The organism is Burkholderia sp. MSh2 (assembly GCF_000731655.1).
In the GTDB taxonomy this organism is placed as follows: Bacteria; Pseudomonadota; Gammaproteobacteria; order Burkholderiales; family Burkholderiaceae; genus Burkholderia; species Burkholderia paludis.
The window spans coordinates 1-54,789 of the sequence record NZ_JPGM01000064.1 but is presented as its reverse complement, the minus strand read 5'-3'; the positions used below and the strand labels follow the sequence as shown (position 1 = coordinate 54,789).

Here is a 54,789-nt window from a genome sequence, read left to right as displayed (position 1 = left end):
TCGCGTTCAAGGAAGCGATGCGCAAGGCGAAGCCCGTGCTGCTCGAGCCGATGATGGCGGTCGAGGTCGAGACGCCCGAGGAATTCATGGGCAACGTGATGGGCGACCTGTCGAGCCGGCGCGGCATCGTGCAGGGGATGGAGGACATCGCGGGCGGCGGCGGCAAGCTCGTACGCGCCGAGGTGCCGCTCGCCGAGATGTTCGGCTATTCGACGTCGCTGCGTTCGGCAACGCAGGGCCGCGCGACCTATACGATGGAGTTCAAGCAGTATGCGGAGACGCCGGCCAACGTATCGGAAGGCGTGATCAGCGCGAAGACGAAGTAAGCACGGGGCGCTCGCGCCCTGTTGCATGCAGGCGAGGCCCGTCCGGTTCCGGACGGGCTTTTTTTTGCCGGCGCGCCGCTCCGCGGCACGGTGCATCGGTCAGAGCATTTCGAGCGCGCGCTTGCTGCGCGGCGGGCGGAAGTACGCGTCGAGCTGCGCATGCTCGTCGCCGGTCAGCACCAGATCGAGTGCCGCCCGATTGTCGCGCACGTGTTCGATCCTCGCAGCCTTCGGGATCGCCAATACGCCCGGCCGCGCGAGCACCCACGCGAGCGCGACCCGCAGCACCGATACGCCGCGCTGCCGCGCGATCTCGTCGAGCGGCGAACGCTTCGGCAGCCGCCCGTGATCGACCGGACTGTAGGCCATCGCGGGCATCCGGCGCCCGGCGAGCCACGGCAGCAGGTCGAATTCCGGGCCGCGCCGTGCGACGTTGTAGAGAATCTGGTTGGTCGCGCACGCGGCTCCGCCCGCTTCGCCGACGAGCTCGGCCATGTCGGCCGTATCGAAGTTGCTGACGCCCCAGTGACGGATCTTGCCCGACCGCCGCAACGCCTCGAAGCCATCCACCGTCTCCTCGAGCGGCACCGAGCCGCGCCAGTGCAGCAGGTACAGGTCGAGGCGGTCGGTGCGCAGGCGCTTGAGGCTCGCGTCGCAGGCGGCGACGACGCCGCGCCGGCTCGCATGGTGCGGATACACCTTGCTGACGAGGAACACGTCGTCGCGCAGGCCCGCGAGCGCCTCGCCGACAAGCGTCTCGGTCGCGCCCTCGCCGTACATCTCCGCCGTATCGATCAGCGTCATCCCGAGCTCGACGCCCTCGCGCAGCGCGGCGATCTCGTCCGCACGCCGGGCCGGCCGCTCGCCCATTTCCCAGGTGCCCTGGCCGAGTTTCGGCACCGTCTCGCCGTCCGGCAGGACGACCGTGGCAATCGTGTCTGTCATGCGCTCCTCGCTGCGGATAGGGGCCGCGCATCGCGCGCCCGGGCATCGAATTCGACGCATCAGTGTAGTCAATCGGCGCGCCGACGGCCTATTGCAGGGCAAAAACCGGCTATAACAGCGCCGCATGATGACTTAGAATGGCCGCAACCTGATCGACACGCATCCCATGAAGGCACCCACGGACGACCGCTGGCAGGACCTGCGCCCCGACCCCGACAACGACACGCCGCTCTACCTGCAACTCGCCCGCAAGCTCGGCGACGCGCTCCACGACAACCGCTGGACGGCCGGCGAGGCACTGCCGTCGGAGCGCGTGCTGTCCGACGCGCTCGGCGTATCGCGCATCACCGCGCGCAAGGCGATCGCGCTGCTCGTCGAGCAGGGCCTGATCCGTCGTACGCAGGGCGCGGGCAACTTCATCCAGCCGCGCTATGAAGATCCGCTGTCGCGGCTGTCGAGCTTCAGCGAAATGCTCGAGCGCCGCGGCTTCAGGCCGAGCTCGCAATGGCTCGCACGCGAGATCCAGCCCGCGAACCGCGACGAGGTGATCCAGCTCGGGCTGTCGCCCGCCGCATCGGTCACGCGCCTGAAGCGCCTGCGCCTGGCCGACAACATCGTGATGGCCGTCGAGAACTCGACGTTCCCCGCGACGCTGATTCCCGACCCGGAGGCGATCGGCGATTCGCTGTACAGCTATCTCGAGGCGCGCGGCACGCCGATCGTGCGCGCGCTGCAGCATTTCCGCGCGGTCAACGCGACCGACGAGATCGCCGACCAGATGGGCATCGCGCCGCACGACGCGCTGCTGCTGATCACGCGGATCGGCTATACGTCGGACCAGCGCGCGATCGAACTGACCGATACCTACTGCCGCAACGACTACTACGACTTCGTCGTCGAGCTGCGCAAGTAACGCCCGCCGCGCCGCCGGCGCTCACAGCCAGCGCGCCTCGTCGGCGCCGAGCGGCACGGGCGGCCGCGCGAACGCCGGCGGCGTCGCCGACAACCGCTCGGCCGGCCGCACGGTCCTGAGCATCCCGAACGGCGACGCGACGCGCTCGAACCGCTCGCGTAAATCGGCGGGCCCGAAATCGGGCGCCTGAAGGCCGTCCGGCACGACGCCGAACGACTGCAGCCAGCGCCCCGTCTGCGCGAGCGACATCCGCACGTGCCAGCTGCCCCCTTCGCGGGCCCGGCGCGCGAGCGCGATCATCGCGCCGAACGCCGCCAGATAACCCGTCGCGTGATCGAGCGCCTGGCACGGCAGATGGCGCGGTGCGCTCGCGTGCGCGGCCTGCTGCTCCTGCCACGCAATCCCGCTTGCCGACTGCACGAGGCTGTCGAAGCCGCGCCGCTGCGCCCACGGCCCTGCGTGCCCGTACGCCGATACCGTGACGCACACGATGCCGGGCCGCAGCGCCGCCAGCGCCTGCGGCGCGAAGCCGCGCGCCGCGAGCGCGCCGGGCCGGTACGACTGCAGGAACACGTCCGCATCGCGCGCAAGCGCGCGCAGCGTCTCGACGCCCGCCGTGTCGCGCAGGTCGATCCACGCCGAACGCTTGCCACGCCCGTTGTCGATCACCAGCGGCGCGATGTTCGGCAGGTGCGGGCCGTTAATGAGCAGCGTCTGCGCGCCGTGCGACGCCAGCGTGCGGCCCGCGACCGGGCCCGCGATGATGCGCGTGAGATCGAGCACGCGCACGCCGGCGAGCGGCTGGCCGGCCGCGCCGCGGCCGATCGGCTCGACCGGCGCATCGCCGATCCGCTCGATCTCGAACAGCGGCAGCGACGCGATCGCATGCGCCTGCTCGTGCGCCGCCCATTCATCAGGGGTTCTGATCAATGCCGCGCAGAGGCCCGCCTCGGCAAGCGCCGTGTCGAGCGCCGCACCACGCCACGTGCGGATCGCGGCGGCGACGTCGGCATGCTGCTCGCCGCAACCGAGCACGTCGAGGATCCCCTGCAGGTGATGCGGAAAATTCGCGTGCAGTTGAATCCAGCGCCCGTCGCCCGTCTCGAAGAAGCCCGTCACCGGATGACGCAGCTCCGGCGGCGGGCCGTCGTCCACGCGCAGGTAGCGTTCGCTGCGGAACGCGACGAGCGCGTCGCGCACCGACACGTCGACGGACTGCGCGACGCCCGTGCGAAGCCGGTGGCATTCGGCCGCCGCGAGTCCGGCCGCCGCGATCGTCGCGGCGGCGAGCGTGCCGACGTGACATGTCGACGGCAGCGTCGGGTCCTGCCCGGTGACGGTCGCGCGGGCCAGCGCGCCGGCGTCGCCGCCGGCGAGTTGCCAGAGGTGCGTCAATGCGAGTTCGGGTGTCATGGCGAAGTGAGCGGTGGAGGAGACGGAATCGAGTCTAGAATTCGCGACAGGCGCGATCAATCTTGATTGCGCGAATCAATACATAACGAATAGTTGTAGCGTGGCCATGCTTCATGCATCCCGACAGGAGCGACCTGCATGACATCCCTCAGCGCGCAGGAAGCCGCCGGCGCCCTCGGTGTCAGCGTGAGCACGCTCTATGCGTATGTGAGCCGCGGCCTGCTGCGCTCGCTGCCCGACGGCGCGACCAGGCGCCGCCGCTACGACGCGGACGAGGTGCGCCTGCTGGCGCGCCGCCGGGCCGACGCGAAACGCGCGGGCGCGGTGGCCGAACGCTCGCTCGACTGGGGCGTGCCGGTGCTCGAATCGCGCATCACGCAGATCGCCGACGGCCGCCTGCGCTACCGGGGCGCCGACGCGATCGCGCTCGCCGGTTCGGCCACGCTGGAGGAAACCGCCGCCCGGCTGTGGGACTGCCCGCCCGCGCGGCTGGCGACCGCGTCGCCCGGATCGAGCGGCTTCGACGCGGGGTGCTGGGTGGACTGGATGCGCAGCTGGACACATCTCGCGCCGCTCGAACGCGCGCTCGTGCTGCTGCCGGCCGCGGCTGCGTCGTTACCGCGCCGGCAGGCACGGAATCGCGATGCGCAACTCGACACAGCGGCGCTGCTGCTGCGCATCGCCCCCGCCGCGCTGGCCGCGATCGCACCCGGCGACGCCCCCGTGCACCGGCAACTCGCAACCGCCTGGCAGGTCACGCGCGACGACGAAGCCGACCTGCTGCGTCGCGCGCTCGTGTTGAGCGCCGATCACGAACTGAATCCGTCGACCTTTGCCGTACGCTGCATCGCGTCGACCGGCACGCCGCTGTTCGGCGCGATCGCGGGCGGCCTTGCGGCGTTGTCGGGCCCGCGCCACGGCGGCGAGACCTTCCGCACAACCGCACTGCTCGACGACGCGATCCGCACCGCCGACCTCGACCGCACCCTCGCAACGCGCGTCGCGCCCGACGGACGCACGACGGGCCGGCGCGGCACGCTCGCCGGCTTCGGCCATCCGCTCTACCCCGGCGGCGATCCGCGCGGACGGGCCTTGCTCGATGCATTGCAGGCAACCGTGCCGGACCGCCCGGCGCTGCGCACGGCCCTCGCGTTCGCCGCGCGCGTCGAAGCGGCAACGGGTCTGCGCCCGACGATCGACTTCGCCCTTTCGGTGCTGCAGCGTGCGCTGGCGCTGCCGGACGGCGCGGCGTTCGTGCTGTTCGCGGCCGGCCGCACGGCCGGCTGGATCGCGCATGCGCTCGAGCAATATGCGGACGGCAAGCTGATCCGGCCGCGGGCGCGCTATGTGGGCAGCGACACGGCCGCGTGACGCCGGCCGTCGCGCCACGCGACGAACGGCCGCCACCACGCACCCGCCGCCAGCGCGGCCGGCACCGCGAGCGGACCGAACGCGAATGTCGCGCCGCACGGCCCGGCGCTGACCCACACGCGCATGCCGGGCAGCAATGTCAACGACGCGCCGGCGCCGAGCCAGTGATCGTCGGGCCGACCCTCGATCGTCACCCATGCCTCGCCGTCCGCCACCTGCAGCGCGGTGCGATCGACAATCCGCCACCGGCCCGCCGGCTCGTCGCCGTCGATCACGTAAAGTCGCAGTTCACGCATGGCAGCCTCCTGGTCGCATGGGTCCGATGACACCAGTATTTCGGACAGTGTCAGCACAGGGACAGGTACGGCTGCAGACACTTCCGGCTGAACTGTACTGGTCAATTCGAGAGGACGGGCCGCGCCGGCCCGGGCCCGCGCAGCCGCCTGCGCCAAACCTGCACGGCGCGGCGGCTTTCCCTACAATGTCGGCTGTCCCGCGCCACCGCCCCGCCCTCATGTTCCAACGCCCGCCCGCCGCCGCTCCCGGCGAAAAGAACCTCACCGTGATGCTCTGGCTCGTCGCGACGGGCTTCTTCATGCAGACGCTCGATTCGACGATCGTCAACACGGCGCTGCCGTCGATGGCCGCGAGCCTCGGCGAATCGCCGCTGCGCATGCAGTCGGTCGTGATCGCGTACTCGCTGACGATGGCGGTGATGATCCCCGTGTCCGGCTGGCTCGCCGATACCTTCGGCACGCGGCGGGTGTTCTTCAGCGCGATCCTGGTGTTCTCGCTCGGCTCGCTGCTGTGCGCCAACGCGCATTCGCTGCAGCAACTCGTCGCATTCCGCATCGTGCAGGGAGTCGGCGGCGCGATGCTGCTGCCGGTCGGGCGCCTCGCGGTGCTCCGCACGTTCCCGGCCGAACGCTACCTGCCCGCGCTGTCGTTCGTCGCGATTCCCGGCCTGATCGGCCCGCTGATCGGGCCGACGCTCGGCGGCTGGCTCGTCAAGATCGCGTCGTGGCACTGGATCTTCCTGATCAACGTGCCGGTCGGCGTCGCGGGCTGCATCGCGACCTTCTATTCGATGCCCGATGCGCGCAATCCGGCCGTCGGCCGCTTCGACCTGAAGGGCTACCTGCTGCTGACGATCGGCATGATCGCGATCTCGCTGTCGCTCGACGGCCTCGCCGATCTCGGGATGCAGCACGCGGCCGTGCTCGTGCTGCTGATCCTGAGCCTCGCCTGCTTCGTCGCGTACGGGCTGTATGCGGTGCGCGCGCCGCAGCCGATCTTCTCGCTCGAGCTGTTCAGGATCCACACGTTCAGCGTCGGGCTGCTCGGCAACCTGTTCGCGCGGATCGGCAGCGGCGCGATGCCGTACCTGATCCCGCTGCTGCTCCAGGTGAGCCTCGGCTACTCGGCCTTCGAAGCAGGGTTGATGATGCTGCCGGTCGCGGCGGCCGGGATGTTCTCGAAACGGATCATCACGCGCCTGATCACGCGGCACGGCTACCGCAAGGTCCTGCTCGTGAACACGATCATGGTCGGCGTGATGATGGCGAGCTTCGCGCTGATGCGCGACACGGTGCCCGTGTGGGTGAAGGTCGTGCACCTCGCGCTGTTCGGCGGCTTCAACTCGATGCAATTCACCGCGATGAACACGCTGACACTGAAGGATCTCGGCACCGGCGGCGCGAGCAGCGGCAACAGCCTGTTCTCGCTGGTGCAGATGCTGTCGATGAGCCTCGGCGTCACGGTCGCGGGCGCGCTGCTCGCGACGTTCACCGGCATGCTGCGCGCCGTGACGCCAAGCAACACGCTGCCGGCCTTCCATGCGACGTTCATCTGCGTCGGGATCATTACGGCCGCGTCCGCGTGGATCTTCGCGCAGCTCGCACCCGAGATCCGCGGCACCGCACGCAAGACCGATCCGTCCGAGCGCGCCTGACGCACGGCGCGCGCCGTTTCGGACGGTGCGCCGCCGCGCCGCGCACCATGACGGTGCATTCGGCCCGATGACACGCGCCTCGATGCCCCGTTCCGTGGCCGCGACGGGCCGCCGCACGGGGTACGTTGCCGTGCACGCTTCTTGCTCGCCTATTCTGTAGGTAAACTGGCAGCCTTCCTTCGGCCGACATCATGAGCATGATCGAACTCGATCCCCCCGGCTTTCAACCGCCCCGCCCCGTCGCCGGCGATGACGGGAACCGGCGCACCGTGCTGTACGGCGGCTACACCGTGTTCAGCGTGTTCCAGCCCGTTTTTTCGGTGTCGCACCGCCGCGCGATCGGCTATCACGCGTCGCTGCGGGCGCACGACGAGGAAAACCGCCAGGTGGCGTCGCACGAGGTGTTCACGCAGGCGGCCCGGCGCGGCGACCTGCTCGAGCTCGGCCGGCTCGCCGAATCGCTGCATCTCGGCAACTTCCATGCGTTCGACAGCCACGACGAATGGCTCTTCCTGAGCCTGCATCCGGCCGCGCTGATGGACACCGTCTACGGCGACGCGATGCTCGCGAACCTGAAGGCGCTCGGGCTGCCGCCGCACCGCGTGGTGCTCGAGGTGCCCGAGCAGGCGGGCGGCGAAACGCCGCGCTACGCGGCGATCATCGACGGGCTGCGCAAGGCCGGCTTCCTGATCGCGCTCGTCGGCTTCGGCGCGAAGCATTCGAACATCGACCGCGTGTGGCACCTGCATCCCGACATCGTCACGCTCGATCGCGGCATCCTCGCACAGGCGAGCGAGCACTCGCATCTCGAGCGCGTGCTGCCGGGGCTGGTGTCGCTGCTGCACGAATCCGGCCAGCTCGTGTTGATGGGCGGGCTCGCGACCGAGCGCGACGCGCTGATCGCGCTGGAGTGCGACGTCGATTTCGTGCAGGGCCAGTACTTCGCGGGGCCGAGCGTCGAACCCGTGCAGCCGCAGGCTGCCGCGGGCTGCATGGATACGCTGTCGGCCGCGTTGCGGCTGCGTGTCGCGCAACGCGAGCAGACCCAGGCGGAACGGCTCGCGCCGTACGTCGCGGCGCTCGAGGAAGCGAGCCGCCGGCTCGGCGCGGGCGAACCGCTCATCGACGCGGCCGCGACCGTGCTCGGGCTGCCCGAGACCGCGCGCTGCTTCCTGCTCGACGCATCGGGGCGCCAGATCGGCGACAACGTGCTCGCGCGCGGCAGCGTCTCGCAGCGCGCCAAGCGCTTCCGGCCGCTGCTGCATTCCGAAGGCGCAAGCTGGGAGCGCCGCCCGTACTTCATCGACGCGATGCGCGCGCCGGGCCGCGTGCACCTGACGGCGCCCTACCTGTCGATCAACGAGGCGCACCTGTGCGTGACCGCATCGATCGCCGCGCCCGTCGCAGCCGGCATGCAGGTGCTCTGCGTCGACATCAACTGGGAAGCGGCGCTCAGCCGCGAGTGAGCGCGGCGCCGGCCGCCTTGCGCACGATCAGCCGGTGCACGCGCTTGCCGGACGATGCGCTGACGACCTCGTACTCGTCGATCACCTGCGCGCCGGCGCCGAGCGCCGCACGCATCCGCGCCGAATCGAGTGGCGTGTAGAGGCGGCCGCGCTCGTCGCGCGATGCGCCGTTCCCGGCCACCCGCCAGCTCAGGTACAACGTGCCGCCCGGCATCAGCAGATCGGCCAGCCGCGCGACCGCCGCCGCCGCGTCCGCCTGGTCGAGATGCATGACGACCGTTTCGCACAGCACGTTGCGGAACGCGCCCGACGGCACGCCGGCCAGGGCCGGCAGCGCGGCCAGTTCGAAAGTCAGGCCGGGATGATGGCGTCGCGCCTCGTCGAGCAGCGCGGCGCTCGCATCGTAGCCGCGCACGTCGAAACCGCGCGACGCGAGCCAGGCGGTGTCGCGCCCCGCGCCGCAACCGACGTCAGCGGTCGGCCCCGGCGAGAAATGCTGCTCGAGCAGCGCGTACATGTCGTCTGGCGCGGCCTGGTCGAGCCAGTCCTGCGCATATTGCGCGGCATGGGCATCGTAGGCGTCGAGAGTCGGGCGATCCACCATGGCGCTTGCTCCGCATAGGCGTCGAATGACGCACTCCGCATCTTAGCCGTTGCGCCGCGCCCGTGGCGTCACGGCCGGCCCGTGCGGCGAGGCCCCGCGCGAAGCCTCGCTACGCCGGGCGCACGGCGTCGGCACGCGGCGCCTGCGCGGCCAACTCGGCCCATAGCGCATCGCCGCGCCACGCCGGGCGGGCCTGGGCACCCTCCGCATCGTGGACGAGCGCGCACAGTCGCGCGTTGACGGGCGCCTGGCCGCCGAAGCGTTCGGCCAGCCGCACGACCTCGCCGTTGATCCACTCGATCTCCGTCGCCCGGTGCGCCGCGAGATCGTCGGACATCGACGAACGCGCGAGCGGATCGATCGCGAGCATCCGGCCGCCGAGCACGCGAAACGCGCCATCGGGCAGGTCGAGCACGGCCGGAATCCACGCGGCCGGCAGCGGTGTCAGCCGCGCGGGGCGGATCGCGGCCCGCGCGAGCCAGTGCAGCGCTTCGCGCTGGGCGAGCGCGACGCAGCGCCGGTACGCGCGTTGCGCGAGTTCGTCGCGCAGCGGCAGGTTCGCGAGTGCGTTGACCGCGTTGTTCAGGTTGAGCAGCAGCTTCGCCCACTGCACGGCCGGCATGTCGCGATGCAGCGCGAGCGGCAGCCCGGCGCGCGCGAATGCATCGGCGAACGGCTGCAGCGCGGGCGACGCAGCGGCCGCGAGCGCGCCCGCCGAACCCTGGTGAAACGCGCCGGGCCCGCGCTCGATCACGTTGAACGGCACCATGCCGGCCAGCACGGTCGCTTGCGGCAGCGCGTCGCGCAGCAGGTCGGCATTGTGCAGGCCGTTCTGGAAGCTGACCACGACCGTACCGGGACGCAACACGCCGGCCAGTTGCGCGGCGGCGTCGCGGGTCGCGGCCGATTTCACCGCGACGAGCACGAGCCGCGCGGCGGCCGCGGCGGCGGGATCCGTCGTGAACACGACATCGGCCGGCGCGAGCGTCGCGCGATAACCGTGCTGATCGGTCAGCGTGAGCCCGTGTCGATGGATCGCATCACCGATCCGCGCCCGGCCGACCAGCGTCACATTCGCGCCGGCGGCCGCGAGCCGGCCGCCGAGATAACAACCGACGGCGCCCGCGCCGATCACGCAAACCGGCGCGTCAGACATGCGAGTGCGCGCCGCCGTGCACGGGCCCGGCCCGGCGCTCGACCTCGCGGCGCACGTCGCCACGCAACCCCGCGAAGAACGCGACTTCGGCGACGACGAACAGCGGCCCGACGATCAGGCCGACCAGATCGTCGACGAACGCGGGCTTGCGCCCCTCGAACCAGTGCCCGACGAACTGCACGATCCAGCCGACGACGAACGCGCCGATGCCGACGCCTAGCCATTGCGCGGTCGGCAGCAATGCCAGCGCCTGCGCGGCCCACAGGCCGAGCGCGAACAGCGCGGCCATCACGACCCCGAAACGCCGGTCGAGACGCAGGTAGAACAGCACGGACACGACGGCAAGCAGCAGCGCCGGCGACAGCGCGATGCCGGACACCGTCCCGACCACCGGCCTCGACAGCAGCACCTCGACCGCGAACACGATCATCGGAATGCCGACCAGGTGCGTCGCGATGTTGCGCGCGTCGCGATGGTAGGCCGCATACTGGGAAAGATGGTCTTCGAGCGTCTTCATGGCGTCTCCTGGTCGGTCGTTGAGCGCTATGATGCGCGTCACGCCCCAGAACCTCTGTCAGCTACCCGACATCGCGTGCCCATGCCCTCTTCGCTCGCCCCGTATCTGCCGCAGATCGAAGCGAACCCGTGGTTCGCGGCGCTGCCGGCCGCGTTGCGCGCGGATCTGCTCGCGCGTGCGGCGCTGCGCCGGCTGCCGGCCGGCCACGCGCTGTTCCGGCGCGGCGACCCGCCGTGCGGGCTGTACGCGGTGCTGGCCGGTTCACTCACGATAGGCGCGGTCGACCCGCAGGGCAAGGAGGCGCTGCTGACGGTGGCCGAACCCGTCACCTGGTTCGGCGAGATCGCGCTGTTCGACGGCCAGCCGCGCACGCACGACGCGATCGCGCTCGACGACGCGCTGCTGCTGCACATCCCGCAGGCCGCGCTGCTCGCGATCCTCGACGCGACGCCCCAATACTGGCGGCAGTTCGCGCTGCTGATGGCGCAGAAGCTGCGCCTGAGCTTCCTGACCGTCGAGGCGATGAGCGTGATGCCGGCCGCGCAGCGGCTCGCCGCGCGCCTGCTGATGATCGCCGAAGGCTACGGCGGCATCAGCGCCGGGCGCACGCGCGTGCGGCTGTCGCAGGAAACGCTCGCGTCGATGCTGTCGCTGACGCGGCAGACCACCAACCAGTTGCTGAAGGCGCTGCAGGCCGACGGCGTCGTGCGGCTGCATGTCGGCGAGATCGAACTCGTCGACATCGAAGCGCTGCGGCAGGCAAGCGGGCTCGGCGACGGGGCGCACTGAACGGCGTGGCGCGATCGCGGCGACTCGTCCGTCCGCTCCGCGTCGCGTGTTGAATCCGTTAGCCGCCCCCGCCCGTTCCCGTCATCCGTAGCCGGTGTCGCTCGCCCGGGCGTTCCGGCGCATGCCGCCCTGGGCCATCGCGATCGCAAGCGCGACGCGCGGCCGGATGCCCGGCATGGTCGCGCGCCCCGGCAAACGCGGTACTTTCCCGCGGGACAAAAACAAAAAGCCCTCGAAACGAGGGCTTTTCGTGGGGTGCCGCGCGCCATGGCGGCGCGCTGGCGCCGGACCTTACGCGAAATTCTTCGCTGCGAAGTCCCAGTTCACGATGTTCCAGAACGCTTCGACGAACTTCGGACGTGCGTTGCGGTAGTCGATGTAGTACGCGTGTTCCCACACGTCGATCGTCAGCAGTGCCTTGTCGGCGGTCGTCAGCGGCGTCGCTGCGTTGCTCGTCGACACGATGTCGAGCGAACCGTCGGCCTTCTTCACGAGCCATGCCCAGCCCGAACCGAACGTGCCGACCGCGGCCTTCGTGAACGCTTCCTTGAACGCGTCGTACGAACCCCACTTCGCGTTGATCGCGTCGCCCAGCGCGCCCGTCGGTGCGCCGCCGCCGTTCGGCGACAGGCTGTTCCAGAAGAACGTGTGATTCCAGATTTGCGCGGCGTTGTTGAAGATGCCGCCCGACGACTTCTTGACGATCTCTTCCAGCGACAGGTTTTCGAATTCCGTGCCCGGGATCAGATTGTTCAGGTTCGTCACATAAGCCTGATGGTGCTTGCCGTAGTGGTACTGGATCGTCTCGAGCGAGATGGTCGGCGCGAGCGCGTCTTCAGCGTACGGGAGCGGCGGGAGCGTATGAGCCATGGCAATTCCTTCGTTGAGTATGTAGGGGGGCTGTGTTGGATGCTGCCGAGCGTCCGATTGTAGGCGAGGACGAATAACCCCGCAAACTCACGGGCCATTTATCCGCGGTATGCGGCAAAGCGGCGTTTGCGCAACGTCCGGCCACGCGAGCCGGCGCTGCGCCGCATGCGTTCAGCTTCCCGGGACGCCGGTTTCGTCCCGTCGCTTCGCTTGCGCCGGTTGCGTCAGATCGTATCGCTCAGCCGCGGCTGCACGTCGGCAAGCGACACGTCGGCCGAGCCTTCGGCGAGATGCACGGTCAGGCGCCGCTGCGGCTTCAGCGCGTTCGGCGTGCGCACCGCGCGGCCCGTCTGGGCGTCGATCAGCGCCGCATAGCCACGCTCGAGCGTGCGCTGCGGACTCAACACTTCGAGCCGTGCCGCACAGGCCGATACGCGGGCCGTGTCACGCTCGTGACGGCGCTGCAAGGCCAGCGCGAGACGTTGCGACAACCCCGCGAGCGCCTGCTGCGCCCGTGACGGATCGGGCCGCGCGCGCTGCCAGCGCAATTGCGCGAGCGCGAAGCGCGCGCGTGCGTCGCGCACCGGCCGCGACGCCGCCGAAGCCAGCCGCACCGCGAGCTGCTCGATGTGCGTACGCTGCCGCTGCAGCCGCTCGGCCGGACTCACGAGCCGGCGCGCAAGCCAGTCGAGCTGCTGCGCGCGCTGTTCGAGCCGGCGCGCCATGCCGCGCGCGAGCGCACGCCGGCGATCGTCAACCTCGCGCAGCAGCAGCGCGCGCTGCGGACTCGCGAGTTCGGCCGCGCCGGTAGGCGTCGGCGCACGCACGTCCGCCGCGAAATCCGCGATCGTGAAATCGGTTTCATGGCCGACGCCGCTGACGACCGGCAACGCGCTCGCCGCGATCGCGCGCGCCAGCGCTTCGTCGTTGAACGACCACAGATCCTCGATCGAGCCGCCGCCGCGGCACACCAGCAGCACGTCGACCTCGCGGCGCGCATTCGCGGTCTCCACGGCCGCGACGAGCTTTTCGGCGGAACCGGCGCCCTGCACGGGCGCCGGATAGACGATCACCGGAATGTGCGGCGCACGGCGGGCGATCGTGGTCAGCACGTCGCGCAGCGCGGCGGCCTGCAACGACGTGACGATGCCGATCGCGCGCGGGTGGGCCGGCAGCGGCCGCTTGCGCTCGGCGGCAAAAAGCCCCTCGCCCTCGAGCTGCGCCTTCAGCCGCAGGAATGCCTCGTACAGGCGCCCCTGCCCGGTGCGACGCACGGCCTCGACGTTGAGTTGCACTTCGCCGCGCGGCTCGTACATCGTGACGACCGCGCGCACCTCGATCCGGTCGCCTTCGCGCGGCGTGAACTCCGCGTACTGGGCGCGGCCGCGGAACATCACGCAGCGCATCTGCGCCTGCTGATCCTTGATCGAGAAATACCAGTGGCCGCTGGCGGCGCGCGTGAAGTTCGACACTTCGCCCGAGATCCACAACAGCGGAAACGAGCGCTCGAGCATCGTCGAAATCGCGCGATTGAGCGACGAGACGGGAATCACTTCGTCGCCGCCGCGGGTCGCGCCCGGTGCGGCAAAAGGAGAGTCGGAGAGCATGGACGGTCGGATGAATGCTGGCGGCGACACGATAGTCCGACGCGCGCGCGGCGTCCAGCGCCGGCCGCATTCGGCGCGATGCGCAGAAGGTGTCCACACTCTGGCAATCGTCCTTCTGAAACGCGCGAAAACCGCTGAAAACCCCAGACGATTCCCGATAACGCATTGATTTTTATATATTTTTAAATCTTTCGGAACGATTCTCATCCGATTCGAGGCCCGCCCGGCGGGCGTTCGACTCAATCCCGCGCGGAGTTCTTCACAGAGTTATCCACAGTCCGCCTCGATCCGGCCCCTCGAACCGCCGCGACCGGGCCCGCTTGCCGCGTTCGCCCGCGGCGCGCTAGAGTGCCGCCTTCCGCAGCCCCTGCGGCATGTACCACCCACCGGAGAATCCGCCTTGACGAATCCGTCCCACGCCGCGGCGCACGACGCGCCGCGCCCGGCCCGATGAGCGCGCCCGGCGGCCCGCTCGCCCGGCTCGAAGCGCGCCTGACACGCGAATGGCAGCGCCGCGGCGCGCTCGCGTGGGCGCTGACGCCGTTCGCGTGCGTGTTCGGCCTGTGCGCGGCGCTGCGGCGCACCGCCTACGCGCAGGGCTGGAAGCAGCCGGTCGATGTCGGCGTGCCCGTCGTCGTGGTCGGCAACGTGACCGTCGGCGGCACCGGCAAGACGCCCACCGTGATCGCGCTCGTCGACGCGTTGCGGGCGGCCGGCTTCACGCCCGGCATCGTGTCGCGCGGCTACGGCGCGAACGTGACGGCGCCGCTTGCCGTCACGCCCGCGTCGCGCGCGAGTGCGGCCGGCGACGAGCCGCTGCTGATCGCACGCCGCACCGGCGCGCCCGTCTGGGTATGCCCCGATCGCGTCGCGGCCGCGCAGGCGTTGTGCGCCGCACATCCGGACGTCGACGTGATCGTCAGCGACGACGGCCTGCAGCACTACCGCCTCTCCCGCACGGTCGAGCTCGTCGTGTTCGACCACCGGCTCGGCGGCAACGGCTTCCTGCTGCCGGCCGGGCCGCTGCGCGAGCCGCTGTCGCGGCACCGCGACGCCACGCTCGTCAACGATCCGTACAGCGGCGCGCTGCCGCCGTGGCCCGACACCTACTCGCTGACGCTCACGCCGGGCGCCGCATGGCACCTCGACCAGCCCGCGCTGCGCCGCCCGCTGTCGCAATTCGCGAACGAGCGCGTGCTCGCCGCGGCCGGCATCGGCGCGCCGGAACGCTTTTTCGCGACGCTGCGCGCGGCCGGCCTCGCACCCGCGACGCGCGCATTGCCCGACCACTACGCGTTCGCCGACAACCCGTTCGTCGACGACGCCGTCGATGCGATCCTGATCACCGAGAAGGATGCAGTAAAATTGGGCGCTTCCTGGCGCGACGCTCGACTGTGGGTCGTCCCCGTCGAAGCCGCGCTCGACCCTCGCCTCATTGCCCTCGTTGTGGAGAAACTCCGTGGACGCTCGCCTGCTTGAAATCCTTGTGTGCCCTATCTGCAAAGGCCCGCTCCACTATGACCGCGCCGCGCAGGAGCTGATCTGCAACGCGGACAAGCTCGCCTACCCGATTCGCGACGGCATTCCCGTGATGCTGGTCGACGAAGCGCGCCAGACCGTCGAAGGCACGCCGGTCGACCCGGCCGGCCGCTGACCGGCTCGACGCCCCGCCCGGCCGTGGCCGGCCCGCGGCGGGGCGCCCAACCCCGCGCGGCGACCGACCCGGGACACGCCGCCTGCTCCGTTCTTCTCACCGCACCTCCCCGATGACCCACCCGCAACCCTTCATCGCCGTCATCCCCGCACGGCTCGCGTCGACGCGACTCCCGAACAAGCCGCTCGCCGATCTCGGCGGCAAGCCGATGGTCGTGCGCGTCGCCGAGCGCGCGCGCGAAGCGGGCGCGCAACAGGTGCTCGTCGCATCCGACGCGCAAAGCGTGCTCGATGCGGCGCGCGATCACGGCTTCGAAGCGGTGCTGACGCGAGCCGACCATCCGTCCGGCACCGACCGGCTCGCGGAAGTCGCGGCGACCTTCGGGTGGAGCGACGACACCGTCGTCGTCAATGTTCAGGGCGACGAACCGCTGATCGACCCCGTGCTCGTGCGCGACGTAGCGTCGCACCTGGCCGCGCACCCGGCCTGCGCGATCGCGACGGCCGCCCACCCGATCCATGACGCGGCCGACGTATTCAACCCGAACGTCGTGAAGGTCGCGCTCGACGCGCAGAGCGTCGCGCTGTACTTTTCGCGCGCGCCGATTCCGTGGAGCCGCGACGCATACCAGCCGCACTGGCCCGACGTCGCGGCCATGCCGGCGCCGGCTTTCCCGGTCTACCGGCACATCGGCCTCTATGCGTATCGCGCGCGTTTCCTGCGCACGTACCCGACGCTCGCGCAAGCGCCGATCGAACAGGCCGAGCAGCTCGAACAGCTGCGCGCGCTGTGGCACGGCGAGCGCATCGCGGTGCTGATCACCGAGTCCGCGCCCGAAGCCGGTATCGACACGCCAGCGGATCTCGCGCGCGTGCAGGCCCTTTTTCGGCCGGGTTCAAAATAACCCGTGGCATAATCAGGCGATTGTGCGAGCCGTCCGCGACCAGCGCGTCCTCGCTTGACCCCGCCCGCGGCCCTGCCGGCAGCCGCGCGTCGCCACAGCCGACGCGTCGCATCAGACCGGCCGGCCGCGCGCCAGGCAAGCGCCACGTCCGCCGTCGCCGACGCCTTCAGGGCTCGCCACAGGAATCTACATACTCGGAGATATCACCATGCGTTTGATTCTGTTGGGCGCGCCCGGCGCGGGAAAGGGCACCCAGGCAAACTTCATCAAGGAAAAATTCGGCATCCCGCAAATCTCGACCGGCGACATGCTGCGTGCGGCCGTAAAGGCCGGCACGCCGCTCGGTATCGAAGCGAAGCGCTTCATGGACGAAGGCAAGCTCGTGACGGACGACCTGATCATCGGCCTCGTCAAGGAGCGCCTGAAGGACGCCGACTGTGCGAACGGCTATCTGTTCGACGGTTTCCCGCGCACGATCGCGCAGGCCGACGCCATGAAGGAAGCCGGCGTCGCGATCGACTACGTGCTCGAGATCGACGTCCCGTTCTCCGAAATCATCGAGCGCATGAGCGGTCGCCGCACGCACCCGGCATCGGGCCGCACGTACCACGTCAAGTTCAACCCGCCGAAGGTCGACGGCCATGACGACGTGACGGGCGAACCGCTGATCCAGCGCGACGACGACAAGGAAGAAACCGTCAAGAAGCGTCTCGAAGTGTACGAAGCGCAGACCAAGCCGCTGATCACGTACTACGGCGACTGGGCGCAGCGCGGCGAGGAAAACGGCCTGAAGGCGCCGCAGTATCGCAAGATCTCGGGCCTCGGCAGCGTCGAGGAAATCCGCGAGCGAGCGTTTGACGCACTGAAGTAAGCAACCGCGTCGCGCACCCGCAAGCCGCCCTCGCCGGGCGGCTTTTTTTTACCCGGCCGGTTGTCGTACGATCGTTTTTCGTACCTGCTGCACGATGGCGCCCCGTACAATCGGCTGCACACGTGTACTGCGGCGACGACCGGCGCGCCGGCGTTTCAGCCTTGGCGCGCGAGCGCGTTGCATGGGACCTTCCCGGGCGCTAGCGCCAAGGGCGGTCGACCGCGTTGCATGGGACCTCCCCAGGCGCTGAAGCGCCAAGGGCGGTCGACCGCGTTGCATGGGACCTCCCTAGGCGCTGAAGCGCCAAGGGCGGTCGACCGCGTTGCATGGGACCTCCCTAGGCGCTGAAGCGCCAAGGGCGGTCGACACGGAGACAGTGATGGATATTCGCGGCAACGTGTTTCTGATCACCGGCGGCGCATCGGGCCTCGGCGCCGGCACGGCGCGGATGATCGCGCAGGCTGGCGGCAAGGTCGTGCTCGCCGACCTGAACGATACGGCCGGCACCGCGCTCGCATCCGAACTGGGCGGCGCCTTCGTGCACTGCGACGTGTCGAGCGAAACCGACGCCCGGACGGCCGTCGACACGGCAACGCACGCAGGCACGCTGCGCGGCCTGGTCAACTGCGCCGGCATCGCGCTCGCCGCGAAGACCGTCGGCAAGGACGGCGCGCATCCGCTCGACGCGTTCGCCCGGACGATCAACGTGAACCTCGTCGGCACCTTCAACATGATCCGGCTCGCAGCCGCCGCAATGGCCGCCAACGCACCGACCGAGGAAGGCGAACGCGGCGTGATCGTCAGCACCGCGTCGGTCGCCGCATTCGATGGACAGATCGGCCAGGCCGCGTACGCAGCGTCGAAAGCCGGCGTCGCGGGCATGACGCTGCCGATCGCTCGCGACCTGTCGCGCAGCGGCATCCGCGTGATGACGATCGCGCCCGGCCTGTTCGAAACGCCGATGCTGCTCGGCATGCCGAAAGACGTCCAGGACGCGCTCGGCGCAATGGTGCCGTTCCCGCCGCGACTCGGCAAACCGGCCGAATACGCGCTGCTGGTGCGCCAGATCGTCGAGAATCCGATGCTCAACGGCGAAGTGATCCGCCTCGACGGCGCGATCCGGATGCAGCCGAAATAAGCGCAAATAAAAAACGCCCGCAACCGCGGGCGCTTTTTCATCCGGAAGGCGGCAGGACCGCGACGGCTCAGTCCTCGCCGTCCCGCTGCATCCGCTGCCGCAATTCGCTCACCTGCGACTCGACGACGGTCGCGTCGTCCGCATCCGGCCGCTCGCCGAGATACTGTTCGAGATCCTCGAGCGCGGGGCGCAGGTAGTCGAGCCGCGCATAGGCGAAACCGCGGTCGCGAACCTCGTCGAGCTGCTCGGGCAGCAGGATCACGAGCCGCTGCTGCACGGCCAGCAGCCGCTGCCAGCGCTCCGTCTGAAGATAGATCGTCTTCAGGTTGCGCAGCATCCGCGCGATGATCTCGCGGCTCGCCGCCGGCTGCAGCAACGCGCGCAATGCGCTGTCGACCGCGCCGGCCGCGCGCGCGACATACGGCTCGAGCATCTCGACCATCTCCGCCTCGGACAGCGAATGGCCGTTGGCCGGATCGATGATCAGGTCGCCGTCCGGCAGCGTGACGCGCAACAGGAAGTGGCCCGGGAACGATACGCCGCGCGCCGGCACGCCGATCTGCTCGGCGAGTTCCAGGTACAGCACCGACAGCGAGATCGGGATCCCGCGCCGCCGCTTCAGCACGGCGTTCAGGTGGCTGTTATCGGGGTCGTAATAATCGTTGTGGTTGCACGCGAAGCCGAGCTCGCGGAAGAAGAAGTCGTTCAGCGCGACGACGCGGCCCTTCAGGTCCGCATCGTCGGCGAGCCGCCGGCGCAGCCGCGCCGCCAGCATGTCGAGTTCGGCCAGCGTACCCTGCAGGTCGAGGTCGGGATACGCGTCCTGCGCCAGCGACAGCGCGGCCTCCGTGACGGGCAGGCTGTCGTCGTCCGCCACGAGCGTGCTGAAGTAGTCGAGGACGCGGGTCATTGCGGTCGTCACTTGGCGCGCCTTCTGAAGTAAGCGTATTTGAAGCCCATCACCCACAACATACCGAAATATAGTGCAGCGAACAGCACGAGGCACGCGCCCATCAGCGCAATGCGATCGAGCGGCTGCGCGCGCATCCCGGTCCAGTCGAAGCTGATCGACAGCCAGTGCATCAGGCCCGCGAGCACCAGCGTCGCGCCGATCAGCTGCACGAAGAAGCGCAGCCAGCCCGGCGACGGCTGGTAGATGCCGCGCTTGCGCAGCCCGATGAACAGCAGCAGCGAGTTCAGGCACGCGCCGACGCCGATGCTCAGCGTCAGGCCCGCGTGGCCGATCAGCGGCACGAACACGTAGTTCGAGATCTGCGTGACGATCAGCACGCCGATCGCGATCTTCACCGGCGTCTTGATGTCCTGCTTCGCATAGAAGCCCGGCGCGAGGATCTTGATCAGGATGATGCCGACCAGCCCGATCCCGTAGGTCGCGAGCGCGCGCGCGACCATCGTGACGGTGTGCGCGTCGAACTTGCCGTAGTTGAAGAGGGTGGCGGTAAGCGGCGTCGCGAAGAAGAACAGCGCGAGCGCGCTCGGCGCCGCGAGCAGGAACGTGACGCGCAGGCCCCAGTCGAGCAGCGCCGAATATTCATGCGAATCGGCGTCGACGTGCGCCTTTGACAGGCTCGGCAGCAGGATCGTGCCGAGCGCGACGCCGAGCAGCGCCGTCGGGAATTCCATCAGCCGGTCGGCGTAGTTGATCCACGACACGGCGCCCTGCCCGAGCCGCGACGCGATGTTGGTGTTGATGATCAGCGACAGCTGCGCGACCGACACGGCGAACGTCGCGGGCACCATCTTCGCGAGCACGCGCTTCACGCCCGGGTGACGCAGCGCGCGCAGCGGGTTGAGGCCGATCAGCGGCACCATGTCGATCTTCTTCAGGCCCGGCAGCTGCACGAGGAACTGCAGCACGCCGCCGACGATGACCGCCCACGCGAGCGCGAACACCGGCACCTTCAGGTGCGGCGCGACGAACACGGCCGCGGCGATGAACGCGACGTTGAGCAGCACCGGCGCGAACGCGGGCAGCGAGAAGCTCTTGTAGGTGTTCAGCACGCCGGAGGCGAGCGTCGTCAGCGAGATGAACACGATGTACGGGAACATGATCTGCGTCATCGTGACCGCGAGCGGGAACGCCTGGCCGTCGGTGTGCAGGCCGGACGCGACCGCGAACACGACCCAGGACGCACCGGCGATCCCGAGGACCGACAGCGCGGCAAGCGCCCAGGCCAGCACGGTCGACATCGCGTCGACGAGCGCCTTCGTCGCATCGTGCCCCTGCTGGTTCTTGAACTCGGCGAGAATCGGCACGAACGCCTGCGAGAACGCGCCTTCCGCGGACAGGCGACGCAGCAGGTTCGGAATGCGGAAGGCGACGTAGAACGCGTCGGTATATTGACTGGCACCGAACGCACGGGCGATCAGCGTCTCGCGGGCCAGTCCGGTCACGCGCGACAGCAGCGTGAAGCCGCTGACCGTCAGCAGGGCTCGGAATAGATTCATGGGGCGCTTATTATACGGACGTTGCGTGGCCCGACCAGCGGCCGATGCCGAAAAGCGCGCACGTCGCCGGCGCCCCGCCCGGCGGGCATCACGTTGAACTTGCCACGCGCTTGATTTTGTTGCTATAATCGCCGGTTTCTGGGCTCGTACATGCACGGCAACTGCCGTTTTCATGTCCCGGCCTCGGTTAAAATCACCGTTTTTTTATGCGCCCCTGGGCAATCGTTCTCAGGGGACGGATCGAAAAGCAGCGCTTGGCCGTCAGGCTCCAAGCTCTGGAAACAGGACAGGATAAGGAACCGTCATGGCTAACTCCGCACAAGCACGCAAGCGCGCCCGCCAGGCCGCGAAGGCAAACTCGCACAACTCGGCGCTGCGCTCGAAATTCCGTACCGCGATCAAGTCGGTTCGCAAGGCTGTTGAAGCCGGCGACCAGGCAAAGGCTGCCGAGCTGTTCAAGGCTGCCGTGAAGACGATCGACACGATCGCCGACAAGAAGATCGTTCACAAGAACAAGGCCGCTCGCAGCAAGAGCCGCCTGGCCGCAGCCGTCAAGGGTCTGCAGGCAGCAGCGTAAATCCGGTGCGCCCGCTCGCGCGGGCGTTCCTGTTTCCTGCGATCGCAAAAAAGCCCGCCTAGGCGGGCTTTTTTGTTGCCCGTCGCCCACGCATCACGCGCGGCGGCGACGGCATCGGCCGGAGGGGCGCGGCATGCGCCCTCGCCCGGCATCACTTCTTCGCGTCGTAGTCCGGCAACTCGCACGCCTCGGTAACGACGAGGTTGTTGTCCTTCGCGAAATTCAGCACGAAATCGAAAGCCATCGGTTCGATCTCGCGCAGCCTCGAATCGAGGATCACGCATTTCAGGTCGCCGAGCATCGTCGGACGCACGTACAGCGAGTACTTGAGACGCGCATTCGGGCCGCTTGCCCCCGGCCCGAAGCAGGCCATCACACCGGCCAGACGTTCCGACCAGTCGCTCGGGCGAAACTTTTTCCCGTCTTTCGTAATGCCCTGGATGAAGAATTCGGTCGGAGGGGTTTCAGCCATGTGGTTACCCAAGTGACGGCCCGGCCATGCCCAGGCGACGGCGCCTGGATACGCAAACACAAAGCTGGAATGAACGACGGCAACCCGCCATCAGATATCCCGAAAACAGGACGTCGAAGCGCGCCGCCGTTGTGCCGCACAGGATTTGTGCAGCGCACGGCTTGTGTCCGGCAGAGCGCGAGGAGGCTTGCCTGCCGGGCTGAAGAAAACTTTTGAATTATACCGCAGCGCGCCATCGCACGTCGTCACGAGCCCCCTCCGCCTGCACCGCACGCCGCGCGCGACGATCACGCCCCGTTTTTCTTCGCGGCTCGTCAAAGCACAGAAAATCCTTTATGCTGCTTTGAGTTATCCACACCCGACGGCGGCGCCGTCCGGCCTTGCTGCCGGGTGAAACCCGCCGCATCCCGTTTCATGACCGCCAAAACCATTCGTCACTACCTGCAGTTCAAGGATTTCTCGCTGGAAGACTACGAGTACGTGCTCGAACGCACGGGTATCCTGAAACGCAAGTTCAAGAACTACGAGACCTATCACCCGCTGCACGACCGCACGCTCGCGATGATCTTCGAGAAAAGCTCGACGCGCACGCGCCTGTCGTTCGAGGCCGGGATCTTCCAGCTCGGCGGCCACGCCGTCTTCATGAGCACGCGCGACACGCAGCTCGGCCGCGGCGAACCCGTCGAGGATTCCGCGCAGGTCATCTCGCGGATGGTCGACATCATCATGATCCGCACGTTCGAGCAGGCGGTCATCAAGCGCTTCGCGGAAAATTCCCGCGTGCCGGTGATCAACGGGCTGACGAACGAATACCACCCGTGCCAGGTGCTCGCCGACATCTTCACGTACTACGAGCACCGCGGCCCGATCGCCGGCAAGACCGTCGCGTGGGTCGGCGACGCGAACAACATGCTCTACACGTGGATCGAAGCCGCGCAGATCCTCGGCTTCAAGCTGCGCCTGTCGACGCCGCCCGGCTATGCGCTCGACATGAAGCTGGTGTCGCCCGACAGCGCGCCGTTCTACGAGGTGTGCGACGATCCGAACGCAGCCTGCAAGGGCGCCGACCTCGTGACGACCGACGTGTGGACGAGCATGGGCTTCGAGGCCGAGAACGAGGCGCGCAAGCAGGCGTTCGCCGACTGGTGCGTCGACGAGGAAATGATGGGCCACGCGAACCCGGATGCGCTGTTCATGCACTGCCTGCCCGCGCACCGCGGCGAGGAAGTGACGGCCGGCGTGATCGACGGCCCGCAGAGCGTCGTGTGGGACGAGGCGGAAAACCGCCTGCACGTGCAGAAGGCGCTGATGGAGTTCCTGCTGCTCGGCCGTCTCAAGCACTGACGCCGCTGCCGCACCGGAACGCACCCGCGTAAAAAAAGCGCCGATCGTCGATCGGCGCTTTTCGTTTGGGCGCGCGGCGCCCGCGTTACAGGCAGACCGGCTCGGGCTCGAGCTCGACGCCGAATTGCGCGCGCACATCGGCCTGGATCGCCTGCGCCAGCGCGAGCACCTCGGCGCCCGTCGCACCGCCGCGATTGACGAGCACGAGCGCCTGGCGGTCGTGCACGGCCGCCGCGCCCAGCGCGCGCCCCTTCCAGCCGCAGCGGTCGATCAGCCAGCCGGCCGCGAGCTTCACCTGCCCGTCCGGCTGCGGATACGACACGACGTCGGGCGCGCGGGCGCGCAACGCGTCGAACTGCGCGGCATCGATCACCGGATTCTTGAAGAAGCTGCCGGCGTTGCCGAGCACGAGCGGATCGGGCAGCTTCGCGCGGCGGATCGCGACGACCGCGTCGAACACGTCGCGCGGCGTCGCCGCGCCGGGCGCGATGCCCCGCGCATCGAGCTCGCGCGTGACGTCCGCGTAGCCGAGCCGCGGCGTCCACTGCCTCGGCAACCGGAAGGTCACCGATACGATCGCGAACCGGCCGCGCCCTTCCCGCTTGAAGAAGCTGTCGCGATAGCCGAACGCGCAGCGCGCGGCGTCGAAACGCTCGCTGCGCCCCGTCGCCAGCTCGACCGCGACCAGCGAGTCGAAATACGTCCTCATCTCGAGGCCGTACGCGCCGATGTTCTGGATCGGCGCGGCGCCGACGGTGCCCGGGATCAGCGCGAGGTTCTCGAGCCCCGGCATCCCGTGTTCCAGCGTCCATGCGACGAATCCGTGCCAGTTCTCGCCACCGCCGGCCTCGACGTACCACGCGTCGTCGTCCTCGCGCACGACACGGCGGCCCGCGATCTCGTCGAACAGCACGACACCGTCGTAATCGCGCGTAAAAACGACGTTGCTGCCGCCGCCGAGCACGAGCTGCGGCAGCGTCGCGACACGCGGGTCGCGATGCAGCGCCTCGAACTGCGCAGCATGCGTGATGCGCGCGGCAAGGCGCGCGTTCGCGGCAATGCCGAACGTGTTGTGTGCGGCGAGCGGCTGGTCGGGAAGCAGCGACAGGGCGGATTCGTCAGAAGGCATCGGCATTCGCGGTCACGTCCGCCCGGGCGGCCACATGGCTGGTCTTGGGCAAACGAGGGGGCATCGGTAAAATAGCAAACAGTCCGCAATTATAGCGAGTGCCCGCGCGCGAGCCGGGCGCCCGCATCTCAAGGGAGAATGCCATGCCATCGTTCGACGTCGTTTCCGAAGCGAACATGATCGAAGTGAAGAACGCCATCGAGCAGTCGAACAAGGAAATTTCGACGCGCTTCGACTTCAAGGGCTCCGACGCACGCGTCGAGCAGAAGGATCGCGAGCTGACGCTGTTCGCCGACGACGATTTCAAGCTCGGCCAGGTCAAGGACGTGCTGATCGGCAAGCTGGCCAAGCGCAACGTCGACGTGCGCTTTCTCGACTACGGCAAGGTCGAGAAGATCGGCGGCGACAAGGTGAAGCAGATCGTCACCGTGAAGAAAGGCGTGACCGGCGATCTCGCGAAGAAGATCGTGCGGCTCGTGAAGGACAGCAAGATCAAGGTGCAGGCGAGCATCCAGGGCGACGCCGTGCGCGTGGCCGGCACGAAGCGCGACGACCTGCAGAACGTGATCGCGATGCTGCGCAAGGATGTGACCGACACGCCGCTCGACTTCAACAACTTCCGCGACTGATCGCCGGGCGATCCGTCACGTCAACCGGCCGGGCCCCGCGCACGCGGGGCGACCGGCGCGGCGAACGCCGCCAGCTCAGGCTTTTCCGCCATCCTGCGCGCCACCGTCGGCGCCCGCCTTCTTCTTGTCCCCGATCCGGCTTTCCTGCCCCGCGAGCAGCTTCGAAATGTTGCCGCGGTGACGCCACACGAGCAGCACGCTCATCGCGAGCACCGCCCATGCGACCGGGTTGTGGCCCGTGCCGAACAGGAACACGTCGAACACCGGCGCGAACACGGCCGCCACCAGCGCCGCGAGCGACGAATAGCGGAAGAAGAACGCGACGATCAGCCAGGTCAGCGCGGTCGCGAGACCGAGCACGGGATGGATGGCAAGCAGCACGCCGGCCGCGGTCGCGACGCCCTTGCCGCCCTGGAAGCGGAAGAACACCGGATACAGGTGGCCGAGGAACACGGCAATCGCGACCCACGCGACCGCGACGTCGGGCAGGCCGAGGCGTCGCGCGAGCCAGACGGCGATCCAGCCCTTGAACGCGTCGCCGACGAGCGTCAGGATCGCGGCCTTCTTGTTGCCGCTGCGCAGCACGTTGGTCGCGCCGGGATTCTTCGACCCGTACGAACGCGGGTCGGCCAGGCCCATCGCGCCACTGACGACGACGGCGAACGACACCGAACCGATCAGGTAGGCAACGAGGGCGGCGAGCAGGATCTGCATGCGGAGGACTCTTCTTTCAACGTATCGGTAAAGGGACGGCCTTGCACGGCGAGCCGGCAAGCCGAAACGGCGCCCATTCTACCGAACGGGCGGGACCTGCCACGAAGGTGAAACCCTCAGTCGACACTCGCGCACTGCACCGGCTGCGCGCCGAGCAGCGACGCGAGCACGGCCGGCGCGAGGCTGACGAGGTAGCCGCGACGGCCGCCGTTCAGGTAGATCGTAGGCAGGTCGAGGATCGTCGCCTCGACGTAGACGGGCATCGACTTGCGCGTGCCGAACGGCGACGTGCCGCCGACGAGATAGCCCGAATGGCGGTTCGCGACCTCGGGCTTGCACGGCTCGACGCGCTTCGCGCCGATCTGCCGCGCGAGGTTCTTCGTCGACACCGTGCGGTCGCCGTGCATCAGCACGATCAGCGGCTTCGCGTGCTCGTCTTCCATCACGAGCGTCTTCACGACGCTGTGCTCGTCGACGCCGAGCTGGCGCGCCGATTCGCCGGTGCCGCCGTGCTCGACGTAGTCGTACGGATGCTCGCCGAACGCGACGCCGTGGCGGCGCAACAACTGGGTCGCGGGCGTTTCGGACACATGTCTGGATTTGCTCATGGCGGCATTTTAATGGCGAACGACCGGCGGGCGCGCAATCGCGCGTCCGCACCGGCGGTATACTCGCGGCCCGTTTTCCGCCGGGCGGCCTGCTGCGGCGCCGCAACGATTCCGCCCGTCATCATTGCGGACATCGCGAAGCGCTATTGCCCGATTGGCCGATTGTGGCGCGCGTGCCGTCGTGGCACGATCGTTCGCACCCGTCGTCAGCCGCCGCCCGCCCCTTTTCTGGAGACGCCATGCCCTCGTCCATCCGTTCGTCCGAGCCGCTCGACGTCGATGCGCTGCTCGCCGCGCTGCCCCGCCGCATCTCGGACGTGCCCGCGCGCCAGGCCGCCCGGGCGCCCGCGCACCCGGCGCTGATCGAGGACGCCCGCCGCCTGTCGTACGGCGACCTGTCGCACGCCATCGAGGCGGCCGCCGCGCGGCTCGCGAGCCTCGGCGTGCAAGGCGGCGACCGCGTGATGATCGTCGCCGAGAACTGCGTCGCGCAGATCGTGCTGCTGTTCGCAACCGCCCGCCTCGACGCGTGGGCGCTCGTGTCGAACGCCCGGCTGTCGGCCGCCGAACTCGACGCGATCGCCGCGCACGCGCGCCCGAAGCTGATCGCGCTCACGACCGAGGCGTCGAGCGACGCGCGCACGCACGCCGCGCGGCTCGGCGCGACGCCCGCCGACGCCCTGCCGGTCGACATCGGCGCGTGGTCGTATCGCGTCGACGCAAGCGCACCGGGCGAACCGGTAGCCGCCGACGGCGCCGCGCAATGCGCGGCGCTGATCTACACGACCGGCACGACCGGCACGCCCAAGGGCGTGATGCTGTCGCACCGCAACCTGCTGTTCATCGCGGCGACGTCGAGCACGCTGCGACGCGTGTCGCCCGACGACGTCGTCTACACGGTGCTGCCCGTGTCGCACGTGTACGGGCTCGCGTCGGTCTGCCTCGGCAGCCTGTATGCGGGCGCGACGCTGCGGCTCGCCCCGCGCTTCGCGCCGGAAGCCGTGCGCGTCGCGCTCGCCGACGAAGGCGTCACGATCTTCCAGGGTGTGCCCGCGATGCATGCGAAGCTGCTCGAACACCTGCATACGCACGGCCACGCATGGCATGCGCCGCGCCTGCGTTTCGCGTATTCGGGCGGCTCGCCGCTCGACGCGAACCTGAAGGCGCGCGTCGAGCGCCTGTACGGCGTGCCGCTGCACAACGGCTACGGAATGACCGAAAGCAGCCCGACGATCACGCAGACGGCGCTCGACGCGCCGCGCGCCGACAGCTCGGTCGGCATGCCGATTCCCGGCGTGGAGATGCGGATCGTCGCGCCGGACGGCACCGACGTGCCGCGAGGCGAAGTCGGCGAGATCCGCGTGCGCGGGCCGAACGTGATGCTCGGCTACTACCGCAACGCGGACGCGACACGCGCGGCCGTATCGCCGGACGGCTGGCTCGCCACCGGCGATCTCGCGCGGCAGGGAGCGGACGGCGCGGTCACGATCGCGGGCCGCAGCAAGGAGTTGATCATCCGCTCGGGCTTCAACGTGTATCCGGTCGAAGTCGAGCAGGTGCTGAACGCGCATCCGGACGTCGTGCAGGCGGCCGTGATCGGCCGCGCGGTCGAAGGCAACGAGGAAGTGCTCGCGTTCGTCGAACTGGTGCCCGGCGCGACGGCCGACGAGGCGGCGCTGCACGCGTGGTGCGCGGAGCGCCTCGCCCCTTACAAGCGCCCTGCGCACCTCCGCGTGCTCGATGCGCTGCCGGCCGCGTCGACCGGCAAGGTGTTGAAGCACAAGCTGCGCGAACTGGTCTGAAGCAGGCCGGCGCCGGCGCGCCGCGGGCGGCGAAACCGGCGGCGCGCGTGCCGCGCCGGATGCCCGCCGCGCGCTAGCCGCGCGGATGGTGTTGCGCGTGCAGCGACTTCAACCGCTCGCGCGCGACGTGCGTGTAGATCTGCGTCGTCGAGATGTCGCTGTGGCCGAGCAGCATCTGCACGACGCGCAGGTCGGCGCCGTGGTTCAGCAGGTGCGTCGCGAACGCATGCCGCAGCGTATGGGGCGACAGGTGCGCGCGCACGTCGGCGTGCAGCGCGTGGCGCTTGATGATGTTCCAGAACTGCTGGCGCGTCATCCCCTCGCCGCGCCCGGTCACGAACAGCGCATCGGCCGCGCGCGCGCCGAGCAGCGCGGGCCGCGCATCGCGCAGGTAGCGCTCGATCCAGCCGTGCGCCACCTCGCCGAACGGCACGAGCCGCTCCTTCGAGCCCTTGCCCATCACGCGCACGACACCCTCGTTGAGCCCGACCTCGACGGTTTTCAGCATCACGAGTTCGCTCACGCGCAGCCCGCTCGCATACATCAGCTCGAGCATCGTGCGATCGCGCAGGCCGAGCGGCGTGTCGACGTCGGGCGCACCGAGCAGCGCCTCGACCTGCGCCTCCGACAACGTCGACGGGAAGCGCGCCGCCTGTTTCGCGGACGTGATCCGCAGCGTCGGATCCGCGCTCGCGCGATGCTCGCGCACGGCCCAGCCGTAATAGCGCCGGAACACCGACAGCCGCCGGTTCGACGACGTCGCCTTGCCGTCGCTGCGCGCGGCGATGTAGCCCGTCACCATCGCTTCGTCGGCCGAATCGAGCGGCGTGTCGTGCGTCGCGGCCAGCCACCGGGAAAACAGCACCAGATCGCGCCGGTACGCATCGAGCGTGTTGCGCGAGAGCCCGTGTTCGAGCCACAGCGCATCGCAAAACACGTCGATCGATGCGCGGCTCGCGAGCAGCGCGGGCGACGCGGCGGCGGTATCTTCGTCGCCGCCGGGGATCATCAATGGTTCGCTCATCGGTACGGTACGCCCTCGTGCGCCAGCAGCCAGCGCTTCACGTTCCGGTAATAGCCGTTGTCGTCATGGTTCGCGAAACCGCCGAGGCCGCCCGCCGCGACGACGCGATGGCACGGGATCACGAGCGGGAAATAGTTGGCGCCGCACGCCTGGCCGACCGCGCGCGGCGCGCTGCCGATCCGCTTGGCGACCTGGCCGTAGGTCAGCACCGTGCCGGGCGGGATATCGCTGATGGCGTCCCACACGCGATGCTGGAACGCGCTGCCGACTTCGGCGAGCGGCAGGTCGAAGCGCGCCGACGCGCGCGCGAAATAACGTTCGATCTGCGTGACCGCGCGCTTCGCGAGCGGCGAATCCGGCTCGACCGACTTCACCGATTCGGGCAGATAGACGATCTCGCGCACCACCGCGGCGTCCGTGCGGATGCCGACCTTGCCGAACGGCGCGTCGATGACTGCATTGAACATACCCTCTCCTGACCGATGGATGCGCGCGGCACCGCCGCGCGCCGACGACACTTTACGCCGCCTTCACGCGGCACGCAGCGCCCATTCGACATGCTCGCGCACGACCGGAGACGGATCGTCGGCCCGCGCGCGCAACGCGGCGACGATGCCGTCGCGCGCCTGCGGCGCGAGCCGGTTCCCGCGCAGCGCATTGCCGAGGCCGACCGCGAGATTGCGCAGCCAGCTTTCATAGCCGATGCGCCGGATCGCGCTGCCCTGCATCCGCGTATCGAACGCTTCGGCGTCCCATGCGAACAGCTCGACGAGCGTCGCGCGGTCGAGGCCGTGCCGCACGTCGAAATCGGCGACGGGCGCGGCCTGCGCGAACTTGTTCCACGGGCAGACGAGCTGGCAGTCGTCGCAGCCGTACACGCGATTGCCGATCATCGGCCGCAACGGTTCGGGGATGCTGCCTTTCAGTTCGATCGTCAGGTAGGAGATGCAGCGGCGCGCGTCGACGCGGTACGGTTCGACGATCGCGCCGGTCGGACATGCGCCGATGCAGCGCGTGCAGCTTCCGCAGTGCGCGCCGGGTGTCTCGGGCGCGGTGTCGGGCGACGTTTGCGCGTCGGTCGGCAGCGGAACGTCGACGTAGATCTCGCCGAGGAAGAACAGCGAGCCCGCATCGCGCTGCAGCAGCAGCGTGTGCTTGCCGCGCCAGCCGACGCCGGCCTTCTGCGCAAGCTCGACCTCGAGCACGGGCGCGGAATCGGTAAACACGCGGTAACCGAACGCGCCGATCTCGCGCTCGATGCGCTCCGCGAGCGTCTGCAGCCGGTTGCGCAGCACCTTGTGATAGTCGCGACCGCGTGCATAGATCGACACGACGGCCGCCTGCGGATCGTCGAGCCGCGCCCGTTCGCGCGCGCGCCAGTCGTGCGGCGCGCGTGCGACGGGCTCGCCGCCCGGTGCGCCGGCGGCGAGCGTTTCGGCCGGCAGGTAGGCGAGCCGCGCGGAAATCACGCGTCGCGTACCGGCCACAAGTTCGGCCGGACGCGCGCGTTTCATCCCATGTTTCGCCATATAATCCATCTCGCCGTGGTAGCCGGCTTCCAGCCAGGCGGCGAGGCCTGCTTCGGCGTCCGAGAGATCGGTATCGCTGATGCCGATCGCCCCGAAACCCAATTCGCGCCCCCACGCCCTGATGCGCGTGGCGAGCGCACTCAACGCCGCATCGTCGAGCGCGCACGGCGCGGCGCCTTCGGCACGAGTCGAAGGCCTGTCGGATGCGGCGAGTTCCGGTAATCGGTTCATCGCACTATTTTACGAGAATGCCAGCCACGCCCAGCCAACCGCCTCATGACGCCACGCTGCCCGCCCCGTTCGCGGAGCGCGTGATCGCGCTCGCCGACGAAGCGGCGACCGAGGCCTTCGGCACCCGCTTCGCACACGCGCTCGACGCGGCGCGCACCGAGCTCGCCCGCACGCACGCGTTCGACGGGCTGCAGATCCAGCTGGTCGGCGATCTCGGTGCGGGCAAGACGTCCCTCGTGCGCGCGATCCTGCGCGGCCTCGGCCACACGGGCCGCGTGCGCAGCCCGACCTATACGCTCGTCGAGCCGTACGCGCTCGAACGCGACGATGGGGAACTCGAGGTCTATCACTTCGATCTGTATCGATTCAACGATCCGGCCGAATGGTCCGACGCAGGCTTTCGCGAGTATTTCAATTCCAGCGCGATCTGTCTCGTCGAATGGCCGCAACAGGCGGGTGCGCTGCTCGGCGTGCCCGATCTGGTCTTCTCGCTCGACGTGGATGGCGACGGCCGTGCCCTCACCGTTCGGGCGTATAGCGCTTCAGGAAAGGCATGTCTCGAAAGATGTTGATCAAACCGTTCCGTTCGATCGAATCGGCGGCCACCGCGACGCACAACTGGCGGCGCCGCCAGATCCTGTGCGCGGGCGCGTCGACACTGGTGCTCGGTCTCGTCGCGCCGCGGCTCGCGCATGCGTCGTCGGTGCTCGGCGTGCGCGTCTGGCCCGCCCGCGATTACACGCGCGTCACGATCGAATCCGACCAGCCGCTGCAGAATACCCAACAACTGCTGCAGGGTCCCGACCGTCTCGTCGTCGACCTGAACGGCCTCGATCTCGACCAGGCGCTGCGCGACCTCGTGTCGAAGATCGCGCCGAACGATCCGCAGATCCAGTCGGTACGCGTCGGCCAGTATCAGCCGCACGTCGTGCGGATGGTGTTCGACCTGAAAGGTTCGGTCAAGCCGCAGGTGTTCACGCTGCCGCCGGTCGGCGCGTACAAGTACCGGCTCGTGTTCGACCTGTATCCGGCCGTCGCGCCCGATCCGCTGACCGACCTGATTACGCAGACGGAGCGCAAGGAGCAGGCGCTCAACGACGCCGCGCGCGCGCAGCAGATGCAGCCGCCGACCGCGCTGTCCGGCCCGGGCGCACCGCTGCCGCCGCCCGCCGCGGGCGACAACAGCGACGCATTCTTCCAGCGTTTCGCGCAGAACACCCCCGCCACGCCGCACGCGCCGCCCGCCGCCGCGACCCCGGCGACGCCCGCGAAGCCGGCCGTCAAGCCGCCGCCCGTCATCGCCCGCCGCGACGACGGTGACGACGACGACGACACCTACAAGTTCACCGCACCGAAATCCGGCAAGGGCGGCACCGTGCGCCTGCTGACGGTCGCGATCGATCCGGGCCACGGCGGCGAGGATCCCGGCGCGATCGGCGGCGGCGGCACGTACGAGAAGCACATCGCGCTCGACATCGCGAAGAAGCTGCGCGCGAAGATCGACGGCGCGCCGAACATGCGCGCGATGATGACGCGCGACGCCGACTTCTTCGTGCCGCTGAACGTGCGCGTGCAGAAGGCGCGCCGCGTGGGCGCCGACCTGTTCGTGTCGATCCACGCGGACGCGTTCACGACGCCGTCCGCGCGCGGCTCGTCGGTGTTCGCGCTGTCCGACCACGGCGCGACGAGCGCCGCGGCGCGCTGGATGGCGAACAAGGAAAACTCGTCCGACCTGATCGGCGGCATCAACATCAAGACGCCGGACGCGGCCGTGAACCGCGCACTGTTCGACATGTCGACGACCGCGCAGATCCGCGATTCGCTGCGCTACGGCAACTACGTGCTGAAGGAAGTCGGCGGCATCAACAAGCTGCACAAGGGCTCGGTCGAGCAGGCCGGGTTCGCGGTGCTGAAGGCGCCCGACATTCCGTCGATCCTCGTCGAGACGGCGTTCATCAGCAACCCGGACGAAGAGCGCCGGCTCAACGACGACAGCTATCGCGACGAGATGGCCGACGCGATCTTCCGCGGCATCAAGCGCTACTTCTCCGCGAACCCGCCGCTCGCGAAGAACCGGATGGCCTGACGGCTTCCCGGGCCGTTCCCGCCCCGCCGCCGGCACGCAGCGCGTGCCGGCGCGTCACGATGCCGCGAAGCGGCGCATCAGTTTCCCGCCGAACACGTTCACCGCGAGCCCGCCCATCACGAGCGCCGCGCCGATCAGCTGCGTGCGCGTGAGATGCTCGTCGAGCAGCAGCGACGCCGACGCGAGGCCGACGACCGGCACCAGCAGCGAGAACTGCGCGACCTGCGCGGCCGGGTAGCGCGACATCAGGCGGCTCCACAGCCCGTAGCCGAGCAACGTCGCGACGAACGCGAGATAGACGACCGCGAAGATCGACGCGCCGTTCAGTCCGGCGAGCGCGCCCGCGATCCGCTGCGGCCCCTCGAACCACAGCGACAGCAGGAAGAACGGCACGGGCGGCACGAGGCTGGCCCACACGACGAGCGACACGAGGTTCGCCTGGCCGACTTTCTTCGTGACGATGTTGCCGACCGCCCACATCGCGGCCGAACAGATCGTCAGCAGGAAACCCGCCAGCGTCATCGCGCGGCCGCCCTGCGCCGCGATCACGACGAGCCCGCCCGCGGCGATCGCCAGCCCGAGCAGGTTCTGCAGGCGCAGCCGCTCGCCGAGGAACAGCATCGCGAACACGAGCGTGAAGAACGCCTGCGACTGCAGCACGAGCGACGCGAGCCCGGCCGGCATGCCGACGTACATGCCCGTAAACAGGAACACGAACTGGCCGAGCTGGATCGTCGCACCGTACAGCACCAGCAGGCGCCACGGAATCTGCGGCCGGCGCACGAAGAACACCGCGGGCACGGCCGCGAGCGTGAAGCGCAGCGCGCCGAGCAGCATCGGCGGCATGCCGTGCAGGCCGACCTTGATCACGACGAAGTTCACGCCCCACGCCAGGATCACGACCAGCGCGAGCAGCAAGTCCTTCGGGGCCATCATCGGAGTCTCCTCTTTCGTTTTTTGTCGAATCGTCGTGCGGCGCGCCGGCCGCGCGAGCGGCCTCCCCGTCGGGACGTCCGGCGGGGCGACGACCCCGGGGCGGGCGCGCTTTCGCGAAGGCGGCCAGTCTACCGGGTTTCGCCTGCGGGCCGATACCCGCGCCGCACGCATGGAATCGGCGGCGGGCGGCCAGTACAATGACCGGCATCCGCCGCCCCACAGGATCCGCCATGACCGCCCCGATCAAAGCCCTGCTGAAACCGCACGTGCGCGACATCGGCAACCTGCAGGTGCGCCGCACGTTGCCCGCGCTCGCCGCGCGCCTCGTCGGCCCGTTCATCTTCTTCGATCACATGGGGCCCGCCACGCTGCCGCCCGGCTCGGGGCTCGACGTGCGGCCGCATCCGCATATCGGCCTGGCCACCGTCACTTACCTGTTCGACGGCGCGATCCTGCACCGCGACAGTCTCGGCTCGCGGCAGGAAATCGTGCCGGGCGACGTGAACTGGATGACGGCCGGGCGCGGGATCGTCCACTCGGAACGCACCCCCGACGCGCAGCGCGAAAACGGCCACACGGTGCACGGAATCCAGACCTGGGTCGCGCTGCCGCACACGCACGAGACGACCGAACCGTCGTTCGAGCATCATCCGGCCGCGACCCTGCCGCGCCGCAATCGGGATGGCGTCGAACTGACGGTCATCGCCGGCGACGCGTTCGGACTGCGCTCGCCCGTCACGACGTTCTCGCGCACGCTGTACGTCGCCGCCGAATTCGCGGCCGGCGGCCGCGTCGAGCTCGACGCGTCGCACGAGGAGCGGGCGGTCTATGTGGTCGACGGCGATCTGGCGATCGACGGCACGCCGGTCGACGCCGAACGGATGGCCGTACTCGCGCCGGGCGCGACGGTCACGTTGACGAGCGCCGGCGGCGCCCGCGCGATGCTGCTCGGCGGCGACCGGATCGACGGCGAGCGCTTCATCGAATGGAATTTCGTCGCCAGCAGCCGCGAGGCGATCGAACACGCGAAGCAGGCGTGGACGCGCCAGGAAATGGGCAAGGTGCCCGGCGAGACCGAGTGGATTCCGCTGCCCGAAGCGAAACCGCGTTGAAAAAGGGGCACGCTGCCCCCATCCTGACGATATTCGAACCGAAGAGAACGACATGGACACCACGCTTGCCACATTCGAGAAGGACGTCATCGAGGCGTCGCTGGACACGCCCGTGCTGGTCGACTTCTGGGCCCCCTGGTGCGGCCCCTGCAAGACGCTCGGCCCGCTGCTGGAAAAGCTCGAAGGCGACTACGAAGGCCGCTGGAAGCTCGTGAAGGTCAACGTCGACGAGAATCAGGAGCTTGCCGCGCACTTCCAGACGCGCAGCATCCCGCACGTGATCGCATTCGCCGACGGGCGCCCCGTCGACCAGTTCGTCGGCGTGCTGCCGGAAGGCCAGCTGCGCGCGTTCCTCGACCGGCTGCTGCCGGCGCCCGAGGAAGCCGAACGCCGCGCCGCGCAATACGCGCTGGCCGAGGAACGCTACGACGATGCGCGCTCGCACCTCGAAGCGGCGCTCGCGCTGAACCCCGGCTTCGACGACGCGCGCCTCGACCTGATCGAACTGCTGCTCGCGAACAACGAGATCGACGCCGCGCACGCGGAAACCGGGCGGCTGTCGACGCAAACCGTGCAAGGCAACGACCCGCGCTTCCAGGCGATCAAGACCCGTTTCGACGCGCTCGAAGCCACGGCCGACTTGCCGCCGACCGACGCGCTCGAAGCGCGCATCGCCGCCAACCCGGGCGATCTCGACGCGCGCTTCGATCTCGCGCAAAGCCTGATCGCGCGGCGCGCGTACGAAGGTGCGCTGGAGCAGTTGCTGGAAATCGTGACGCGCGACCGCGCCTACGGCGACGATCTCGGCCGCCGCACGATGATCTCGGTGTTCGAGCTGGCGGGCGATCGCCCGGACCTCGTCGCCGCATGGCGGCGCAGGCTGAGCATGGCGCTCAACTGACGCGCGGCCGGCCGGGCCGCAACGGCCCGGCGGCCGATCGTCCTCTTACGCCCGGCGCACGTCGCGCGCCGCGGCATGCGCCGGCGGCCGCGCTGCGCGGCGGCTCAGCCGGCGGCCTGCGCGGCGATCGCGCGCAACGCATGCGCGGCGGCCGCGAAGCCGAAACTCGCGGTCACGCACACGCTCGAACCGAAGCCCGCGCAGTTGAGCCCCGCGACGTGCGCGGCGGCGGACGGCTCCGCGCCGTCCTCGATATCGCAGGCGGCCGCTTCCGGATAGATCAGCGGCTCGTCCGAATACACGGCGCTCACCTTGAAACGCGCCTTCGGCCCGCGCGGAAAACCGTGCTGCTTGCGCAATTGCGCCCGCACCTTCGACAGCAGCGGATCCTGGATCGTCAATGCGAGATCGTCGATCCGGATGCGCGTCGGGTCGAGCTGGCCGCCCGCGCCGCCGACCACGACGAGCGGCTGGCGCCGGGCGACGCACCACGCGATCAGCGCCACCTTGGTGCGCACGCTGTCGATCGCGTCGATCACGTAGTCGAAGCCGCCGCCGAGCAGCGCGTCGAAGTTGTCGGGCTCGACGAAATCCTCGATCCGGTTCACGCGGCACGCGGGATCGATCAGCGCGATCCGCTCGGCCATCGCATCGACCTTCGGCTTGCCGTAATTGCCGTCGAGCGCATGGATCTGCCGGTTCGTGTTGCTTTCCGCGACGTTGTCGAGATCGATCAGCGTCAGCGTGCCGACCGCGTTGCGCGCGAGCGCCTCGGCCACCCACGACCCGACGCCGCCGATCCCGATCACCGCGACGTGCGCGCGCTCGAAAGCGGCTGCCGCCGGCGCGCCGTACAACCGCGCGACGCCGCCGAAGCGGCGCGCCCGATCCACGTCAAGCTGGATTGTCGGGGTCGGGGTAAGATCGGAAGAACGGGGCGGGGCAGCGTCGGCGGCAGACATGGCAGCAAGGAAAACGTAAGTCGAGCAGCCCTCTATTTTGCCTGAACTCCCCGCTTTCACACGCCACTGTACACGCACGTTTTCCGCGCGTTCGCTACAATGGTTCCAGATTGAAGCGTTTGCATAACATGACGACTCTCGCCGATCTCCGCATCAACTACTCACGCGCTTCGCTCGACGAAGCCGATGTCGCCCCCGACCCCTTCGCCCAGTTCGACCGCTGGTTCAAGGAGGCGCTGGCGGCCAAACTGCCCGAGCCGAACACGATGACGCTCGCGACCGTCGGCGACGACGGCCGGCCATCGGCCCGGATCGTGCTCATCAAGGGCGTCGACGAACGCGGGTTCGTCTTCTTTACCAATTACGACAGCCGCAAGGGGCGCGATCTCGCCGCGCATCCGCAGGCGGCGCTGCTGTTCTACTGGATCGAGCTCGAGCGCCAGGTGCGCATCGAAGGCCGGATCGAGAAAACCAGCGCCGAGGAAAGCGACCGCTATTTCGCGTCACGTCCGCTCGGCTCGCGCATCGGCGCCTGGGCATCGGCGCAGAGCGCCGTGATCGACAGCCGCGCGACGCTCGAAGCAAGCGAGAAGGCCGTCAGCGAACGCTACGGCGACAACCCGCCGCGCCCGCCGCACTGGGGCGGCTACCGCCTCGTGCCCGACTCGATCGAGTTCTGGCAGGGCCGCCCGTCGCGGCTGCACGACCGCCTGCTCTATACGCGCGAATCCGACGCGTCGCCGGGCTGGTCGATTTCGCGCCTGTCGCCGTAAGCGCGGCGCCGGCGCGCGCCGGTCGTGTCTCGTGTTGCATCCGGGCGCCCGCCTCGCAAGCGGCGGGCGCCGGTCAAGATACTTGGCTGTATTCGATTCAACGAACAAACGGAGAATCCAAATGTTCTGGGAAAAGAAGCTGGCACAGTGGGCGGACGAAGTACGGGCGAAAGCGAACATACCGGCACGCCTCGTGCTGTGGAACGGCGACCAGCTCGATTTCGGCACCTTCAGCGCCCCGCAGGTCACCCTGAAGGTGAACAGCGCGTCGGCATTGCCGCTGCTGCTCGAACCGAGCCTCGACAATCTCGGCGAGGCATACGTGAAGGGCAAGATCGACATCGAGGGCAAGCTGTCGGACATCATCAACATCGGCTACTCGCTCGCGCGCAGCACGGTGACGAGCGCGAGCAAGCTCGCGCGCGTGAAGCGCTACTTCAATCATTCGAAGAGCACCGACAAGAAGGCGATCCAGTATCACTACGACGTCTCGAACGCGTTCTACCAGCTGTGGCTCGACGAGAACATGGTGTACTCGTGCGCGTACTTCGAGAACGGCGACGAGGATCTGGCCACCGCGCAGATCAAGAAGATCGACCACATCCTGACCAAGATCCAGCTTCAGCCCGGCCAGCGGCTGCTCGACATCGGCTGCGGCTGGGGCGCGCTCGTGCTGCGCGCCGCGCAGAAGTTCGGCGCGCAGTGCCTCGGCGTGACGCTGTCGCAAAACCAGTTCGACCTTGCAACCGCGCGCGTGAAGGCGGCGGGGCTCGAGGACAGGATCGAGATCCGCCTGCAGGATTACCGCGAGGTCGAAGGCCAGTTCGATCGCATCACGAGCGTCGGGATGTTCGAGCACGTCGGCCGCAAGAACCTGCCGCTGTATTTCTCGCGGATCCACGACCTGCTCGCCGACGACGGCGTCGCGATGAACCACGGGATCACGTCGACCGACGCGGAAAGCGGCGAGACGGCGCTCGGCGGCGGCGAGTTCATCGATCGCTACGTGTTCCCGGACGGCGAGCTGCCGCACATCAGCCTCGCGCTCGAAGCCGCGCAGCGCGGTGGGCTGGAAGCGGTTGACGTCGAAAGCCTGCGGCGGCACTATGCGCGCACGCTCGACATCTGGACGGAGAACTTCGAGGCGAAGGCCGAAGAAGCGCGCAAGCTCGTCGACGACGAGAAATTCCGCATCTGGCGCGTGTATCTCGCCGGCTGCGCGTATGCGTTCGAGCACGACGACGTGTCGATCTTCCAGATCGTGTGCCGCAAGGCCGGACGCAGCGCCAAAACGCTGCCGTGGTCGCGGCGCTATATGTACGAACACGCGCTGCCGCGCTAGGCCGCGCTTCACGCTGGGCATGCATGGGTGACGGCAGCACGCGGCGCAAGGCGCCGCCGCAACGACGACAGCACGACGACGCGAGCGGGTCGCCCGACGACGGGCAGTTCAACCTGTTCGGCGCGCCGCCCGACGACGCACGCGCGTCGCCGCCCGCACACGCCCCTGCCGACGATCGCACCACGCCCGCCGCGCGCGACGCCACAGAGCCGGCCTCCCCCGACCGCGCTGCCGACGCAGCGCCACCCGCCTCCTCCGGCCTGCTGTGGGACGAACCGTCGCCGCCGGCCGCCGCGCCGAAGCAAGGTCGCCGCAAGCGCGGCGTGCTGCCCGCACCGATCGCACCGGACGTGGCCGCCGCCGCGGCCGACCTGCCGCCGAACGTCCGGCTCGGCACGTCGTCGTGGTACTTCCCCGGCTGGAACGGCATCGTCTACGACGGCGATTTCGCGCAGACGAAGCTGTCGCGCGAAGGGCTCGAGGCCTACGGCGCGCATCCGCTGCTGAAGAGCGTGAGCCTCGACCGGTCGTTCTACGGGCCGCTGTCGGTCGCCGACTACCTGCGCTACGCGCAGCAGGTGCCCGACGACTTCCGCTTCGTCGTCAAGGCGCCCGCCTCGGTGACCGACGCGGTGATCCGCGGCCGGCGCGGCGAGCCGTCGGGGCCGAACCCGACCTTCCTCGATGCGCCGCTCGCCACCCGCGAATTCGTGCAGCCGTGCCTCGACGGGCTCGGCCGCAAGGCCGGCGTGCTGGTGTTCCAGTTCTCGCCGCTGCCCGACTCGTTGCTCGCCCAACCGGCCGCGTTGATCGACCGGCTGGCTGCATTCTTTGCTGCGCTGCCGCCGCTGCCTGCGGACGCCGACGGCCCGCGCTATGCGATCGAGATCCGCGACGCGAGCCTGCTCACGCCGCGCTTCATCCGCGCGCTCGCCGCGCTCGGCGTACGCTACTGCGTCGGCCTGCACGCGCGGATGCCCGACCCGCTGCGCCAGGCCGCCGCGCTCGCGCTGCTCGACGGCGACGCGCCGGGGCCGCTGATCGTGCGCTGGAGCCTGCACGGCGGCTTCAAGTACGAACAGGCGAAAGCGAAATACGAGCCGTTCGACAAGCTCGTCGACGAAGACCCGGCCACGCGCTCGGCGCTTGCCGAGCTGGCCGCGCGCTATGCGCTGGCCGGGCAGCCGGTGATCATCACGATCAACAACAAGGCGGAAGGCTCCGCGCCGCTGTCGTGCATCGCGCTCGCGCGCGAGATCGCCGCCGCGTGCGCGCAGTGGCGCGGCGAGGCGGCCTGACGCACGGTTGCGCGGCCGTTCAGGCGCTTATGCGCCGCGCAGCGACTTCAGCCGGTGCGCGAACTTCTGCCGGAATTTCGCGAGCTTCGGCCCGATCACGACCGAGCAGTAGCCCTGCCCGGGGTTACGCGCGTAGTAATTCTGGTGATAGTCCTCGGCCGGCCAGTAGTTGCCGTCGAGCGGCACGACCTGCGTGACGATCGGCTGCCCGAACACCTGCTCGCTTTCCAGCTCGCGGATCACGTCGAGCGCCGTGTCGCGCTGCGCATCCGAATGCGTGAACACGACCGACCGGTACTGCGTGCCGACGTCGTTGCCCTGCCGGTTCAGCTGGGTCGGATCGTGCGTCGCGAAAAAGATCTCGAGGATCTCGCGATAGCCGATGCGCGCCGGATCGAACGTCACGTTGACGACTTCCGCGTGGCCCGTGTCGCCTTCGCAGATGTCGCGATAGCCGGGATTGCGCGTATGGCCGCCCGCGTAGCCCGACTGAACGGCCGTCACGCCGTCGACGTCGAGAAACACGGCCTCCGTGCACCAGAAACACCCGCCGCCCAACGTCGCGGTTTCAAGCATTGCGTTCACCATGAAATCTCCCTCGTTGATGACGGCAGCCGGCACGCATGCGCCGGCGCCGCTGTTGCGCCTCGCCGCCGCCCGCCAGCGGTGCGGGATGCAGCGGCCCGTCGACAAGTATCTCACCCGCGCGCGAACCTGACAGATCGCACAGGCGCCGCGTGCGACCGGCCGCACCTTTTCTCGCCTACACTTAGCCATGCACGCGCGCGGCAGCCACCCACCCGCCGTTCAGCGCGAAGCGTCCGATGCACCCCCGCCCCAGATGCAAACATCATCCGCCGGAACATCGATATGCATGCCTTGACAGACATCGCCCGTGTCACCCGCCCGGCCGTCGCCGCCTCGCGGGTCGCCGCCTCGCGGGCCGCCGCTTCGGCCGGGCCTTCGCCATGCCGTGCAGCCACGCCGATCCGGGCGCGGCAATCGAGCACGCCGCCTTTATCCGCTTTGACGATCTGATGCACGGCGCCGCGCGTGTCGCCGACGCGCGCGGCCGCCCGCCGATTTCCCCCGCCGGCGCGCCGGGCGCCGCGCGGCAACCACGGGTCGCACACCGGCAACGAACGGCCGTGCGGCCACGATCCGACATCATCGAGAGGGCATCACCATGAGCATGCGGCCTGACCCGACGTTTCACGCCTCGCCCGAGCTTGCGATGCAGGCACCGGCAGAGGCGTTCGCCTATACGTTGTTGCTGAGCCCCGATTTTTCCAGACCCGACGCGCTCGCCGTGATCGACGTGAAGCCCGGCTCGTCGACCTACGGCAAAATCGTGCACACGGTGACGATGCCGAACACCGGCGACGAGTTTCACCACTTCGGCTGGAATGCGTGCTCGTCGGCGCTGTCGCCGCTGACCGGCCATGCGTTCCTCGAACGCCGCTTCCTGATCATCCCCGGCCTGCGCTCGTCGCGCATCTACGTGATCGACACGAAGCCGCACCCGACGCAGGCACGCATCCACAAGATCGTCGAGCCCGACGAAATCTTCGCGAAGACCGGCTACTCGCGGCCGCACACCGTTCACTGCGGCCCGGAGGGCATCTACGTGAGCACGCTCGGCGGCGCGGGCAAGGACGGCACCGACGGCGCGCCGGGCATCTTCATCATGGATTGCGAGACCTTCGACGTGCTCGGCCGCTGGGAGATCGACCGCGGCCCGCAGGACAAGCATTACGACTTCTGGTGGAACCTGCCGCGCGACTACATGGTGTCGAGCGAATGGGCGCTGCCGCCGCAATTCGAGAACGGGATCGTCCCCGAGGACCTGCTCGCGAACAAGTACGGGCACCGGCTGCATTTCTGGGATCTGCGCGCGCGCCGCAACGTGCAGACGATCGATCTCGGCGCGCAGCACCAGATGGCGCTCGAGGTACGGCCCGCGCACGACCCGGTGCGCGAATACGGGTTCGTCGGCGTCGTGGTCGACACGACGAATCTGGAAGGCTCGATCTGGACCTGGTGGCGCGAGGGCGGCAAGTTTCATGTGAAGAAAACCGCGACGATCCCGGCCGAGCCGGCCGCGGCCGACGAACTGCCGCCGCTCCTGAAAGCGTTCGGCGCCGTGCCGCCGCTCGTGACCGACATCGACCTGTCGCTCGACGACCGCTTCCTCTATGTGTCGTGCTGGGGCACCGGCGAGATGCGCCAGTACGACGTGTCGGACCCGCACAACCCGGTGCTCGCCGGATCGGTGCGGATCGGCGGCATCGTGCGCCGCGCGCCGCACACGAACGGCCGCGCGTTCGCGGGCGGCCCGCAGATGGTCGAGATCAGCCGCGACGGCCGGCGCGTGTACTGGACCAACTCGCTCTATTCGACGTGGGACGACCAGTTCTATCCGGACGGCGTGCCGGCCGCGCAGGTGCTTGCGCACGCGGGGCCGGACGGCGGGCTGACGCTCGCCGACGACTACTGGGTCGAGTTCCCCGACGGTTATCGCGCGCACCAGATCCGGCTCGAGGGCGGCGACTGTTCGACCGACTCGTTCTGCTATCCGTCGGTCAAGCGTTGAGTGCCGGCCTTCACGCCCCGTTCGCGTTGTGGGCGGCCGTGCTCGGGAGCGGGGTCTATCACGGACTCAACCCCGCGATGGGCTGGCCGCTCGCGGTGTCGAACGCGCTGATGACGCGCCGCGGCGGCGCGCTCGTCGCGGCGCTCGGCTATCTCGCGCTCGGCCACGTGCTCGCCGTCTTCGCGGTAATGCTGCCGTTCGGGCTGCTCGCGGCGCTGCTCGCGTGGCAGTCGGCGATCCGGATCGGCGCGAGCGCGCTCGTGATCGGCTTCGGCGCCATGCTGCTGATCCGGCGCAGCCATCCGCGCGCCCTCGCGCGCATCCCGCCCGTGCGGCTCGGCCTGTGGTCGTTCGCGGTGGCGCTCGCGCACGGCGCGGGGCTGATGCTGGTGCCGATCTACCTCGGGCTCTGCGGGTTCGACCCGGACGCGGGCCATCGCGCGGCGGCCATGCTGGTCGACGCGCATCTCGGCATGGCGCTCGTCGTCGCGGCCGTGCATGCGGCCGCGATGATCGCAGCCGGCGGCGGGCTCGCGTGGCTCGTGTACCGGTATCTCGGGCTGCAATTCGTGTCGCGGAGCTGGTTCAATCTCGATGCCGTGTGGGCGTCGAGCCTGATCATGACGGGCGCGCTGTCGCTCGGGCTGGCGGCCGCGCGTTAGCGCGGGGCGCGACGCGCCGGCGGGCACGACCATGACCGGCCCGGCGGTGCGTACGCGTACGGGCCGTGACGGCCGCCCCGCGCCGCCCGTCGTCGCGCACCCGGCATCGCGCCGCAGTGTTGGGTACGTCACCCTATCCCCGCAATGCGCCGTCTGGCCGGGCCCGGCGGCCCCGATTCCGCTAAAATCGGGCCATGCGCACCACTTCCCAATCGACCGCCTTGTCGCCTTTCGTCCGCCGCGCCCGTCGCACCCGCGTCACGCCGCGCCCGTCCGCCTCCTTCCGGATCGCCGCCCGATGAACCACGCCACTCCGCCGGATTTCGACTCGGCAGCCTTCCGTCAGGCGCTCGGCCAGTTCGCAACGGGCGTCACGGTGATCACGACGCGCGCGCCGTCCGGGCAACTGATCGGCATCACCGCCAGCTCGTTCAATTCGGTCTCGCTCGATCCGCCGCTCGTGCTGTGGAGCCTCGCGCACAAGTCGGCGTCGACGCCGGTGTTCCGCGGCAACAGCCATTACGTGGTGAACGTGCTCGCCGCGTCGCAGCTCGACCTGTGCAAGCGCTTCTCGACCTACAAGGGCGACCGCTTCGAAGGAATCGCGCACGCGGCCGGCAACTCGGGAATGCCCGTGCTCGACGGGGCGCTCGCCTGGTTCGAATGCCACAACCGCAGCCGCTACGACGAAGGCGACCACGTGATCTTCGTCGGCGAGGTGGAACGCTGCGGCGTGCGCGCCGTATCGGATACGACGCCGCCGCTCGTGTTCCACGGCGGCGGTTTCCACGGGCTTACACCGCTTTGATCGCTCCCGTGCGCGCCAGCCCGACCGGCGCGCCGGCTTCGTCCTTCAGCGTCTGCAGCACGATGTTCGAGCGGATGTCCATCACCCCCGGCGCCTTGTAGAGCCGGTTCAGCACGAAATCCGAATAGTGCTTGAGGTTGTGCGCGAGCACGCGCAGCAGATAGTGGCTCTCGCCGGTCACGACGAACGCGCCGACCACCTCCGGCCATTCGCGCAGCGCTTCCGCGAAGCGCTCGTGCCATTGATTTTCTTCGTTGCGCATCGATACCTGCACGAACGCCTCGAGCTCGAAGCCGAGCTTCTCGCGGCTCAGGCACGCGCGATAGTGCTCGATCACGCCCTGCTCCTCGAGCAGGCGCATGCGGCGCAGGCACGCGGATGGCGACAGCGAAATCCGTTCCGCCAGATCGAGATTGCTGATTCTGCCCTCTTCCTGAAGTACCGCCAGAATCCGGCAGTCGGTGGCATCGAGCGTAATCGCATGCATTTTTGGTCCCCGTTTTCCCTCTGAGTCGAATTATCTGCCAATCCGGCGGATTGTCCATGTTTATTTCGCAAGCACTTTCTGCGAGCGTCCACCTATCATTCGATGGATCGACTCACCGAATCGTCATGCCATGGACACCCTCTGGGACATCTCGCCGCCTGTCAGCCCCGCCACCCCCGTGTGGCCGGGCGATACGCCGGTTTCCGTCGAACGCGTATGGCGGATGGAGGCCGGCTCGCCGGTCAACGTCGCACGCCTGACGCTGTCGCCGCACACGGGCGCGCACTGCGACGCGCCGCTGCACTACGATGCCGACGGCGCGCCGATCGGCGCCGTGCCGCTCGACACCTACCTCGGCCCGTGCCGCGTGCTGCACTGCATCGGCGCCTCGCCGGTCGTGCAGCCCGCCGACATCGAAGCCGCGCTCGCCGACGTGCCGCCGCGCGTGCTGCTGCGCACGTATGCGCGCGCCAGCGTCGAGCAGTGGGACAGCCGCTTCTGCGCGGTCGCGCCCGAGACCGTCGACCTGCTCGCCGCGCACGGCGTGACGCTGATCGGCATCGATACCCCGTCGCTCGATCCGCAGGAATCGAAGACGATGGATGCGCATCGCCGCGTGCGTGCGCACCGGATGGCAATTCTCGAGGGCATCGTGCTCGACGACGTGCCGCCCGGCGACTACGAACTGATCGCACTGCCGCTGAAGTTCACGACGCTCGACGCGAGCCCCGTGCGCGCGGTGCTGCGCGCGTTGCCCGCGCGCGCCGCCTGATTTCCCCGACCTACGACCCGACATCATGATCAAGACCCGTGAAGACGCGCTCGCGCTCGACCGCGACGACCCGCTTGCCCCGCTGCGCGAGCAATTCTCCCTGCCCGACGGCGTGATCTACCTCGACGGCAACTCGCTCGGTGCGCAGCCGCGCGCATCGGCCGCCCGCGCGCAGCAGGTGATCGGCGCCGAATGGGGCGAAGGCCTGATCCGCAGCTGGAACACGGCCGGCTGGTTCGCGCTGCCGCGCCGGCTCGGCGACAAGCTCGCCACGCTGATCGGCGGCGCCCCCGGCGAAACGGTCGTGACCGACACGATTTCGATCAACCTGTTCAAGCTGCTGTCGGCGATGGTGCGCCACCAGGCCGAGCGCGCGCCCGAGCGCCGCGTGATCGTGTCGGAGCGCTCGAACTTCCCGACCGACCTGTATATCGCGCAGGGGCTGATCGAACAGCTCGGCGGCGACTACGAACTGCGCCTGATCGACGATCCGGCCGACCTGCCCGGTGCGCTTGGCGCCGACACGGCCGTCGCGATGATCACGCACGTCAACTACCGCACCGGCTACATGCACGACATGCCGGCCGTCACGCAGCTCGTGCACGACGCGGGCGCGCTGATGCTGTGGGATCTCGCGCACTCGGCCGGCGCGGTGCCGGTCGACCTGAACGGCGCGCGCGCGGACGGCGCGGTCGGCTGCACGTACAAATACCTGAACGGCGGCCCCGGTTCGCCCGCGTTCGTGTGGGTGCCGCAGCGCCATCACGCGCATTTCTCGCAGCCGCTGTCGGGCTGGTGGGGCCACCGCGCGCCGTTCGCGATGCAGCCGGGCTTCGCGCCCGATCCGGGCATCGCGCGCTTCCTGTGCGGCACGCAGGCGATCGTGTCGATGTCGATGGTCGAATGCGGGCTCGACGTGTTCCTGCAGACCGACATGCAGGCGATCCGCCGCAAGTCGCTCGCGCTGACCGACGCGTTCGTCGCGCTCGTCGAAGCGCGCTGCGCGGGCCTGTCGCTGAAGCTCGTCACGCCGCGCGCGCATCACCAGCGCGGCTCGCAGGCGAGCTTCGAGCATCCGCACGGCTACGAGGTGATGCAGGCGCTGATCGCGCGCGGCGTGATCGGCGACTACCGCGAGCCGTATGTGCTGCGCTTCGGCTTCACGCCGCTCTATACGCGCTTTGCCGACGTGTGGGATGCCGTCGAGACGCTGCGCGACATCCTCGCCACCGACGCGTGGAAGGCGCCCGAGTTCGCCGAGCGCGGCGCGGTGACCTGACCGGCATTGCCCGGCGCACGCCGGGCCTCGTCATTCAATCCTGGAGATAGTCGTGAATTCTGGTCATATGCAGCCACCCGGCGGCGACGCGCCGGCGGGCTGCCCGTTCTCGGGCGCACGCGCCGCGCATCCGGCGCAAGCCGCCCAGGCGGCGCACGAAGCGCCGCACGTGCCCGGCGATGCCGGCTGGCACAACGCGCAGCTCGATTTCTCGAAGTCGATGAGCTACGGCGACTACCTGTCGCTGAACTCGATCCTCGACGCGCAGCACCCGCTGTCGCCCGATCACAACGAGATGCTGTTCATCATCCAGCATCAGACGAGCGAGCTGTGGATGAAGCTCGCGCTGTTCGAACTGCGCGGCGCGCTCGACGCCGTGCGCTCCGACTCGCTGCCGCCCGCGTTCAAGATGCTCGCGCGCGTGTCGCGCATCCTGGAGCAACTGGTGCAGGCGTGGAGCGTGCTGTCGACGATGACGCCGTCCGAGTATTCGGCGATGCGGCCGTATCTCGGACAGTCGTCGGGCTTCCAGTCGTACCAGTATCGCCAGCTCGAATTCCTGCTCGGCAACAAGAACGTGCAGATGCTGCAGCCGCACGCGCACCGGCCCGACATCCTCGAACAGGTGCGCGCGACGCTCGAGGCGCCGTCGTTCTACGACGAAGTCGTGCGCCTGCTTGCGCGGCGCGGCTTTCCGATCGCGCCGGCGCGGCTCGAGCGCGACTGGGCGCAGCCGATGCAGCACGACGAGACGGTCGAGGCCGCGTGGCTCGAGGTGTACCGCCACCCGCAGCAGCACTGGGAACTCTACGAGATGGCCGAGGAACTCGTCGATCTCGAGGACGCGTTTCGCCAGTGGCGCTTCCGTCACGTGACGACCGTCGAGCGCATCATCGGCTTCAAGCAGGGCACCGGCGGCACCAACGGCGCACCGTATCTGCGCAAGATGCTCGACGTCGTGCTGTTCCCCGAGCTCTGGCACGTGCGCACCACGCTGTAACGCGCGGCGCGCCACCGCGCCCCGCCCGCCGTCACGACGACGTGCGGGCGAGCGCCTCCCCTTCGCGCGGCTGCACCGCCGCGCGCGACAGTCGCGGAATGTGCCGTCGCAGGACGAGCAGCGCGACGCACACGATCCCCATCGCCGCCGCCAGCATCGTCAGATACGCCGTGGCGCCGCCCGTGGTGATCACGACCGCCCCCGCGAACGCGCTGAGGATCGCCCCGAGCCGGCCGAACGCGAGCGCGCTCGCGGTGCCGGTCGCACGCACGGCCGTCGGATAGATGTACGCGCAGAGCGCATACATCGTCGACTGCACCGCGTTGACGAACAGCCCGTGCAGGCCGAGCCCGACGATCAGCCAGCCCGTGTGGCGACCCGCGTCGACGCCCATCAGCCATATCGCGCTCGCCGCGCCGCCGATGCTGCACAGCGCGAGCGGCCAGCGCGACCCGGCATGCGCGATCGCCCAGGCGCACAGCAGCGCACCGATCACGCCGCCGAGGTTGTACGCGGTGAGCCCCGCGCCCGCCACCGACACGCTGAGCCCGCTCGCCGCGAGCATGGTCGGCAGCCAGCTGAATGCCGCGTACACGGCGAGCAGACACATGAAGAACGCGCACCACAGCGCGATCGTGTCGCGTGCCTGGCCGCCCGCGAACAGCGCGCCGAAGCCGCCGCGGCCGCCGGGCGAGCGCGCGTCCCTCGCATCGGTGAACACGGCGCCCGGTGCGACCGGCCGCTGCATTCTGGCGAGCAGCGCGCCGAGTTCCGGCCAGCGCGCGGGACGCCGCGCGAGATAGCGCGGCGATTCGGGCAGCGCGCGCACGAGCACGAAGCCGAGCACGAGCGGCAATGCGCCGCCCGCGAAGAACAGCCCGCGCCAGCCGTAGCGCGGCAGCACCTCGTGCGCGAACAGGCCGGCCAGCATCCCGCCGAGCGGCACGCAGACGATCGTCGCGGTCACCATCATCGTGCGGCGCCGCGCGGGCGTGTATTCGGCCGTCATCGTCGTGGCCGTCGGCAGCGCGCCGCCGATCCCGAGCCCCGCGCAGAAGCGCAGCGCCGCGATCGCCGCGACATCGGGCGCGAAGCCGATCGCGCAGGTCGCCACGCCGAACAGGAACACGCTGCCGATCACGGCCTGGCGGCGGCCGAAGCGGTCCGCGACGATCCCCGCGCACGCGCTGCCGATCCCCATCCCGATCAGCCCGGCCGCGACGGCCGGCGCGAACGCGGCGCGCGTGATGCCCCATTCGCGGATCAGCACGGGGATCGCGAAGCCGATCAACTGGCCGTCGAAGCCGTCCAGCACGATCGCGAGCGCGGCGAGCAGCACCACGCAGCGCTGCATCGTCGTGAACGGCCCGTCGTCGAGCGTCGCGCCGATGTCGACCGGCGCCGGCTGCAAAACGTCGCGCGTGCTCATGCGACCTCCCGAACACCGCGCGTCGGCGGCAACGTGCGCGTCCGGCGCGCGGCATGACAACGGCATTCGATGGCTTTCATGGCGTCTCCAGTTGTCCGGGCTGGCGCGTGGGCGCGTGCCCCGATCTTGCGTGGCTGACCGGTGTCGAGTCCGGCCCGTCACGATCCCGCGCCGCCGACCGCACGCGGCGCGCCCGCGACGTGGGGCGGCGCCAGCCGGCCGCCGCCCCGGTACTCAGTGCGTGCGCGCGTCGATCAGCCGGACGAGCGCGAGCAGCGTCTCGGCATGCGGCACAGCGACGCCCGCTTCGCGTGCGGCCGCCACTACCTTGCCGCTGATCGCGTCGATTTCCGTGCGGCGGCCCGCAAGCACGTCCTGCAGCATCGACGGACGATGGCCGCGATGCGCGTGGATCGCGTGTTCGACGTTGCGCGCGATGCGCTCGCCATCGACCGCGATGCCCTTCGCGCGGGCGACGGCTGCCGTCTCGGCCGCGATCGCGAGCGCGAGCCGCGGCCCGTCGGGATGGTTGCCGAGCTGGTCGACCGTGCAGCCCGTCGCCGCACACAGCGTGTTGAGCGCCGCGTTGAACGCGACCTTCTCCCAGATCGCCGCCCACACGTCGGCGTCGAGCGTGCACGCGAGCCCCGCACGCGACAGCGCATCGGCCACGGCCGCCGCGATCGGGCGCGCCGCGCCGTCGGCCGTCATCATGCGGATCGTGCCCGCGCCGTGCGAGCGCACGTGCGCGGGCCCGGCCGCATCGGCCGGCCACGTCGTCACGCCGACCAGGATGCGTTCGAGCGGCACGAACGCATTCAGCGTCTCGACGTTACCGAGCCCGTTCTGCAGCGTCAGCACGGTCGTGTCCGGGCTCAGCAGCGCGCGCACGCCGTCGAGCGCGGTACGCGTGTGCAGGGATTTCGTGAACACGATCAGCAGGTCGAACGGCGTGCCGGACGCCGCCGCAGCTGCCGCATTCGCGGCTTCCGGCCGCACGGCCTGCAGCGCGCGGACGCGCCGTTCGCCGCGATCGTCGTCGATCCGCAGTCCGTCGCGCCGGATCGCCTCGAGATGCGCGTCGTTCACGTCGATCAGCGTGACGGCTTCGCCGCTTTCGGCCAGCAGCCCGCCGAACAGCGAACCCATCGCGCCCGCCCCCAGAATCGCGATTCTCATCGTCGGCAGCCTCGTCAGAACGGATAGTGGCGCGGCGCGGTCTGCACGGTGATCCAGCGCAGGTCCGTGAACGCCGCGATGCCGGCCTTGCCGCCGAACTGCCCGAAGCCGCTGTCCTTCACGCCGCCGAACGGCATCTGCGCCTCGTCGTGCACGGTCGGGCCGTTCACGTGGCAGATGCCCGATTCGATGCGCGCCGCGACCCGCAACGCACGCGCGACATCGCGACTGAACACGGCCGACGACAGCCCGAATGCGTTGTCGTTCGCGCAGCGGATCGCGGCCTCCTCGCCGTCGACACGCACGATGCCCTTCACCGGGCCGAACGACTCCTCGGCATAGATGCGCATCGCCGGCGTCACGCGGTCGAGCAGCGTCGCGGGAAACAGCGTGCTGTCGGCCTTGCCGCCGCACAGCAGCGTCGCGCCGTGCGCGAGCGCATCGTCGATCAGCGCGTTGCAGCGCTCGACCGCCTTCATGTCGATCAGCGAGCCGAGCACGACGGGCCCGTCGCGCGGGTCGCCGAGCGGCAGCGATGCGGCCCTGTCGGCGAGCTTCGCGACGAACGCATCGGCAATCGCTTCGTCGACGACGATGCGCTCGGTCGACATGCAGATCTGCCCGGAATTCGCAAACGCGCCGAACGCGGCGGCCGCGACCGCCGCATCGATGTCGGCGTCGTCGAGCACGACGAACGGCGCCTTGCCGCCGAGTTCGAGCACCGACGGCTTCAGGTGACGCGCGCACGCTTCGGCGACGATCCGGCCGACCCGCGTCGAGCCCGTGAAATTCACGCGGCGCACGGCCGGATGCGCGATCAGCGCATCGACGATCGCGCCGGCGTCCTCGGGCGCGTTCGTCACGAAATTGACGACACCCGGCGGCAGCCCGGCCTCCTGCAACGCCTCGACGATCAGCCCGTGCGTGACCGGACACAGCTCCGAACCCTTCAGCACGACCGTGTTGCCGCACGCGAGCGGCAACGCGAGCGCACGCGTCGCGAGGATCACCGGCGCGTTCCACGGCGCGATGCCGAGCACGACGCCGGCCGGTTGCCGCACCCCCATCGCGAGCGAACCGGGCACGTCGGATGGAATCAGCTCGCCGCCGACCTGCGTCGTCAGCGACGCGGCCTCGACGAGCCCGCTCGCGGCCAGGTGCACGTTGAAGCCGGCCCAAAGCGCGGATGCGCCCGTCTCGGCCGCCATCGCAGCGACGAACTGCTCGTGCTTCGCTTCGAGCGCGGCGGCCGCCTTCAGCAGCAACGCGCGCCGCGCACCGGGGCCGAGCGCGGCCCAGCCGGGAAACGCGCGTGCGGCCGCGTCGGCCGCCGCACGCGCATCGTCGACGGTGCACGCGGGCGCCTCGGACGCGACTTCGCCGTCGAGCGGGTTGCGGCGCACGAACGTCGCGCCGCCGGACGCGTGGCGGCGTTCGCCGCCGATCAGCATCGATACGGTTTGCATGAATTCTCCCGAAAGACGCGCGCGGCGCGTCAGGCAACCTCGACTTCGACGACGACCGGCGTCACGGCGCGCAGCGCGTCGGCAAGCGTGTCGCGCAACTGCGCCGCATCGGTCACGCGCACGCCGCGGCAGCCCATCCCTTGCGCGAGCGTGACGAAATCCAGGTTCGGCAGATCGGTGCCCTGCACGGGGTCATCCGGGCCGAAGCCGAACACCGGCGCGAAATCCTGCAGCGCCGCGTAACGCCGATTGTTCAGGATCACGAACGTGATCGGCAGCTTCAGCTGCGCGGCACTCCACAACGCCTGGATCGAATACAGGCTCGAACCGTCGCCGATCAGCCCGATCACGCGCCGGCCGGGCTGCGCGAGCGCCACGCCGACGGCGGCCGGCATCCCGTAGCCGAGCCCGCCGCTGTCCATCGTGTAGAACGTGCCGCTGCGCGTGAACGGCAGATGCGCCTGCATCACCGGCCGCGCGCTCGGCGCCTCCTCGACGACGATGTCCTGCGCGTCGCGCGCGTCGGCGAGCGTCTGCAGCACGAATGCGACGGACAGGCGCTCCCCGGCGGCCGGCGCGGCGACGCGTTCGCGCGGCGGGCGCGGCGCGGGCAGCGCCCGCTCGGGCGGCGCCGGACGCGCCAGCAGATCGCGCGCCGCGAGCCGCAGGTTGCCGACGACCGCGTCGCCCAACGGCGTCCATGCGGCGACGCCCGGATCGTCGACGAGTTGCACGAGCACGGCGCCCGGCGGCACGTGCGGGCCGAAGCCTTCGATGTGATAGGTGAACGCGGGAGCGCCGAACGCGAACACGAGGTCATGCCCGTCCAGCCGCGCGACGATCTTCTCGCGGATCGCGGGCAGGAAACCGGCGAACAACGGGTGATCCTCGGGGAAGCTGCAGCGCCCCGACATCGGCGCGACGTACACGCTGGCGCGATGCCGCTCGGCAAGGCGCACCACGTCGTCCCACGCACCGGCGCGATCGACGGCCGCGCCGACCACGAGCGCGGGACGCCGCGCGGCGTCGAGTGCGTCGCCGAGCCGCGCGAGCGCGTCGGGGTCGGGCCGCACGACGCAGCTCACGTCGCGCCGCGGCAGCAACTCGGCCGGCTGGTCCCAGTCGTCGACCGGGATCGACACGAACACCGGCCCGCGCGGCTCCTGCATCGCAATGCGGTACGCGCGGGCGATCGCGGCCGGCACGTCCTGCGCGCGCGCGGGCTCGATGCTCCATTTCACGTACGGCTTCGGCAGCTCGGCGGCCTGCGTCGCGCCGAGGAACGGATCGTACGGCAGGATCGCGCGCGCCTGCTGGCCCGCGGTGACGATCAGCGGCGTGCGGTTCCGGTACGCGGTAAACAGGTTGCCCATCGCATTGCCGACGCCGGCCGCCGAATGCAGGTTGACGACCGCCGCGTTGCCGGTCGCCTGCGCATGGCCGTCGGCCATTCCGACCACGACGGCCTCGTGCAGGCCGAGCACGTAGCGGAAATCGGCCGGGAAATCGCGGAACATCGGCAGCTCGGTCGAACCCGGATTGCCGAACACACGGTCGATGCCGAACTGGCGAAGCAGGTCGATCACCGCATCGCGAACGGTGATCGATGCGGCGGAAGGGGGCGGGTGGCCGGACATGCTCGGGTGTCTCCTCGTTGGCTTGGCGGTTTCCACAGTATCGAAGTGCGAGCCATTCTCGGATACTGTATTTTTTGCGATAAGCCATTACGTTCCGGCATGACTTTCGATCTCCGACAATTGCGTGCATTCACGACGATCGTCGCGTGCGGCAGCCTCGGGCGCGCGGCCGACGCGCTGCACGTGACGCAACCGGCGTTGAGCCGGATCCTGAAGCGGCTCGAGGACCAGGTCGGCGCGCCGTTGTTCGAACGCCATTCGAAGGGCGTGCAGCTCACCGCGTTCGGCGAGGCGCTGCTGCCGCACGCAACGCTGCTGCAGCACGAGGCCGAGCACGCGCGCGAGGAGCTCGACGCGATGCGCGGCTTCGCGAAGGGCACGATCAAGGTCGGCACGGTGGGCAGCATCGCGAGCCTCGTGCTGCCGGTCGCGGTCGGCCGCGTGCTCGATCGCTGGCCGAACCTGCGCGTCGAGATCATTGAGGGCGTGTGGGACCGGCTCGCGGAGGGGCTGCACAAGCACGAGATCGATCTCGCACTGTCCGCGCACGGGCCCGACACCGACGAGATCGTCGCGATTCCCGAGTGCCGCTGGGAAGACCGCAGCCATATCGTTGCGGCGCCGCATCATCCGTTGCGCGCGCTCGGCCGCGCGCCGACGCTGGCTGACACGCGGCAGGCGCGCTGGGCGATTCCGCCGCGCGGCACCGCGCCGTTCGACCACATGCGCGCGACCTTCGACGCGCACGGCATCGCGCTGCCCGACATCGCGGTCGAGACACGCTCGGTCACGACGCTGAAAAGCCTCGTCGCGCATGCGGGGTTCCTCAGCTGGATGGCCGAGCCGATGTACGGCGCCGAGCAGCGCGCCGGCACGATCGATACGCTGCCCGTGCGCGAGGTCGTCGCGGTGCGCACCCTCACCGCGTTCCGGCGCCGCCACGGCATCCTGCCGGGGCCGGCCGGCAAGCTGCTCGACGAACTCGTCGCGCTGACGCGCGAGGGGCGCTGACGGCGCGACCCGATCCACCGCCCGCCCCCGCCC

At 69.5% G+C, this 54,789-nt stretch carries 56 protein-coding genes (1 of these 56 only partly in view); 30 read left to right on the top strand and 26 right to left on the bottom strand.

From position 1 onward, the window contains the following. Positions 1-326 carry the final stretch of an elongation factor G gene (gene fusA, locus GQ57_RS30980; protein ID WP_031398506.1) on the top strand. The gene continues 1,786 nt to the left of window position 1, outside the view, so the window shows 326 of its 2,112 coding nt (coding positions 1,787-2,112); the start codon falls outside the window, past its left edge; the stop codon is at positions 324-326. A 99-nt stretch (positions 327-425) separates the two neighbouring features. Here fusA and GQ57_RS30975 read toward each other — a convergent pair whose 3' ends face one another. Beyond that, positions 426-1,271, bottom strand: coding sequence for an aldo/keto reductase (locus GQ57_RS30975; RefSeq protein ID WP_034199851.1), 846 nt, complete (start codon positions 1,269-1,271; stop codon positions 426-428). A gap of 166 nt (positions 1,272-1,437) precedes the next feature. Here GQ57_RS30975 and GQ57_RS30970 point away from each other — a divergent pair, with 166 nt between their 5' ends. Further along, a complete protein-coding gene (locus tag GQ57_RS30970) occupies positions 1,438-2,184 on the top strand; it encodes a GntR family transcriptional regulator (RefSeq protein WP_031398508.1) in 747 nt (248 codons plus the stop codon). Between the two features lie 21 nt (positions 2,185-2,205). On the opposite strand, the gene GQ57_RS30965 is transcribed toward GQ57_RS30970, so the two are convergent. Beyond that, complete coding sequence (locus GQ57_RS30965; protein ID WP_034199850.1) at positions 2,206-3,597, bottom strand: CoA transferase; 1,392 nt, start codon at positions 3,595-3,597, stop codon at positions 2,206-2,208. Between the two features lie 138 nt (positions 3,598-3,735). Between GQ57_RS30965 and GQ57_RS30960 the strand changes: the two genes are divergently transcribed. Further along, positions 3,736-4,968, top strand: coding sequence for a citrate/2-methylcitrate synthase (locus tag GQ57_RS30960; RefSeq protein WP_034199849.1), 1,233 nt, complete (start codon positions 3,736-3,738; stop codon positions 4,966-4,968). Here GQ57_RS30960 and GQ57_RS30955 read toward each other — a convergent pair. Continuing rightward, on the bottom strand, positions 4,941-5,264 hold the full coding sequence (locus tag GQ57_RS30955; RefSeq protein WP_031398511.1) for a DUF2917 domain-containing protein: 324 nt from the start codon (positions 5,262-5,264) through the stop codon (positions 4,941-4,943). The two genes, GQ57_RS30960 and GQ57_RS30955, sit on opposite strands and share 28 nt — an antisense overlap. 218 nt (positions 5,265-5,482) lie before the next feature. Between GQ57_RS30955 and mdtD the strand changes: the two genes are divergently transcribed. Continuing rightward, entirely contained in the window at positions 5,483-6,919 is a 1,437-nt protein-coding gene (gene mdtD, locus GQ57_RS30950; protein ID WP_031398512.1) for a multidrug transporter subunit MdtD, read from the top strand. A gap of 191 nt (positions 6,920-7,110) precedes the next feature. Further along, positions 7,111-8,385: an EAL domain-containing protein gene (locus GQ57_RS30945; protein ID WP_031398513.1), complete on the top strand. Its 1,275-nt coding sequence runs from the start codon at positions 7,111-7,113 to the stop codon at positions 8,383-8,385. On the opposite strand, the gene GQ57_RS30940 is transcribed toward GQ57_RS30945, so the two are convergent. The 3 genes from GQ57_RS30940 to GQ57_RS30930 form a co-directional block, all read right to left on the bottom strand. Next, on the bottom strand, positions 8,372-8,989 hold the full coding sequence (locus GQ57_RS30940; RefSeq protein ID WP_031398514.1) for a methyltransferase domain-containing protein: 618 nt from the start codon (positions 8,987-8,989) through the stop codon (positions 8,372-8,374). The genes GQ57_RS30945 and GQ57_RS30940 overlap by 14 nt on opposite strands. Before the next feature lie 109 nt (positions 8,990-9,098). Next, entirely contained in the window at positions 9,099-10,145 is a 1,047-nt protein-coding gene (locus tag GQ57_RS30935; RefSeq protein WP_034199852.1) for a 2-dehydropantoate 2-reductase, read from the bottom strand. Continuing rightward, positions 10,138-10,662 carry an Mpo1 family 2-hydroxy fatty acid dioxygenase gene (locus GQ57_RS30930; RefSeq protein ID WP_034199848.1) on the bottom strand — a complete coding sequence of 175 codons (525 nt, stop codon included), beginning with the start codon at positions 10,660-10,662 and terminating at the stop codon, positions 10,138-10,140. The genes GQ57_RS30935 and GQ57_RS30930 overlap by 8 nt, the downstream gene beginning before the upstream one ends. Before the next feature lie 81 nt (positions 10,663-10,743). Here GQ57_RS30930 and GQ57_RS30925 point away from each other — a divergent pair, with 81 nt between their 5' ends. After that, a complete protein-coding gene (locus GQ57_RS30925) occupies positions 10,744-11,451 on the top strand; it encodes a Crp/Fnr family transcriptional regulator (RefSeq protein ID WP_034199847.1) in 708 nt (235 codons plus the stop codon). A gap of 291 nt (positions 11,452-11,742) precedes the next feature. Here GQ57_RS30925 and sodB read toward each other — a convergent pair whose 3' ends face one another. Together sodB and xseA are read right to left on the bottom strand one after the other, a co-directional pair. Further along, the gene (gene sodB, locus GQ57_RS30920) at positions 11,743-12,321 is read right to left on the bottom strand and encodes a superoxide dismutase [Fe] (RefSeq protein WP_011352986.1); all 579 of its coding nucleotides are present in this window, start codon (positions 12,319-12,321) and stop codon (positions 11,743-11,745) included. A gap of 224 nt (positions 12,322-12,545) precedes the next feature. Then, on the bottom strand, positions 12,546-13,928 hold the full coding sequence (gene xseA / locus GQ57_RS30915; RefSeq protein WP_031398518.1) for an exodeoxyribonuclease VII large subunit: 1,383 nt from the start codon (positions 13,926-13,928) through the stop codon (positions 12,546-12,548). A gap of 450 nt (positions 13,929-14,378) precedes the next feature. Between xseA and lpxK the strand changes: the two genes are divergently transcribed. The 5 genes from lpxK (at position 14,379) to GQ57_RS30890 (ending at position 18,495) form a co-directional block, all read left to right on the top strand. Next, positions 14,379-15,407: a tetraacyldisaccharide 4'-kinase gene (gene lpxK / locus GQ57_RS30910; RefSeq protein ID WP_034199846.1), complete on the top strand. Its 1,029-nt coding sequence runs from the start codon at positions 14,379-14,381 to the stop codon at positions 15,405-15,407. Beyond that, on the top strand, positions 15,388-15,582 hold the full coding sequence (locus tag GQ57_RS30905) for a Trm112 family protein (RefSeq protein ID WP_010090898.1): 195 nt from the start codon (positions 15,388-15,390) through the stop codon (positions 15,580-15,582). Before lpxK ends, GQ57_RS30905 begins: the two co-directional genes overlap by 20 nt. 112 nt (positions 15,583-15,694) lie before the next feature. Next, positions 15,695-16,486, top strand: a complete 792-nt coding sequence (kdsB, locus tag GQ57_RS30900) for a 3-deoxy-manno-octulosonate cytidylyltransferase (RefSeq protein ID WP_034199845.1) — start codon at positions 15,695-15,697, stop codon at positions 16,484-16,486. Between the two features lie 208 nt (positions 16,487-16,694). Then, positions 16,695-17,357 carry an adenylate kinase gene (gene adk / locus GQ57_RS30895; RefSeq protein WP_031398521.1) on the top strand — a complete coding sequence of 221 codons (663 nt, stop codon included), beginning with the start codon at positions 16,695-16,697 and terminating at the stop codon, positions 17,355-17,357. A 379-nt stretch (positions 17,358-17,736) separates the two neighbouring features. Further along, positions 17,737-18,495: a 3-hydroxyacyl-CoA dehydrogenase gene (locus tag GQ57_RS30890; RefSeq protein ID WP_031398522.1), complete on the top strand. Its 759-nt coding sequence runs from the start codon at positions 17,737-17,739 to the stop codon at positions 18,493-18,495. A gap of 67 nt (positions 18,496-18,562) precedes the next feature. On the opposite strand, the gene GQ57_RS30885 is transcribed toward GQ57_RS30890, so the two are convergent. Beyond that, positions 18,563-19,405: a SirB1 family protein gene (locus tag GQ57_RS30885; RefSeq protein ID WP_031398523.1), complete on the bottom strand. Its 843-nt coding sequence runs from the start codon at positions 19,403-19,405 to the stop codon at positions 18,563-18,565. 8 nt (positions 19,406-19,413) lie between these two features. After that, positions 19,414-20,964, bottom strand: coding sequence for a murein biosynthesis integral membrane protein MurJ (murJ, locus tag GQ57_RS30880; protein ID WP_031398524.1), 1,551 nt, complete (start codon positions 20,962-20,964; stop codon positions 19,414-19,416). Positions 20,965-21,268: 304 nt separating this feature from the next. Here murJ and rpsT point away from each other — a divergent pair, with 304 nt between their 5' ends. Then, positions 21,269-21,541 carry a 30S ribosomal protein S20 gene (rpsT, locus tag GQ57_RS30875; protein WP_006482211.1) on the top strand — a complete coding sequence of 91 codons (273 nt, stop codon included), beginning with the start codon at positions 21,269-21,271 and terminating at the stop codon, positions 21,539-21,541. 151 nt (positions 21,542-21,692) lie between these two features. On the opposite strand, the gene GQ57_RS30870 is transcribed toward rpsT, so the two are convergent. Further along, the gene (locus tag GQ57_RS30870) at positions 21,693-22,013 is read right to left on the bottom strand and encodes a DUF3579 domain-containing protein (protein ID WP_031398525.1); all 321 of its coding nucleotides are present in this window, start codon (positions 22,011-22,013) and stop codon (positions 21,693-21,695) included. A gap of 414 nt (positions 22,014-22,427) precedes the next feature. Between GQ57_RS30870 and argF the strand changes: the two genes are divergently transcribed. Further along, a complete protein-coding gene (argF, locus tag GQ57_RS30865; protein ID WP_031398526.1) occupies positions 22,428-23,357 on the top strand; it encodes an ornithine carbamoyltransferase in 930 nt (309 codons plus the stop codon). An 85-nt stretch (positions 23,358-23,442) separates the two neighbouring features. Here the strand turns inward: argF and murB are convergent, their stop codons facing one another. Next, complete coding sequence (gene murB / locus GQ57_RS30860; RefSeq protein WP_034199844.1) at positions 23,443-24,492, bottom strand: UDP-N-acetylmuramate dehydrogenase; 1,050 nt, start codon at positions 24,490-24,492, stop codon at positions 23,443-23,445. Then, positions 24,476-24,631, bottom strand: coding sequence for a hypothetical protein (locus tag GQ57_RS43165; protein WP_160257570.1), 156 nt, complete (start codon positions 24,629-24,631; stop codon positions 24,476-24,478). Before GQ57_RS43165 ends, murB begins: the two co-directional genes overlap by 17 nt. Here GQ57_RS43165 and GQ57_RS30855 point away from each other — a divergent pair. Next, positions 24,630-25,115: a YajQ family cyclic di-GMP-binding protein gene (locus tag GQ57_RS30855; RefSeq protein ID WP_031398528.1), complete on the top strand. Its 486-nt coding sequence runs from the start codon at positions 24,630-24,632 to the stop codon at positions 25,113-25,115. The two genes, GQ57_RS43165 and GQ57_RS30855, sit on opposite strands and share 2 nt — an antisense overlap. A 75-nt stretch (positions 25,116-25,190) precedes the next feature. Here GQ57_RS30855 and plsY read toward each other — a convergent pair whose 3' ends face one another. After that, entirely contained in the window at positions 25,191-25,829 is a 639-nt protein-coding gene (gene plsY, locus GQ57_RS30850; RefSeq protein ID WP_031398529.1) for a glycerol-3-phosphate 1-O-acyltransferase PlsY, read from the bottom strand. A gap of 116 nt (positions 25,830-25,945) precedes the next feature. Continuing rightward, the gene (ybaK, locus tag GQ57_RS30845) at positions 25,946-26,437 is read right to left on the bottom strand and encodes a Cys-tRNA(Pro) deacylase (protein ID WP_031398530.1); all 492 of its coding nucleotides are present in this window, start codon (positions 26,435-26,437) and stop codon (positions 25,946-25,948) included. Between the two features lie 239 nt (positions 26,438-26,676). Between ybaK and GQ57_RS30840 the strand changes: the two genes are divergently transcribed. Then, positions 26,677-28,239, top strand: a complete 1,563-nt coding sequence (locus GQ57_RS30840; RefSeq protein ID WP_034199843.1) for a class I adenylate-forming enzyme family protein — start codon at positions 26,677-26,679, stop codon at positions 28,237-28,239. Between the two features lie 73 nt (positions 28,240-28,312). Here GQ57_RS30840 and xerD read toward each other — a convergent pair whose 3' ends face one another. The 3 genes from xerD to queG form a co-directional block, all read right to left on the bottom strand. Next, positions 28,313-29,263, bottom strand: coding sequence for a site-specific tyrosine recombinase XerD (gene xerD / locus GQ57_RS30835; protein WP_034199842.1), 951 nt, complete (start codon positions 29,261-29,263; stop codon positions 28,313-28,315). Continuing rightward, entirely contained in the window at positions 29,260-29,730 is a 471-nt protein-coding gene (locus GQ57_RS30830; RefSeq protein ID WP_031398533.1) for a methylated-DNA--[protein]-cysteine S-methyltransferase, read from the bottom strand. Before GQ57_RS30830 ends, xerD begins: the two co-directional genes overlap by 4 nt. Positions 29,731-29,793: 63 nt before the next feature. Next, the gene (queG, locus tag GQ57_RS30825) at positions 29,794-31,023 is read right to left on the bottom strand and encodes a tRNA epoxyqueuosine(34) reductase QueG (protein WP_031398534.1); all 1,230 of its coding nucleotides are present in this window, start codon (positions 31,021-31,023) and stop codon (positions 29,794-29,796) included. A gap of 17 nt (positions 31,024-31,040) precedes the next feature. Between queG and tsaE the strand changes: the two genes are divergently transcribed. Continuing rightward, positions 31,041-31,595: a tRNA (adenosine(37)-N6)-threonylcarbamoyltransferase complex ATPase subunit type 1 TsaE gene (gene tsaE / locus GQ57_RS30820; RefSeq protein ID WP_031398535.1), complete on the top strand. Its 555-nt coding sequence runs from the start codon at positions 31,041-31,043 to the stop codon at positions 31,593-31,595. Next, positions 31,577-33,109 carry an N-acetylmuramoyl-L-alanine amidase gene (locus GQ57_RS30815; protein WP_034199841.1) on the top strand — a complete coding sequence of 511 codons (1,533 nt, stop codon included), beginning with the start codon at positions 31,577-31,579 and terminating at the stop codon, positions 33,107-33,109. The genes tsaE and GQ57_RS30815 overlap by 19 nt, the downstream gene beginning before the upstream one ends. Before the next feature lie 54 nt (positions 33,110-33,163). On the opposite strand, the gene GQ57_RS30810 is transcribed toward GQ57_RS30815, so the two are convergent. Continuing rightward, complete coding sequence (locus GQ57_RS30810) at positions 33,164-34,042, bottom strand: EamA family transporter (protein WP_174923122.1); 879 nt, start codon at positions 34,040-34,042, stop codon at positions 33,164-33,166. Positions 34,043-34,275: 233 nt separating this feature from the next. Between GQ57_RS30810 and GQ57_RS30805 the strand changes: the two genes are divergently transcribed. Continuing rightward, positions 34,276-35,157, top strand: a complete 882-nt coding sequence (locus GQ57_RS30805) for a pirin family protein (protein ID WP_034199839.1) — start codon at positions 34,276-34,278, stop codon at positions 35,155-35,157. Between the two features lie 52 nt (positions 35,158-35,209). After that, the gene (gene trxA, locus GQ57_RS30800; RefSeq protein WP_034199838.1) at positions 35,210-36,058 is read left to right on the top strand and encodes a thioredoxin; all 849 of its coding nucleotides are present in this window, start codon (positions 35,210-35,212) and stop codon (positions 36,056-36,058) included. Between the two features lie 104 nt (positions 36,059-36,162). Here trxA and GQ57_RS30795 read toward each other — a convergent pair whose 3' ends face one another. Beyond that, positions 36,163-37,020 carry a tRNA threonylcarbamoyladenosine dehydratase gene (locus tag GQ57_RS30795; protein WP_031398540.1) on the bottom strand — a complete coding sequence of 286 codons (858 nt, stop codon included), beginning with the start codon at positions 37,018-37,020 and terminating at the stop codon, positions 36,163-36,165. 128 nt (positions 37,021-37,148) lie between these two features. Between GQ57_RS30795 and pdxH the strand changes: the two genes are divergently transcribed. From pdxH to GQ57_RS30780, 3 genes are all read left to right on the top strand, one after another. Then, positions 37,149-37,793 (top strand): pyridoxamine 5'-phosphate oxidase, encoded by a 645-nt coding sequence (gene pdxH / locus GQ57_RS30790; RefSeq protein ID WP_031398541.1) that lies wholly within the window; start codon positions 37,149-37,151, stop codon positions 37,791-37,793. 121 nt (positions 37,794-37,914) lie between these two features. Continuing rightward, on the top strand, positions 37,915-39,135 hold the full coding sequence (locus GQ57_RS30785) for an SAM-dependent methyltransferase (RefSeq protein ID WP_031398542.1): 1,221 nt from the start codon (positions 37,915-37,917) through the stop codon (positions 39,133-39,135). 23 nt (positions 39,136-39,158) lie between these two features. After that, complete coding sequence (locus GQ57_RS30780) at positions 39,159-40,433, top strand: DUF72 domain-containing protein (RefSeq protein ID WP_034199837.1); 1,275 nt, start codon at positions 39,159-39,161, stop codon at positions 40,431-40,433. 27 nt (positions 40,434-40,460) lie between these two features. Here the strand turns inward: GQ57_RS30780 and msrA are convergent, their stop codons facing one another. Next, positions 40,461-41,021 (bottom strand): peptide-methionine (S)-S-oxide reductase MsrA, encoded by a 561-nt coding sequence (msrA, locus tag GQ57_RS30775; RefSeq protein WP_031398544.1) that lies wholly within the window; start codon positions 41,019-41,021, stop codon positions 40,461-40,463. Between msrA and GQ57_RS44185 the strand changes: the two genes are divergently transcribed. The 4 genes from GQ57_RS44185 to GQ57_RS30760 all read left to right on the top strand — a co-directional run bounded on the left by GQ57_RS44185 (position 41,020) and on the right by GQ57_RS30760 (position 44,496). After that, positions 41,020-41,151 (top strand): hypothetical protein, encoded by a 132-nt coding sequence (locus GQ57_RS44185; RefSeq protein ID WP_265183110.1) that lies wholly within the window; start codon positions 41,020-41,022, stop codon positions 41,149-41,151. The genes msrA and GQ57_RS44185 overlap by 2 nt on opposite strands. A 468-nt stretch (positions 41,152-41,619) precedes the next feature. Further along, positions 41,620-43,026, top strand: a complete 1,407-nt coding sequence (locus GQ57_RS30770) for a selenium-binding protein SBP56-related protein (RefSeq protein WP_034199836.1) — start codon at positions 41,620-41,622, stop codon at positions 43,024-43,026. Beyond that, the gene (locus GQ57_RS30765) at positions 43,023-43,688 is read left to right on the top strand and encodes a hypothetical protein (protein WP_034199835.1); all 666 of its coding nucleotides are present in this window, start codon (positions 43,023-43,025) and stop codon (positions 43,686-43,688) included. Before GQ57_RS30770 ends, GQ57_RS30765 begins: the two co-directional genes overlap by 4 nt. 298 nt (positions 43,689-43,986) lie before the next feature. Next, entirely contained in the window at positions 43,987-44,496 is a 510-nt protein-coding gene (locus GQ57_RS30760) for a flavin reductase family protein (RefSeq protein WP_031398547.1), read from the top strand. On the opposite strand, the gene GQ57_RS30755 is transcribed toward GQ57_RS30760, so the two are convergent. Beyond that, positions 44,483-44,983 (bottom strand): Lrp/AsnC family transcriptional regulator, encoded by a 501-nt coding sequence (locus tag GQ57_RS30755; protein ID WP_006477992.1) that lies wholly within the window; start codon positions 44,981-44,983, stop codon positions 44,483-44,485. The genes GQ57_RS30760 and GQ57_RS30755 overlap by 14 nt on opposite strands. Positions 44,984-45,113: 130 nt before the next feature. Between GQ57_RS30755 and kynB the strand changes: the two genes are divergently transcribed. The 3 genes from kynB (at position 45,114) to kynA (ending at position 48,034) form a co-directional block, all read left to right on the top strand. Further along, a complete protein-coding gene (gene kynB, locus GQ57_RS30750; protein WP_031398548.1) occupies positions 45,114-45,755 on the top strand; it encodes an arylformamidase in 642 nt (213 codons plus the stop codon). A 25-nt stretch (positions 45,756-45,780) separates the two neighbouring features. Continuing rightward, positions 45,781-47,034: a kynureninase gene (gene kynU / locus GQ57_RS30745; protein WP_034199834.1), complete on the top strand. Its 1,254-nt coding sequence runs from the start codon at positions 45,781-45,783 to the stop codon at positions 47,032-47,034. 67 nt (positions 47,035-47,101) lie between these two features. Beyond that, entirely contained in the window at positions 47,102-48,034 is a 933-nt protein-coding gene (gene kynA / locus GQ57_RS30740) for a tryptophan 2,3-dioxygenase (RefSeq protein WP_031398550.1), read from the top strand. A 31-nt stretch (positions 48,035-48,065) separates the two neighbouring features. On the opposite strand, the gene GQ57_RS30735 is transcribed toward kynA, so the two are convergent. The 4 genes from GQ57_RS30735 to mdlC all read right to left on the bottom strand — a co-directional run bounded on the left by GQ57_RS30735 (position 48,066) and on the right by mdlC (position 53,745). Then, on the bottom strand, positions 48,066-49,463 hold the full coding sequence (locus GQ57_RS30735; protein ID WP_031398551.1) for an MFS transporter: 1,398 nt from the start codon (positions 49,461-49,463) through the stop codon (positions 48,066-48,068). Positions 49,464-49,697: 234 nt separating this feature from the next. Further along, entirely contained in the window at positions 49,698-50,642 is a 945-nt protein-coding gene (locus GQ57_RS30730) for a ketopantoate reductase family protein (protein ID WP_034199833.1), read from the bottom strand. Positions 50,643-50,656: 14 nt separating this feature from the next. After that, complete coding sequence (locus tag GQ57_RS30725) at positions 50,657-52,108, bottom strand: aldehyde dehydrogenase (RefSeq protein ID WP_034199832.1); 1,452 nt, start codon at positions 52,106-52,108, stop codon at positions 50,657-50,659. A gap of 29 nt (positions 52,109-52,137) precedes the next feature. Further along, entirely contained in the window at positions 52,138-53,745 is a 1,608-nt protein-coding gene (mdlC, locus tag GQ57_RS30720) for a benzoylformate decarboxylase (RefSeq protein ID WP_034199831.1), read from the bottom strand. Between the two features lie 99 nt (positions 53,746-53,844). Between mdlC and GQ57_RS30715 the strand changes: the two genes are divergently transcribed. Then, positions 53,845-54,756 carry a LysR family transcriptional regulator gene (locus GQ57_RS30715; protein ID WP_031398555.1) on the top strand — a complete coding sequence of 304 codons (912 nt, stop codon included), beginning with the start codon at positions 53,845-53,847 and terminating at the stop codon, positions 54,754-54,756. Positions 54,757-54,789 lie beyond the last annotated feature (33 nt).

Bases quoted from the DNA above. Each gene is read 5' to 3' on its own strand.
- GQ57_RS30975 (WP_034199851.1), bottom strand. From the start codon at position 1,271: ATGACAGACACGATTGCCACGGTCGTCCTGCCGGACGGCGAGACGGTG.
- GQ57_RS30970 (WP_031398508.1), top strand. From the start codon at position 1,438: ATGAAGGCACCCACGGACGACCGCTGGCAGGACCTGCGCCCCGACCCC.
- GQ57_RS30965 (WP_034199850.1), bottom strand. From the start codon at position 3,597: ATGACACCCGAACTCGCATTGACGCACCTCTGGCAACTCGCCGGCGGC.
- GQ57_RS30960 (WP_034199849.1), top strand. From the start codon at position 3,736: ATGACATCCCTCAGCGCGCAGGAAGCCGCCGGCGCCCTCGGTGTCAGC.
- GQ57_RS30955 (WP_031398511.1), bottom strand. From the start codon at position 5,264: ATGCGTGAACTGCGACTTTACGTGATCGACGGCGACGAGCCGGCGGGC.
- mdtD (WP_031398512.1), top strand. From the start codon at position 5,483: ATGTTCCAACGCCCGCCCGCCGCCGCTCCCGGCGAAAAGAACCTCACC.
- GQ57_RS30945 (WP_031398513.1), top strand. From the start codon at position 7,111: ATGAGCATGATCGAACTCGATCCCCCCGGCTTTCAACCGCCCCGCCCC.
- GQ57_RS30940 (WP_031398514.1), bottom strand. From the start codon at position 8,989: ATGGTGGATCGCCCGACTCTCGACGCCTACGATGCCCATGCCGCGCAA.
- GQ57_RS30935 (WP_034199852.1), bottom strand. From the start codon at position 10,145: ATGTCTGACGCGCCGGTTTGCGTGATCGGCGCGGGCGCCGTCGGTTGT.
- GQ57_RS30930 (WP_034199848.1), bottom strand. From the start codon at position 10,662: ATGAAGACGCTCGAAGACCATCTTTCCCAGTATGCGGCCTACCATCGC.
- GQ57_RS30925 (WP_034199847.1), top strand. From the start codon at position 10,744: ATGCCCTCTTCGCTCGCCCCGTATCTGCCGCAGATCGAAGCGAACCCG.
- sodB (WP_011352986.1), bottom strand. From the start codon at position 12,321: ATGGCTCATACGCTCCCGCCGCTCCCGTACGCTGAAGACGCGCTCGCG.
- xseA (WP_031398518.1), bottom strand. From the start codon at position 13,928: ATGCTCTCCGACTCTCCTTTTGCCGCACCGGGCGCGACCCGCGGCGGC.
- lpxK (WP_034199846.1), top strand. From the start codon at position 14,379: ATGAGCGCGCCCGGCGGCCCGCTCGCCCGGCTCGAAGCGCGCCTGACA.
- kdsB (WP_034199845.1), top strand. From the start codon at position 15,695: ATGACCCACCCGCAACCCTTCATCGCCGTCATCCCCGCACGGCTCGCG.
- adk (WP_031398521.1), top strand. From the start codon at position 16,695: ATGCGTTTGATTCTGTTGGGCGCGCCCGGCGCGGGAAAGGGCACCCAG.
- GQ57_RS30890 (WP_031398522.1), top strand. From the start codon at position 17,737: ATGGATATTCGCGGCAACGTGTTTCTGATCACCGGCGGCGCATCGGGC.
- GQ57_RS30885 (WP_031398523.1), bottom strand. From the start codon at position 19,405: ATGACCCGCGTCCTCGACTACTTCAGCACGCTCGTGGCGGACGACGAC.
- murJ (WP_031398524.1), bottom strand. From the start codon at position 20,964: ATGAATCTATTCCGAGCCCTGCTGACGGTCAGCGGCTTCACGCTGCTG.
- rpsT (WP_006482211.1), top strand. From the start codon at position 21,269: ATGGCTAACTCCGCACAAGCACGCAAGCGCGCCCGCCAGGCCGCGAAG.
- GQ57_RS30870 (WP_031398525.1), bottom strand. From the start codon at position 22,013: ATGGCTGAAACCCCTCCGACCGAATTCTTCATCCAGGGCATTACGAAA.
- argF (WP_031398526.1), top strand. From the start codon at position 22,428: ATGACCGCCAAAACCATTCGTCACTACCTGCAGTTCAAGGATTTCTCG.
- murB (WP_034199844.1), bottom strand. From the start codon at position 24,492: ATGCCGATGCCTTCTGACGAATCCGCCCTGTCGCTGCTTCCCGACCAG.
- GQ57_RS30855 (WP_031398528.1), top strand. From the start codon at position 24,630: ATGCCATCGTTCGACGTCGTTTCCGAAGCGAACATGATCGAAGTGAAG.
- GQ57_RS43165 (WP_160257570.1), bottom strand. From the start codon at position 24,631: ATGGCATTCTCCCTTGAGATGCGGGCGCCCGGCTCGCGCGCGGGCACT.
- plsY (WP_031398529.1), bottom strand. From the start codon at position 25,829: ATGCAGATCCTGCTCGCCGCCCTCGTTGCCTACCTGATCGGTTCGGTG.
- ybaK (WP_031398530.1), bottom strand. From the start codon at position 26,437: ATGAGCAAATCCAGACATGTGTCCGAAACGCCCGCGACCCAGTTGTTG.
- GQ57_RS30840 (WP_034199843.1), top strand. From the start codon at position 26,677: ATGCCCTCGTCCATCCGTTCGTCCGAGCCGCTCGACGTCGATGCGCTG.
- xerD (WP_034199842.1), bottom strand. From the start codon at position 29,263: ATGAGCGAACCATTGATGATCCCCGGCGGCGACGAAGATACCGCCGCC.
- GQ57_RS30830 (WP_031398533.1), bottom strand. From the start codon at position 29,730: ATGTTCAATGCAGTCATCGACGCGCCGTTCGGCAAGGTCGGCATCCGC.
- queG (WP_031398534.1), bottom strand. From the start codon at position 31,023: ATGAACCGATTACCGGAACTCGCCGCATCCGACAGGCCTTCGACTCGT.
- tsaE (WP_031398535.1), top strand. From the start codon at position 31,041: ATGCCAGCCACGCCCAGCCAACCGCCTCATGACGCCACGCTGCCCGCC.
- GQ57_RS30815 (WP_034199841.1), top strand. From the start codon at position 31,577: ATGTCTCGAAAGATGTTGATCAAACCGTTCCGTTCGATCGAATCGGCG.
- GQ57_RS30810 (WP_174923122.1), bottom strand. From the start codon at position 34,042: ATGGCCCCGAAGGACTTGCTGCTCGCGCTGGTCGTGATCCTGGCGTGG.
- GQ57_RS30805 (WP_034199839.1), top strand. From the start codon at position 34,276: ATGACCGCCCCGATCAAAGCCCTGCTGAAACCGCACGTGCGCGACATC.
- trxA (WP_034199838.1), top strand. From the start codon at position 35,210: ATGGACACCACGCTTGCCACATTCGAGAAGGACGTCATCGAGGCGTCG.
- GQ57_RS30795 (WP_031398540.1), bottom strand. From the start codon at position 37,020: ATGTCTGCCGCCGACGCTGCCCCGCCCCGTTCTTCCGATCTTACCCCG.
- pdxH (WP_031398541.1), top strand. From the start codon at position 37,149: ATGACGACTCTCGCCGATCTCCGCATCAACTACTCACGCGCTTCGCTC.
- GQ57_RS30785 (WP_031398542.1), top strand. From the start codon at position 37,915: ATGTTCTGGGAAAAGAAGCTGGCACAGTGGGCGGACGAAGTACGGGCG.
- GQ57_RS30780 (WP_034199837.1), top strand. From the start codon at position 39,159: ATGGGTGACGGCAGCACGCGGCGCAAGGCGCCGCCGCAACGACGACAG.
- GQ57_RS44185 (WP_265183110.1), top strand. From the start codon at position 41,020: ATGAAATCTCCCTCGTTGATGACGGCAGCCGGCACGCATGCGCCGGCG.
- msrA (WP_031398544.1), bottom strand. From the start codon at position 41,021: ATGGTGAACGCAATGCTTGAAACCGCGACGTTGGGCGGCGGGTGTTTC.
- GQ57_RS30770 (WP_034199836.1), top strand. From the start codon at position 41,620: ATGAGCATGCGGCCTGACCCGACGTTTCACGCCTCGCCCGAGCTTGCG.
- GQ57_RS30760 (WP_031398547.1), top strand. From the start codon at position 43,987: ATGAACCACGCCACTCCGCCGGATTTCGACTCGGCAGCCTTCCGTCAG.
- GQ57_RS30755 (WP_006477992.1), bottom strand. From the start codon at position 44,983: ATGCATGCGATTACGCTCGATGCCACCGACTGCCGGATTCTGGCGGTA.
- kynB (WP_031398548.1), top strand. From the start codon at position 45,114: ATGGACACCCTCTGGGACATCTCGCCGCCTGTCAGCCCCGCCACCCCC.
- kynU (WP_034199834.1), top strand. From the start codon at position 45,781: ATGATCAAGACCCGTGAAGACGCGCTCGCGCTCGACCGCGACGACCCG.
- kynA (WP_031398550.1), top strand. From the start codon at position 47,102: ATGCAGCCACCCGGCGGCGACGCGCCGGCGGGCTGCCCGTTCTCGGGC.
- GQ57_RS30735 (WP_031398551.1), bottom strand. From the start codon at position 49,463: ATGAGCACGCGCGACGTTTTGCAGCCGGCGCCGGTCGACATCGGCGCG.
- GQ57_RS30730 (WP_034199833.1), bottom strand. From the start codon at position 50,642: ATGAGAATCGCGATTCTGGGGGCGGGCGCGATGGGTTCGCTGTTCGGC.
- GQ57_RS30725 (WP_034199832.1), bottom strand. From the start codon at position 52,108: ATGCAAACCGTATCGATGCTGATCGGCGGCGAACGCCGCCACGCGTCC.
- mdlC (WP_034199831.1), bottom strand. From the start codon at position 53,745: ATGTCCGGCCACCCGCCCCCTTCCGCCGCATCGATCACCGTTCGCGAT.
- GQ57_RS30715 (WP_031398555.1), top strand. From the start codon at position 53,845: ATGACTTTCGATCTCCGACAATTGCGTGCATTCACGACGATCGTCGCG.